General features: G+C 35.0%; 52 protein-coding genes, 1 pseudogene and 1 riboswitch (1 of these 54 running past the window's edge). Of the genes and pseudogenes, 19 read left to right on the top strand and 34 right to left on the bottom strand.

All coding sequences use genetic code 11. The features are described 5' to 3' along the window. From EC501_RS06770 to EC501_RS06695, 16 genes and pseudogenes are all read right to left on the bottom strand, one after another. Positions 1-1,544 carry the 5' portion of an Mbeg1-like protein gene (locus EC501_RS06770; protein ID WP_122971535.1) on the bottom strand. It extends 169 nt beyond the left edge of the window, so 1,544 of the gene's 1,713 nt are visible here — the first part of the coding sequence; the start codon lies at positions 1,542-1,544; the stop codon falls past the left edge of the window. Positions 1,545-1,549: 5 nt separating this feature from the next. Next, a complete protein-coding gene (locus tag EC501_RS06765) occupies positions 1,550-2,287 on the bottom strand; it encodes a hypothetical protein (protein WP_122971534.1) in 738 nt (245 codons plus the stop codon). Between the two features lie 153 nt (positions 2,288-2,440). After that, positions 2,441-2,746 carry a WXG100 family type VII secretion target gene (locus EC501_RS06760; protein WP_122971533.1) on the bottom strand — a complete coding sequence of 102 codons (306 nt, stop codon included), beginning with the start codon at positions 2,744-2,746 and terminating at the stop codon, positions 2,441-2,443. An 18-nt stretch (positions 2,747-2,764) separates the two neighbouring features. Next, positions 2,765-3,067 carry a WXG100 family type VII secretion target gene (locus EC501_RS06755; protein WP_122971532.1) on the bottom strand — a complete coding sequence of 101 codons (303 nt, stop codon included), beginning with the start codon at positions 3,065-3,067 and terminating at the stop codon, positions 2,765-2,767. 31 nt (positions 3,068-3,098) lie between these two features. Then, entirely contained in the window at positions 3,099-3,350 is a 252-nt protein-coding gene (locus tag EC501_RS06750) for a ubiquitin family protein (protein WP_122971531.1), read from the bottom strand. Continuing rightward, a complete protein-coding gene (gene essC, locus EC501_RS06745) occupies positions 3,331-7,938 on the bottom strand; it encodes a type VII secretion protein EssC (RefSeq protein ID WP_122971530.1) in 4,608 nt (1,535 codons plus the stop codon). Before essC ends, EC501_RS06750 begins: the two co-directional genes overlap by 20 nt. A 237-nt stretch (positions 7,939-8,175) precedes the next feature. Further along, complete coding sequence (gene cuyB / locus EC501_RS06740; protein ID WP_122971529.1) at positions 8,176-8,901, bottom strand: cysteate racemase; 726 nt, start codon at positions 8,899-8,901, stop codon at positions 8,176-8,178. Further along, positions 8,898-10,118: a carboxylate--amine ligase gene (locus EC501_RS06735; protein ID WP_122971528.1), complete on the bottom strand. Its 1,221-nt coding sequence runs from the start codon at positions 10,116-10,118 to the stop codon at positions 8,898-8,900. The genes cuyB and EC501_RS06735 overlap by 4 nt, the downstream gene beginning before the upstream one ends. Positions 10,119-10,350: 232 nt before the next feature. Further along, positions 10,351-11,532 (bottom strand): acetyl-CoA C-acetyltransferase, encoded by a 1,182-nt coding sequence (locus tag EC501_RS06730; protein WP_122971527.1) that lies wholly within the window; start codon positions 11,530-11,532, stop codon positions 10,351-10,353. 13 nt (positions 11,533-11,545) lie between these two features. Continuing rightward, positions 11,546-13,051 carry a class I adenylate-forming enzyme family protein gene (locus EC501_RS06725; RefSeq protein WP_122971526.1) on the bottom strand — a complete coding sequence of 502 codons (1,506 nt, stop codon included), beginning with the start codon at positions 13,049-13,051 and terminating at the stop codon, positions 11,546-11,548. Positions 13,052-13,103: 52 nt separating this feature from the next. Further along, positions 13,104-14,251: pseudogene (locus tag EC501_RS06720) on the bottom strand (acyl-CoA dehydrogenase family protein). A 177-nt stretch (positions 14,252-14,428) separates the two neighbouring features. After that, positions 14,429-14,668: a hypothetical protein gene (locus EC501_RS06715; RefSeq protein WP_122971525.1), complete on the bottom strand. Its 240-nt coding sequence runs from the start codon at positions 14,666-14,668 to the stop codon at positions 14,429-14,431. Positions 14,669-14,725: 57 nt separating this feature from the next. After that, a complete protein-coding gene (locus EC501_RS06710) occupies positions 14,726-15,520 on the bottom strand; it encodes an arginase (protein WP_241559288.1) in 795 nt (264 codons plus the stop codon). 18 nt (positions 15,521-15,538) lie between these two features. Continuing rightward, positions 15,539-16,876: a DUF2252 domain-containing protein gene (locus EC501_RS06705; protein WP_122971524.1), complete on the bottom strand. Its 1,338-nt coding sequence runs from the start codon at positions 16,874-16,876 to the stop codon at positions 15,539-15,541. Positions 16,877-16,960: 84 nt separating this feature from the next. Then, a complete protein-coding gene (locus EC501_RS06700; RefSeq protein ID WP_122971523.1) occupies positions 16,961-17,152 on the bottom strand; it encodes a gamma-type small acid-soluble spore protein in 192 nt (63 codons plus the stop codon). 66 nt (positions 17,153-17,218) lie between these two features. After that, positions 17,219-17,827, bottom strand: coding sequence for a hypothetical protein (locus EC501_RS06695; protein WP_122971522.1), 609 nt, complete (start codon positions 17,825-17,827; stop codon positions 17,219-17,221). Between the two features lie 274 nt (positions 17,828-18,101). Here EC501_RS06695 and EC501_RS06690 point away from each other — a divergent pair, with 274 nt between their 5' ends. After that, the gene (locus EC501_RS06690) at positions 18,102-18,683 is read left to right on the top strand and encodes a YitT family protein (RefSeq protein ID WP_122971521.1); all 582 of its coding nucleotides are present in this window, start codon (positions 18,102-18,104) and stop codon (positions 18,681-18,683) included. Positions 18,684-18,725: 42 nt separating this feature from the next. On the opposite strand, the gene EC501_RS06685 is transcribed toward EC501_RS06690, so the two are convergent. Then, positions 18,726-19,607 (bottom strand): DMT family transporter, encoded by an 882-nt coding sequence (locus tag EC501_RS06685; RefSeq protein ID WP_122971520.1) that lies wholly within the window; start codon positions 19,605-19,607, stop codon positions 18,726-18,728. Between the two features lie 204 nt (positions 19,608-19,811). On the opposite strand from EC501_RS06685, the gene EC501_RS06680 reads away from it, so the two are divergent. Continuing rightward, positions 19,812-20,306, top strand: coding sequence for a L,D-transpeptidase family protein (locus EC501_RS06680; protein ID WP_122971553.1), 495 nt, complete (start codon positions 19,812-19,814; stop codon positions 20,304-20,306). A gap of 47 nt (positions 20,307-20,353) precedes the next feature. On the opposite strand, the gene EC501_RS06675 is transcribed toward EC501_RS06680, so the two are convergent. Both EC501_RS06675 and EC501_RS06670 read right to left on the bottom strand, forming a co-directional pair. Beyond that, on the bottom strand, positions 20,354-21,043 hold the full coding sequence (locus tag EC501_RS06675; protein WP_122971519.1) for a hypothetical protein: 690 nt from the start codon (positions 21,041-21,043) through the stop codon (positions 20,354-20,356). Between the two features lie 149 nt (positions 21,044-21,192). Further along, positions 21,193-21,870, bottom strand: coding sequence for a DUF421 domain-containing protein (locus tag EC501_RS06670; protein WP_122971518.1), 678 nt, complete (start codon positions 21,868-21,870; stop codon positions 21,193-21,195). Between the two features lie 198 nt (positions 21,871-22,068). Between EC501_RS06670 and EC501_RS06665 the strand changes: the two genes are divergently transcribed. Next, positions 22,069-23,730 (top strand): ribonuclease J, encoded by a 1,662-nt coding sequence (locus EC501_RS06665; protein ID WP_122971517.1) that lies wholly within the window; start codon positions 22,069-22,071, stop codon positions 23,728-23,730. Positions 23,731-23,903: 173 nt separating this feature from the next. Next, entirely contained in the window at positions 23,904-25,535 is a 1,632-nt protein-coding gene (locus EC501_RS06660; RefSeq protein ID WP_122971516.1) for a catalase, read from the top strand. Between the two features lie 77 nt (positions 25,536-25,612). On the opposite strand, the gene EC501_RS06655 is transcribed toward EC501_RS06660, so the two are convergent. The 5 genes from EC501_RS06655 to EC501_RS06635 form a co-directional block, all read right to left on the bottom strand. After that, complete coding sequence (locus EC501_RS06655) at positions 25,613-26,542, bottom strand: SDR family oxidoreductase (protein ID WP_241559287.1); 930 nt, start codon at positions 26,540-26,542, stop codon at positions 25,613-25,615. Between the two features lie 351 nt (positions 26,543-26,893). After that, a complete protein-coding gene (locus EC501_RS06650; protein ID WP_122971515.1) occupies positions 26,894-28,294 on the bottom strand; it encodes a SpoVR family protein in 1,401 nt (466 codons plus the stop codon). Between the two features lie 39 nt (positions 28,295-28,333). Continuing rightward, positions 28,334-29,497 (bottom strand): sporulation protein YhbH, encoded by a 1,164-nt coding sequence (yhbH, locus tag EC501_RS06645; RefSeq protein WP_122971551.1) that lies wholly within the window; start codon positions 29,495-29,497, stop codon positions 28,334-28,336. A gap of 157 nt (positions 29,498-29,654) precedes the next feature. Further along, positions 29,655-31,565, bottom strand: coding sequence for a PrkA family serine protein kinase (locus EC501_RS06640; protein ID WP_421930387.1), 1,911 nt, complete (start codon positions 31,563-31,565; stop codon positions 29,655-29,657). A gap of 167 nt (positions 31,566-31,732) precedes the next feature. Beyond that, positions 31,733-32,575, bottom strand: coding sequence for a DegV family protein (locus EC501_RS06635; RefSeq protein ID WP_122971514.1), 843 nt, complete (start codon positions 32,573-32,575; stop codon positions 31,733-31,735). A gap of 171 nt (positions 32,576-32,746) precedes the next feature. Between EC501_RS06635 and EC501_RS06630 the strand changes: the two genes are divergently transcribed. From EC501_RS06630 to EC501_RS06615, 4 genes are all read left to right on the top strand, one after another. Continuing rightward, positions 32,747-32,974: a spore coat associated protein CotJA gene (locus EC501_RS06630; protein WP_122971513.1), complete on the top strand. Its 228-nt coding sequence runs from the start codon at positions 32,747-32,749 to the stop codon at positions 32,972-32,974. After that, on the top strand, positions 32,967-33,230 hold the full coding sequence (locus EC501_RS06625) for a spore coat protein CotJB (RefSeq protein ID WP_122971512.1): 264 nt from the start codon (positions 32,967-32,969) through the stop codon (positions 33,228-33,230). Before EC501_RS06630 ends, EC501_RS06625 begins: the two co-directional genes overlap by 8 nt. Before the next feature lie 98 nt (positions 33,231-33,328). Continuing rightward, positions 33,329-33,898, top strand: a complete 570-nt coding sequence (locus EC501_RS06620) for a manganese catalase family protein (RefSeq protein WP_122971511.1) — start codon at positions 33,329-33,331, stop codon at positions 33,896-33,898. Between the two features lie 183 nt (positions 33,899-34,081). After that, on the top strand, positions 34,082-34,996 hold the full coding sequence (locus tag EC501_RS06615; RefSeq protein ID WP_122971510.1) for a DMT family transporter: 915 nt from the start codon (positions 34,082-34,084) through the stop codon (positions 34,994-34,996). 60 nt (positions 34,997-35,056) lie between these two features. Here EC501_RS06615 and EC501_RS06610 read toward each other — a convergent pair whose 3' ends face one another. The 3 genes from EC501_RS06610 to EC501_RS06600 form a co-directional block, all read right to left on the bottom strand. Then, positions 35,057-37,417, bottom strand: a complete 2,361-nt coding sequence (locus tag EC501_RS06610; protein WP_122971509.1) for a polyprenyl synthetase family protein — start codon at positions 37,415-37,417, stop codon at positions 35,057-35,059. Between the two features lie 259 nt (positions 37,418-37,676). Continuing rightward, complete coding sequence (locus EC501_RS06605; protein ID WP_338322891.1) at positions 37,677-38,231, bottom strand: GNAT family N-acetyltransferase; 555 nt, start codon at positions 38,229-38,231, stop codon at positions 37,677-37,679. 17 nt (positions 38,232-38,248) lie between these two features. Further along, positions 38,249-39,076, bottom strand: coding sequence for a DUF4097 family beta strand repeat-containing protein (locus EC501_RS06600; protein WP_158599675.1), 828 nt, complete (start codon positions 39,074-39,076; stop codon positions 38,249-38,251). A 184-nt stretch (positions 39,077-39,260) separates the two neighbouring features. Here EC501_RS06600 and EC501_RS06595 point away from each other — a divergent pair, with 184 nt between their 5' ends. Next, the gene (locus tag EC501_RS06595; RefSeq protein WP_122971506.1) at positions 39,261-39,926 is read left to right on the top strand and encodes a hypothetical protein; all 666 of its coding nucleotides are present in this window, start codon (positions 39,261-39,263) and stop codon (positions 39,924-39,926) included. A gap of 55 nt (positions 39,927-39,981) precedes the next feature. Then, entirely contained in the window at positions 39,982-41,505 is a 1,524-nt protein-coding gene (locus EC501_RS06590) for a glycine betaine uptake BCCT transporter (RefSeq protein WP_122971505.1), read from the top strand. Positions 41,506-41,548: 43 nt separating this feature from the next. Here EC501_RS06590 and EC501_RS06585 read toward each other — a convergent pair whose 3' ends face one another. The 3 genes from EC501_RS06585 to EC501_RS06575 form a co-directional block, all read right to left on the bottom strand. After that, complete coding sequence (locus EC501_RS06585; protein ID WP_122971504.1) at positions 41,549-42,607, bottom strand: LLM class flavin-dependent oxidoreductase; 1,059 nt, start codon at positions 42,605-42,607, stop codon at positions 41,549-41,551. A gap of 150 nt (positions 42,608-42,757) precedes the next feature. Beyond that, complete coding sequence (locus EC501_RS06580; RefSeq protein WP_122971503.1) at positions 42,758-44,869, bottom strand: bifunctional diguanylate cyclase/phosphodiesterase; 2,112 nt, start codon at positions 44,867-44,869, stop codon at positions 42,758-42,760. A 163-nt stretch (positions 44,870-45,032) separates the two neighbouring features. Next, positions 45,033-46,217, bottom strand: coding sequence for a DHH family phosphoesterase (locus EC501_RS06575; protein WP_122971502.1), 1,185 nt, complete (start codon positions 46,215-46,217; stop codon positions 45,033-45,035). A gap of 171 nt (positions 46,218-46,388) precedes the next feature. On the opposite strand from EC501_RS06575, the gene EC501_RS06570 reads away from it, so the two are divergent. After that, the gene (locus EC501_RS06570; RefSeq protein WP_122971501.1) at positions 46,389-46,724 is read left to right on the top strand and encodes a hypothetical protein; all 336 of its coding nucleotides are present in this window, start codon (positions 46,389-46,391) and stop codon (positions 46,722-46,724) included. Positions 46,725-46,764: 40 nt separating this feature from the next. On the opposite strand, the gene EC501_RS06565 is transcribed toward EC501_RS06570, so the two are convergent. Then, the gene (locus tag EC501_RS06565; RefSeq protein ID WP_122971500.1) at positions 46,765-49,107 is read right to left on the bottom strand and encodes a bifunctional 2',3'-cyclic-nucleotide 2'-phosphodiesterase/3'-nucleotidase; all 2,343 of its coding nucleotides are present in this window, start codon (positions 49,105-49,107) and stop codon (positions 46,765-46,767) included. 222 nt (positions 49,108-49,329) lie between these two features. Continuing rightward, entirely contained in the window at positions 49,330-49,536 is a 207-nt protein-coding gene (locus tag EC501_RS06560; protein ID WP_122971499.1) for an alpha/beta-type small acid-soluble spore protein, read from the bottom strand. A 374-nt stretch (positions 49,537-49,910) separates the two neighbouring features. Further along, positions 49,911-50,090, top strand: a riboswitch (Lysine riboswitch). 118 nt (positions 50,091-50,208) lie between these two features. On the opposite strand from EC501_RS06560, the gene dapA reads away from it, so the two are divergent. Then, on the top strand, positions 50,209-51,093 hold the full coding sequence (gene dapA, locus EC501_RS06555) for a 4-hydroxy-tetrahydrodipicolinate synthase (RefSeq protein WP_174232664.1): 885 nt from the start codon (positions 50,209-50,211) through the stop codon (positions 51,091-51,093). A gap of 372 nt (positions 51,094-51,465) precedes the next feature. On the opposite strand, the gene EC501_RS06550 is transcribed toward dapA, so the two are convergent. Continuing rightward, positions 51,466-51,711, bottom strand: a complete 246-nt coding sequence (locus EC501_RS06550; RefSeq protein WP_122971497.1) for a hypothetical protein — start codon at positions 51,709-51,711, stop codon at positions 51,466-51,468. 149 nt (positions 51,712-51,860) lie between these two features. Between EC501_RS06550 and EC501_RS18350 the strand changes: the two genes are divergently transcribed. The 4 genes from EC501_RS18350 to EC501_RS06535 all read left to right on the top strand — a co-directional run bounded on the left by EC501_RS18350 (position 51,861) and on the right by EC501_RS06535 (position 54,812). After that, complete coding sequence (locus EC501_RS18350) at positions 51,861-52,016, top strand: hypothetical protein (protein ID WP_158599674.1); 156 nt, start codon at positions 51,861-51,863, stop codon at positions 52,014-52,016. Positions 52,017-52,311: 295 nt separating this feature from the next. Then, entirely contained in the window at positions 52,312-53,361 is a 1,050-nt protein-coding gene (locus EC501_RS06545) for a tartrate dehydrogenase (RefSeq protein WP_122971496.1), read from the top strand. A 169-nt stretch (positions 53,362-53,530) separates the two neighbouring features. Beyond that, positions 53,531-53,806, top strand: coding sequence for an MDR/zinc-dependent alcohol dehydrogenase-like family protein (locus EC501_RS06540; RefSeq protein WP_122971495.1), 276 nt, complete (start codon positions 53,531-53,533; stop codon positions 53,804-53,806). 133 nt (positions 53,807-53,939) lie between these two features. Continuing rightward, positions 53,940-54,812 (top strand): helix-turn-helix domain-containing protein, encoded by an 873-nt coding sequence (locus EC501_RS06535; RefSeq protein ID WP_122971494.1) that lies wholly within the window; start codon positions 53,940-53,942, stop codon positions 54,810-54,812. A 66-nt stretch (positions 54,813-54,878) separates the two neighbouring features. Here the strand turns inward: EC501_RS06535 and EC501_RS06530 are convergent, their stop codons facing one another. Next, positions 54,879-55,517, bottom strand: a complete 639-nt coding sequence (locus EC501_RS06530; protein ID WP_122971493.1) for a pyridoxamine 5'-phosphate oxidase family protein — start codon at positions 55,515-55,517, stop codon at positions 54,879-54,881. Between the two features lie 148 nt (positions 55,518-55,665). On the opposite strand from EC501_RS06530, the gene EC501_RS06525 reads away from it, so the two are divergent. The 3 genes from EC501_RS06525 to EC501_RS18550 form a co-directional block, all read left to right on the top strand. Continuing rightward, the gene (locus tag EC501_RS06525; RefSeq protein WP_174232662.1) at positions 55,666-56,202 is read left to right on the top strand and encodes a ribonuclease H-like YkuK family protein; all 537 of its coding nucleotides are present in this window, start codon (positions 55,666-55,668) and stop codon (positions 56,200-56,202) included. An 87-nt stretch (positions 56,203-56,289) separates the two neighbouring features. Continuing rightward, entirely contained in the window at positions 56,290-57,531 is a 1,242-nt protein-coding gene (locus tag EC501_RS06520) for an aminopeptidase (RefSeq protein WP_122971492.1), read from the top strand. Next, on the top strand, positions 57,485-57,671 hold a 187-nt coding region (locus EC501_RS18550; RefSeq protein WP_206613373.1), incomplete at its 3' end, for a hypothetical protein. The genes EC501_RS06520 and EC501_RS18550, both read left to right, overlap by 47 nt.

The following is a 57,671-nucleotide window of genomic DNA, read 5'->3' as shown; positions in this document are numbered from 1 at the left end:
TCTAACTCTGCCAAACGGGACTTCACTTTTTCTAAACGATCAGCGTAATTTCTTAATGAATTAGTATTTAAGTTGATATATGGGGTTGCTTTTGCCTCGTTATTTGTCCCTATGAATGAAGTAAATATTTTTTTAAGAGTATTACTTATTAATAAATTTACACTATTAATTACCTGCTTCAAGAAATTAACAGTTGCTTTTTTTAATGCTTTTCCAGTATTAATGAAATTTTGAATTGTTGAGGTTATTCTCTCTTTTAAGACTTCGGCACTTTTAGTTAATATATTTATGTAATTTTCTGTAATTTCTTTGGCAGTTTCATACGCTTTTATAATCCAAGTAACTGCATCTACTACACTCAATATACTTAAAACGACGCCTTTAAAATTTTCTTCTGCAAAATCAATACCTAAATTAACAGCTTTATTAATTGGATTTATCTCAATAATAAATTTAAAAATAGATGCTGTAAAAGAACCATATTTATCTTCAATTACATTATATATTTTTTCTTCTTTAAAATATTTATAACTAAATGTTAGTAAATCAGCATCTGCAATTAATTCAGATACACTATCCAGTAATTTACCAGTTAATAAATCCCTATTAAGTTCTATCTTCCCATCAAGTATGGGTTGAACAATATCTAATAACCCATATTCGATTATCCTTTGAAGATTATGAGAATCAATGGTATATAGTTGATTAGATATTGCATCAAAAAATTTCCCTAATTCCCCTTGTTCTACTTCTTTATTAAACTTTCCATCCTCATTTAAGATTAGTGATGGATTATGGTTTTGAGTAAAGTCTCTCCCTTCTTCAATTTCAATATAGATAGTTTTCCCTGCAATATTATTTAAAAGTGGATTTACATAATCTTCTTCAGCGCTAACTAAAGTCAAATATGGACGTATTTCATCTATTCTTTCTCGATTATTTTCTATTATCTCTTGTGAAACTCCAACTCCATCTAAAGAGAAAGCTGTAGAAACTCTATTGCTAAAAAGAGCAGTATAAAAAGCGTTATTACCACCTTTAGAATGACCAGAAGTATGAATACTGTTTCCATATCTTTCATCTAGTACATTATCAACATAATACAATGACATTTCCTGTACTAAAGTTTCTGGTAAATACAAAAGTTGTAAATTATCTTTCCATTCAAAACTTGATGAAGTACCTCTAAAAACAACATTTACATCTTCAGGATTTTCCACATTATCAACAAATGTTGCTACTCGCATCGGATAAAAATCTAATGAAGTATTAGCATTCTCAAGTTCAGGATATTTTTGACTAGGGTCTCGATACTCTACCATTGTATAATTCATTAATTGTTTATCATTTTTTATTATATTTTTTATTTTTATCCAATCATCCCTTGACATCATATTTGGACTTTCAAAATTTTTGAGATTAAGTTTTCTCTCCATATCCATCAAAATTCGTTCCATTGTCCAAGTGCCAGTTCCGGACTTAGGGAAATCCCAATAAATTAAATTATCTAATACTGCAATTTGTTCATAGGAAAGTTTTGTCATAACTATCAATCCTCAAAATTGGGAGTTTTTTCTACAGGTGTAGTTATAATTTTTTTTGACGAATCAATTGCAAATGTTTGTGATGCAACGACCGTTTCTAAATTCAATAATGTATTTAACGTTTTTGTTGGAACTATTTCACTTATATCGGTAGTAGTCGATAAAAATTGTACAGTTCCTATTATGTCGTGACTATCAAGTTCTAATGCTACTTCTTTAAATAAATCACTACTTTTTTCATAATCAATATTCTCTATAAAAATATAACTATCTATAGCAACCTCCCCTAAATTTATATAATCTTGAAAGTTCTTAATCTCCCCTTTGTAATCAATTGTTCGATCAAGAAATTCCACTTTTACACTTGCATTTGGTAATTTTGATTGAATTAAGGAGTAAATATATTCAGAAGCCTCATTTGACATATCTAACTGAAAGTAATCGTCTTTAAACGTTAAGCTATCTCCTTCTTCATAAATATAGACATGGAAATTCTCATCATATTTTGAAGAGTTTATTACAAAAGTGTGAAAGGGTTCTATTACCCCTCGTAAAGTTAAATTTTCCACTTTAAAAGTATCATCATATTTCTCCAAGTAATTTAATGTTTGTTCATTTAGATACTCTGCTTTTCCCTTTTGCCCACTGTTTGTAGTATTACTATCACCTGTATTTGAATTCATACACCCACTCACTCCCATTACAAAACAAATAGTTAATAAAACTTTTAATACATTTTTCATATTTAAGCTCCCGTTTTTGAAATTAAGTGCTTTTAATACTTCGCTTAATTCATATCGTTCAAAAATTTATATAAAGTATATCCAATTATTTTCAACTTCAACTAAAGACGATGGTTATCCCATCGTCTTTAGATTTGTCATGCATGCTAAGTATTATTTAAATGCGTCAGCTAAGTTTGTGTTTGCTGATTCTGTTTCAAAGTAACCTTGATCTACGTTCGTACGTAGGAATGTTACATATTGATTTAAGATGTCTTCGTATGTTTGGAAATATTGATTTGAAAAGCTGTTATAAGAATCGATTGTTGCTTGAGAAGCTTCCCCTTCCCAAGTATTCCCTAAGTTTAAAATCGTTTTTTTACTGTTTTCTAATTCTTCACGTAAACGTTTATTTAACGTTTCGATTGTTGATGCAATTTGATTTACCTGTCCAGTATCAACGCGAATATGTCCTGCCATAAAAAATCATCCTCTCTATTAATTCGTTAATTTTTGTACAGAAGAAATGTTTGCTTGTTGGCGTTGCTCATAGTTTTGTTGTTGCGTTTTTAATGCTTGGCTAGCTTGCTCTAGGTGAGTAGCCATTGCTTTTAAATCTTCTGAGAAGCCAGTAATTTGGTTAACGAAGGCCATGTTGTCCTCCCCTTCCCATGCTTGCCCCATTGTACTTGCTTGTTGTAAAAGCTGAGTATAAATATCAGTATAAGTACCTGCAAGTTCTGAGAATTTTGATGATGCTTGGCCTAGTTCCTCTGGTGTAACGCGAATACGTTTGCTCATTCTTTTCGTCTCCCTTCAATTCATAATAAATTTATATCAACATTAGCTTCGAGCCGTTTTGAATACCGAGCTCTGAAACTGTCATGTTAATATTGAAAATAATACTTGTTTCAAAATCACATAAAATGGTTTCATTGTTTGCTTTAAATGTTCCTCCAGATAAATCAGTGATTAAAGCACTCACAACAGGTAGCACTTCACTTAATCTACTTTCCAAAGGTAGATACACATCAAAGCTTCTATTCGATGCAGGTAGAAAGATTTCAACTAACACTTTGTTCATCAAATTCTTCCTCCTTTATCGGATTTAACAATTTCACTTTTGTCGCTTTCCCATTTCGTACAACATATCCAAACTCATCTGTCATATCAATATCAGCACGCATTTCGGCATTTACATTTTTAATTTCCAATTTAAATTGATCGGTAATGCCCGAACCAACCCAAATGGCATCCGTTAAGCTGACATTTTGTTTAAACCATTGTTCAAACGTTATGCTTGATAAGTTTTTCGATTGTTCTACTAGAATAATCGTAATATTATATTTAACATTACCTTTTTCAAGGATAAGCTCTAGTTTTTTAGCATCTTCACCCGTTAACTGGGATTTTAATGCTGTGACAGATTGAATCATATAAACCCTTTGTTCAAATGGTTCAATCTCTGTTCCAGATTCTAAGGCGTCTTTATACGTATTATTGCGGTATAAGACTAAACTAAATAATTCATTAATCGCTTGTTTACAAGCTTCTAATGATTCGTGGCGTATAATATGAGGCGAATCCATCACCTCTAATTCACGCTTGAAATCTATTACTTCAATTGGAAGAGTTGTTTTTTGGCCGATAAATTGGGCCAGCTCTTTCCCAAATATATTTGAACCTTCTCCATTTGAAAGAACAAGGTTAATATAAAATTTATTAAATGGATAGTGGGCTACATTTAATGATGATTTTTCAACACCCACTGGCAGATTTAATGCATTTTCAGCTGAAAGATAATTAGATAAAAATTCGATATCTACATTCTTCGGTAAGATCGGGATTCGTTTTGCCCCCGGTTTACCCCATGCCTTCTGAGCTTCATTACACATATTGACGATAAATGGATAAGGAATATCCTCTTCCGTTATATGCGCTACTTGGAACTCATACACTTTATCTAATTTAATTAACCCGCGCCCTTTATGTTTCGATGGAACTAATCCACCCGTTTTTCCTACAATCATTGTGTAGTCGTTTTCGTCATTCAACTGTAAAGCAATTTGTTGCTTAAAGTTTTGTAACAATCTAAACCTTACAGAGTTTGCACTTAAAGCCGTAAGAACAAAGTAAATACCATATTTCGTTCCTTCACGAGATAAATAGGCAACCGCCTCTTCCTTCTCTTCAAATAATTCCGTGAAGGCGGAGAAGTTATTAATTGCTACAACGATGGAAGGAACCATATTGCCTGTTAGACGAATATAGGAAGCTTGATCTCCACCATAGTCAGCAAACATTTTTTTACGATTCGATACTTCTAATTTCAACATGCGGAATAAATTACTTACCTTCTCGCCTTCATGGGCGTATATAACATCTCCAACATGTGGTGCCGATTCAAAGGCACGTAAAGTTTCAGAAGCAAAGTCTAATAAATAAATATTCACTTCATCCGGTGTATGTTCCTTCATTAACGATGTAACCATCGTATTTAAAAATGTTGTTTTCCCACTTCCTGCAGCACCATAAACGACTACATTTCCTTCTTGAGTTAAAGGAAGACGCAATACATCTTGCTTTTGATTTTCAGGATCATCGTATTCCCCAATAAGCGGATTTAATGCAATTGATGATTTTGGAAGTGGATACTTTTCCATTAAAGCATCTAATAAAATCATGCTTGGAATTGGCTCTAACCAAAGTTGACGAATTTTAATCTTTTCTTCATCTGCAATTTTATTTAAATATTGGGTAATGACGTCTAATTGTTTTTTCGGATTGCTATTTAATGCTTTCTTCTTATCGTATTTTCCTTCACGTAACGGTCTTCCGTTACGATCAATTACGACGATACTATTATCTTTTTCAACTACAATTTTGTCAGATGGATAGTAGGGAGCTCCTGCCCAAGCAGATTGGCCCAATTCAAACAGCTCATTATAACCTACTTGTAAGTAGAATCGACCAGTATCTTTTAATTCAGCAGCTTCCGGACGTTTCAACATATCCATACTATCTGCTTTATCTTGAACCTTCAGGCTGACACGGAATCTACTGTTACTCCAAATTTGATCATCTACGACACCGCTTGGCTTTTGGGTTGCTAATATTAAATGCACCCCTAAACTACGACCGATACGTGCCGCACTGACAAGTTGTGCCATAAACTCAGGCTGTTGGGTTTTTAACTCAGCAAATTCATCTGAAATGATGAATAAATGTTGTAACGGTTCATTTACAACACCTTCACGATAAAGACGTTGATATTTATAAATATCGATATTACTCTCGCCTACTTGTTTACTTGCTTGTGCAAATATCGCTTGGCGTCTTTTTAATTCACTTTCAATCGATACGAGGGAGCGTTTAATAGCCGCCCCATCTAAGTTCGTTATAATACCTGCTGTATGAGGTAAGTTTTCGAAGGATTTTGCCATACCGCCTCCTTTATAATCGATTAAAATAAAGGCCACTTCATTTGGATGGTAATTCACAGCAAGAGATAATATATACGAAATTATAAATTCACTCTTACCTGACCCGGTCATTCCGGCAACTAAACCATGAGGGCCATGGAATTTCTCATGTAAATCCAACATAAATGTTTCGCCTAAAGTGTCTACCCCGATTTCAGCTTGTAAAGATTTTGTCGGGTCATTTTCTTTCCAGCGAGTTAATGAATTCAAATGTTCTACTTTCCCAACACCGAATAGTTCGAGGAATGTAATGACTTTCGGTAAATTAAATCGTCCATCGGAAATATCTAAAGGAATATTCGCTAATTGGATACTTAATTTTTCAACATCTGCCTTTACATCAATATCCGGTTCGAATTCTACAACTTTTCCTGAAATATCATTTTTATCGAATAAATAACCTTTATTATTTTTCAGTTCGACTACTTTTGTACATTCCTTTGGTAAATGTTTCAACTCATCATAGAATGTAACAACGCTCATCATTATTTGCCTTTTCTCTTCAAATAACTGCTTGAACATTTCACCGCGTTTGGCAAGTTCTTTACTCATAGAGAAAATGACGTAATAAGGTTTAACTTCTTCGATTTCTGAATCGTTTGCTTGTTTACGATATTCGATTTCCTTCTCTAAATAAGCAGATAGTTCTTTCATTTCATTTTTATCACAAGCGATAAAACGGAAAGAACGCTCGTTATTCCAAACGTGGGGAAGCCATTTTGTAAATTTAAATATTTCTTCCTCATCTTTCTCGTAAACAAATACCATTTTCAGCTCATCGTAACTATATAAGGATGCTAATTGGAAAATAAGTCCTTTTGCAAACTCAATACTTCTTTCACGTTCTCCAATGACACCAGCAAAGCGATCTTCATATAATGAAATGGTTTTAGGGACATTCTCTAAAATTTTTGGTTCTTCACATAACGTATAAAGTTCTTCTTGTAAATTATCATCTTCGATTGAGAACTTTTTCTCTGCAAATTTAATTTCCGCATTTAACTCTTCTTGTCCTAAACCAACTCTTAATTTTAAGAAGTCATCTTGTCCAAAATCTCGTTCCCATAAATTACGGCCTCTATTTTCAATACGGCCAATACAATCGTCTACTGTCACGATATTCTCATGTAAAATCGCCGACTGCCGATCACATTCATCTTTAAAAATCGTAGCGAAATGATCCAAATATTTTTTATATTTTTCTTGACGTTTCTTTTCTTTTTTCCGTCTACGTTTTGCATCATATTTTTTTGAAAGAATTGGCCATAAAATCGTACCGATTAACATACTACAGGACATAATGATTGCTGGAGTGGCAGCTGCAATATTACCATTTGCCATCGCATTGTTAATGGCAAAAAGGGCCGTTGCCATTGAAGCCATACCCATCGTTACGGATGGTCCGATGACGAGCATAATCGGCATTTCTTCACCAATCGCATTTGGAGGAGGAGAATCTACTTTAAATACTGGTTTTTCAATGTCCCGTTTGAATCGTGGAGAACGATAAAAATAATCGGGTTCAATGTTTTCTACTTCCTCATCTTCTTCATTGATTTCCTCTATCTCTTGCGGCTCAAAGCGCTGTAATAAAGGAGATTTAATATGTAAGCTTCCATCTGGATTATTACAAGCAATAAAACAACTTCCTACAATAATTTTAAAACCCATTACGTATATTAAGTCGCCAAAGTTTAAATCTTTTTCTGAAACCCGTTCCCCGTTTACATACGTACCATTCGTACTATTTAAATCCTTAATACGCCACTGATCCTTATGCAAGCTGAGTTTGAAATGTGACCCGGATACAAAACGATTATCTAACACAAAGTCATTTTGTTCAGAACGACCAAATGTAATTTCCATGTCACGATCCACTAATAATTTCGTGAACTCTTGACGGTCTAATGTATTTGGTTCAGTAAAAATAAAAGTTTTATCTGTATCTTCTTTGACACTTAGATTGTAAATACTTAATGGACTTAAAATCGTATTTTTAATTCGGCTGCCTTTTGAATCTAAAATAGAATAGTTTTTATTTGATTTTAATATCCATTCTTGTTTAGAAGATGCTTCTATACTGATTAGTTCTTTCGTATTTGCATTATCATATATCCAATATTGACCTGTAACTTTTTCAGGCAAAATAGTAGAAGAAATACTCTTTTTACTTAGCAATGTGACGATCACTTTTATTTAACCTCCTGAAAAAGTTTTATATTACTGAAAAATAAGTTTTTTTACCAATTATTACTCATTTTTTTGGTATTTATTTCAAAACCCATTATCTACTATTTCCTATTAAAGGTAAATGACCCTTACCTACCAATTATTAATTCAAAGAAGGACCATTTAACTATAAAAAAAATGAGCATTTACCTTTTATATACAGGTAAATACTCATTATTACATCCAAATATTTCTAGTTTATACGTTCAATTTTAACGGAACATTAGGGTGTGCTAATTCATACCCACATGCAACGATGGCACTTTCCGCAAGGACAATAAGAGAATCAATGTAACGATTACTTAGCTTTAGTTCTTTATTTACTATTGATAGCTCTGTACAACCTAATATGATTTTATCGCAGTTCATTTGAAGCATTGCTTGCTCGATTACTTGCCATTGGGAAATCGAAACTTCTTTGCCTGCCTTCACATAGTCATATATAACTGACATGACTTGCTGCTGAATCATGCCATTTGGAATAACAGGTTCAATATGCTGTTCCATTAAAGCCCTTTGATAAACACCTGATGTTAATGTGCCATCTGTGGCTAAAATCCCAACTCGTTTTGCTCCTAACGTTGCAGCTCTTTTCGCCGTCTCGCGTATCATATGTAATACCGGGACGGGGGAAGCCATCTGCAATTCATCATAAAAACTATGGGCTGTATTACAAGGAATACAAATTAAATCTGCTCCAGCATTAGCAAGCTTTTTAGCATCGTTTATTAAATAAGGAACTGGATTATCCTTTGTTTGATCTAAAATATATGCTGTACGATCTGGAATCGAAGTATCATTATCGATAATAGTATGGACATGTTCTTGATCTTTTGATGCCTTCGTACGGCGAACAATCATTTCGCCTATAAACATAGTTGCTAACGGTCCGACACCACCAATAATACCTAATGTTTTTCTCATTCTTCCAAACCTTTTTTGTTAAAGTATTTTTTATATTTACGGAAATAATTTAAATTATTTAACGTTAGTTTAACCCAACGTTTCGGATTCATGTCTTCTTTATAAAACAATGAGTTTGTCCATTTTCCTTGGCGAATTAAACTTTTTGCTTCAATTTTCATCTTTTCATTGGAAGCGTATTTAAATAATACGCCTTTTGGAATAATCATCCATAAATGTTTGTTGTCCGCATATGTTAACTCTTGCTTAATGTTTAACATATAATCATCTGCAACATATTTCATTAAGTTATAGCCAGCTGCTGTAACAAAATAACTTGAGCGTCCGTTACGCAAATTAATTTCAAATAGCTTGTACTCACCGTCACGCACGTCATATTTCATATCGAAGTTAGCAAAACCTGTGTACCCGATATCTTCTAAAAAGAAACGAACTTTGTCCATTAATTTTTCATCGAATGTAGTAATGATTGCCGCATAACTACCGATTCCTTCAGGTGAGTGCTCTTCCAAAATTGGATTTCCAAGGCACATTAATTTAACTTTGCCGTCTTTTCCAACATACGCATTTAATACACGCATATAAGAATCATCACCAGGAATGAATTCTTGTACAATCATTGTATCTTGATAAGAAGAACTGTAAATTGCTTTTAAAATAGCCGTTTTTTCTTCTTCATTATTTGCCACAAACACTTTCTTTTTCCCTGGGAATTTACATGCCCAATAAGCTACTGAGTTGGATGCCTTTAAAATAATTGGATATTCAAAAGGTGGCGTGAAGTTTTCATAGTTATCAGCAGTAACCGTTGTTGTACCAGGATATTTAAAATCATATTTTTCACACATTTTATAAAAGTTTTCTTTTAATAAAATTTGATCCATTAACGATTCATCTATATATGGCACCGTGAAATATTTTTCAAGTTCTGGCTTATTTTTAATAATTAACTTCGCATAATCATCGCCACAAGCGAGTAATAACAATTTCTTATCAGGAAATTGCTTTGCTACTTTTTCAAGGGCAGGAACAAATACATCCTGTTCATTTAATTTATCAATTTGTTGAAAGTTTAAAATGCGACTATCTTGGGTCGCTGTTAAATGGGAGCGCCCTAATACGAGCGGCTTTAATCCATAAGCCTCGTAAAATGCTCGCGCCATGCCATAAGCGTTCATGTCAGAACCTAATAATATTGGTAAAAATGGTTGTTCCATTATGTTTCAGCTCACTTTAGTTGTTTTAGTAGTTAAAAATAAAATTGATCGATGTAATTGAATGAAATTTGACTTACTGAGAAACGGTAAATTTTACAGTCATGTCAGTATAAAAAATAGTTTATCACATTTTAGAAATATGTTAATAAGGATACGTAACTAAAATTGCCTTTCCCGTAAATTTTCCCATTAATAAAAGTGCTAGTCGTTTTTTCACTAGCACTTCAAACGATTATACCGCTTCAATCACTAACGCAATTCCTTGTCCGCCGCCAATACAAAGACTAGCAACAGCATACTTCCCACCACGTCGTTTGAGTTCATAAGCTGCGGCTAAAATGATTCGTGTACCACTCGCTCCAACTGGATGTCCTAATGCTAAAGCGCCACCGTTTACGTTTGTTATGTCGCGATTTAATCCGAGTTCTTTTTCTACAGCTAAGTACTGGGCTGCAAAGGCTTCGTTTACTTCGACTAAATGTATATCATGTAGCGCTAAGTTAGCCCGTTGTAGAGCCAGTTTTATTGCAGGGACTGGACCAATCCCCATAATGGAAGGATCAACTCCCGCAACTCCCCAAGAAACAATACGTGCTATAGGTTGTAGGTCATTTTCTTTTATAGCTTTTCCACTTGCAACTACAATAGATGCCGCACCATCATTTATACCTGACGAATTACCAGCAGTAACTGTTCCATCCTTTTTAAATGCAGGGCGAAGGGTCGATAAGCTTTCTATATTTGTGTTGTCTTTTATATGTTGATCGATTTCAATGGAAATTTCACTTTTCTTTAACTGGACAGTGAAAGGTACGATTTCTTCTTTAAAATAGCCCGATTCCCGCGCACGGGATGCTCTTTTATGCGATAGAAGGGCAAATTCATCTTGTTCTTCACGAGATATGTTATACATTTCAGCTAGTTTTTCTGCAGTCATCCCCATACCCGATCCAGTATATTGATCCGTTAATGTAGCTTGTAGCATATCAACAAATTGTAAGTTCCCCATTTTTGATCCATTGAATCGTTGCTCAAAATTCGCATAAGGAGATTGGGACATGTTTTCAGTTCCACCAGCAAGGATAATATTCCCTTCCTCTAATAAAATATGTTGAGCTGCTGTCACAATCGATTGCATCCCTGAACCACATAAACGGTTTAACGTTAATGCAGGAACTTCCTTTGGAACACCTGCTTTTAACCCTATATGCCGTGCTAAGTAGGAGGCATTTACATTGGATGCAATGACACTCCCATAGATGACATGGTCGATTTGTTCCGGTCGAACATTGGATCTTTTCAATGCTTCTACTGCAGTGGATGTGCCAAGTTCCACTGCATCTACTTTAGAAAAGGAACCGCCAAAGGATGTAAAAGCAGTACGTGCACCATCTACTATATAAACATTTTCCATCTATTTCCCTCCCTTATAAATGAGTTACTTTACTTTGTTGCGGTCTTAACGTATGTTTCAATACTTTCCCCGATGCATTACGAGGTAATTGATCTAAAAATTCAACTTCAATCGGCACTTTATATTTTGCCAGCTGTGTACTACAGTATGTTACGATTTCTTCTTCAGAAACGGTGTGACCCTCTTTCAATACAACAAACGCTTTCGGTACTTCCCCATATACTTCGTGGGGTACACCAACAATGGCCGCCTCTAACACTTGTGGAATTTGATATAATACTTCCTCCACTTCGATTGGGTAAATATTTTCACCACCGCGAATGATCATATCTTTCTTTCGGTCGACAATATATAAAAAACCTTCCTCATCGAAACGACCTAAATCACCCGAATAAAGCCAATCATTTTTAATCGTATTCGATGTCTCTTCCGGATTATGAAGGTAACCTTTCATCACTTGGGGACCTTTTACACAAATTTCTCCTACCTCACCTACTGCCACTTCTTCTCCAAAAGAATCCACAATTTTAATTTGTGTACGGGTTAACGGTTTGCCAACAGAACCAATTTTCTCTAATGCATATTCATCTGTTAATGATGAAGCGGCTGGCGAATTTTCCGTTTGTCCATATAAATTTTGAACTTTCACTAGAGGGAAAGTGTCTTTTAACCGTTTTACTAGCTCATAGGGCATCGGCGCTGCTCCATAGCAAAACAATCGTAAATGTTCAAAATGATAATTTGTTAACTCTGGCATATTTAATAAAATCGTGTACATCGCTGGAACACCAAAGAAAATAGTAGCCTCTGTTTCAACTAACTTTTTCAATGTACGACTTGGTGAAAAGGCTTCTTCAATTACCACTGCACCACCTTTAAACATTGTTGGTACAGCAAATACATGACTTCCTGCACAATGGAAAAGAGGGGTACAAATATACATCCGATCATCTTTTGTCATGTTCATCGATTCAGACCAAATAGCTGCTGTTTCATACACATTCTGATGGGAAAGCATGACTCCTTTTGGCTTCCCAGTCGTACCCGACGTATACATAACGACTGAAGTATCATTTCCTTGTAATGAAACAGGCTCATATTGAACAGAGTCAGCTTGAATTATTTCACGTATTTTGGATAAATTGATTTTTTCTTTAAAGTTATAAGTAGAATCTTTAATTGTCTCTTCCATTTTTTCATCAAAAATAAGTACCTTTGCTTCTGAATGCATAAAAATATATTCTACTTCAGGAGGTGCAAGCTTTGTATTAATTGGCATAATTGTCAATCCTGCAAGCTGTACCCCATAATAAACAGCCATAAACAAGTCCGAATTAAGCATAAATTGCGCAACGATGTCTCCTTTTTTATATCCTTGCTGTTGCATGTAACCCGCTATTTTCTGCGAATTATTTAATAGCTCCCGATATGTCCATCGATTCCCTTCAAATTCAATTGCCCATGCATCTGGCCTATCCATCGCATGTTGTGCTAATACCTCCGTAATAAACATTCCCATTCCCCCTGTTATCATTTGTGAACAACCGAATATCCCCTAATCCATACTTTTGTTACTTCAATATTTCCTTTGCAATAATCCCCTTCATAATTTCTGTCGTCCCAGCATAAATCGCTGCTACTGGAATATCTCTAAATCGTCTAGCAATCTCATATTCTTCCATATAACCATAACCCCCATGAAGTTGAAGACATTCGGCAGCAACTTTTTTTGCCATTTCACTGATCCACCATTTCGCCATTGAAACTTCCTTTACTAATTTTTCTCCTGCGATATGTTTTGCTACTAATGTATGATGTAGTTCCGTCCAATATCAATTTCCGTAGCCATTTCCGCTAATTTAAATTGTGTATTTTGAAAATCGGCAATTGAACGGTTAAAGGCCTTTCGAGATTTGACATATTCCTTCGTAATGCGGAACATTTCCTCTGCTTCCACTTGCACTTCGATGGCTACTAGCAGACGTTCCTGTTGTAATTTGTCCATTAAATAGTAAAACCCTTTTCCTTCTTCCCCGAGCAAGTTTTCAGCAGGGACTTTTGCATCTTCGAAAATAAGTTCACCTGTATCTGATGAATGCATTCCGATCTTGTTTAACTTTTTTCCCCGTTTAAATCCAGGCGTGTCTTTTTCTACAACGATTAAACTAATCCCTCTGTGAGATGGATTAACGTTTGGATTCGTTTTGCAAACAACGACGACGAAATCAGCATTAATTCCATTTGTAATAAATGTTTTTTCGCCATTTAATATATAAAAATCTCCTTCCAGATAAGCCGTCGTTTGAATACCTGCTAAATCAGAGCCTGCTCCTGGCTCAGTCATCGCAATAGCAGAAATGAACTCTCCTGTTATACTTTTTGGTAGCCACCTTTTCTTTTGTTCCTCCGTTCCGTATTGTTCAATATACGGAATGACGATATCTGAATGGAGGACAATGCCACTAGCAAGCCCTGCTCCTACCCGTTCTAACTCTTCTGCTAAAATCATAGAATAACCAAAATCAAGGCCTAATCCACTATACGTTTCACTTACCATCGGACATAAATATCCCTGTTCCCCTAACTTTGACCAAAAGGCTCTCGGTACTTCCCTCTTACGTTCCCATTCCTCGAAATATGGATAAGCTTCTTTTTCTAACATTTTTCTCAAGGTTCGCCGGAACATATTATGTTCTTCTGAAAAGAAATCCCCTGACATCTCTATCTCCCCTATCAGTTGTTGGATTTTTCTGAAAATATAATTAAATTTTAACAATGCCCTATGAACTATTCAATATAAGGACATAGAATTTATTTATATTTTTTCAAGAATATCGAGGCATAAAGTAGAATATAAAAGAAAAAGTGCCACCTTTAACTTAGGCAGCACCTTCTATTAACTATGTTTTTTCTCATCGGGAGATTCTTTTCTAAAAACTTCAGTAATTAATTCATCATCTTCTGTTTTTACACGTTTATTTAATTCTTGTACTGGAATTGCGTCTACCGTTTGCATATCTTCATGTAAATCAAAAAGGCTAATATTCTCTGAATCGACCATATCCGGTTTATCTGTTATAGGTAAATCTTCAAACACCTTTTTCGATTCGGGAAAGGAATCTCTTTCTTTATTCATGAATACCCACTCCTTTTTACTTAGTGTGTGTGAGTATCGATAAATTATTCCAAAGGATTAAGCCATTAAATAGGTTAACTGCTCGGAAAAGCTAATATTATTCGGGTTCCAATTTCGAGCAGGGCAATCCTTTATTTCGTATCGTAAACCTAAACTATTTATGAATTCAATGAATGTTGAATCGAACCAAGGTGGACTCCATGCTCCCGATCGACAAATATGGATAGCACGTATTTTTATTTTTCCTTGAATATCATTAAATTTTAAATAGTTTACATTATATAAACGGTTGATTTCTTTAAAAAATGATGGTTTTTCTAAAGTGTAAGGGCTATAAACGATGTTCGCCTGTTCAATTACATCCTCATGTAATAGTTTCCCTAACCAATTAGCACAATTGACATCAAATTTTAAAGAGGATAATCCGCCATACCCTAAATCAGAGTGGGCATCGAAAAGAAATACTTCGTCACATTGATACATTTTAACAAGATCGTAGGATAAGGCATGGGAATCCGATACAAAAACAGGAGTGTCACCATCATAATGAAATACTTTTTTAATTTTGCTCCAAAAAGTCTTCGTCTCTTCAGAAAGTTGGTATAATTTTTGTAAATTGATACCCTTACTTTTCGCCTGTAAATATCGTTTATACCAATCATCTAATATGGTTCGTTTATTTTCAACGAATGATACAATGTTTTGATTTTTTGTGGAAATAAAATAGTCCCAATCAATGGATAATAAGCTATTTGTCAATTCTATCACCTCAAAATCAATATCGAATAGTAAGCTCATATAATCATATGGGCTTACTATATCAATCTTAATTTTTAAAAATTTTAATTTCAAATGATAGAACAACCTTATTTAATCGTTCCATTTCTCAGAAACCCACGTGCAAAAAAGATCATAATCTTGATTGACTTGTTCTTTATAGGCCATTGAGACAAAAATAATTTGATTGCAAAACGTTTCAAAGTCTTGACCAATTGCATTTAAAATTTCTTCTTCACTTTCATGGTTGAACAGTTCGTTTTCCGTATTAACATCTGCCCGAGCATGAATTTTAGCGGTCACTTTCCCCATAATTTGGACAGTTGCTTCAAAATCCTCTGACGTTAAAAGGGAAGTTATTTTCACTTTCTTTTTATAAGGTGAACGTTCCCGCACGTAAAACTCCCGTCCGTCAATTGTTAAATAACCAAGATAAGGATCTTCTAAATGGTGCATTGCCTTTTGAGTTGCCACAACCCGTTTCCCTTGATGGTCGTATTTTTTCCAAAATTTTTCGCGATAAGGTAGAAAGTAAGCTGGTATTGGGGTGCGTACTTCTTTTACTTCAAGTACTAAATCATCCACTCCGTTTGCATCCTTTTCCCCTTCAATTAAAATGTAATATCGATCTAACCCAATAGAAGCTGTACCTGTGCCATGTTTTCTCGCAATATCTTTTATTGTATAAAAGGAAAAATCTTTTTTATCTTCTATATCTAACGAATGGAAGTAGTTCTCCGTTAACGTTTTAAGCATCGTACTTTCTTCAAAGGAAACCGGCTCAATTTCTTCTGACCAAGAAAATACTCGTTTCCCCTCATTGTTAATGTAGGTAATATCTTTTAACAAATGGTCTCGTTGTCTTTTCCCCAGCTTTTTTAAAACCTTTTTTACAGGACCCTTTGTATTTTGTTCAGTAAAGGTTAAACTAAACGGATCATCCTTTCCTTTTTTAAACCGTTTCAATTGATGGTAATAGGCATCAATATATGCTTTTATTTGTCTTTGTTGCTCATGATTAGAGAGTCCTTGAGCTTCACAAGATAATGCAATGCTTACAGACATACGTATAAGATCATATAAATAGGAACCTATGTATCCTTCATCAAAGTCATTCACATCGTAAACAATCTCGCCTTTTTCGTTTTGAAAAGCCCCAAAGTTTTCCATATGTAAGTCACCTTGAATCCAAGTCGGTTTATCAATACTTGTATGAAAGGAAAACGGAATTTTTGACATATCATAGTAAAATAAATAAGCACTGCCTCTAAAAAAACGAAAAGGACTTTCCATCATTTTTGTATACTTCATTTTTCTTTTCTCATCACTCAATGCCATACAGTGTCCATCAAATTCATTCAATACTGTATCAATAACTAATTTTCGTAAAACTTCCCTTGTGTCTTTCACACGGTTTAATAACGCTTCCATAACAACCCCTCCTTTTCTCATATTACAATTATACCCATTATTTCAAACCAATTGAATGAAAATAAAAAAGAACCCAGATGGGCTCTAATTATATGGATAAATTTTCTTTTTAACTTCCTCAACCTTTGTATTGCTGTATTGTTTCGTGTTATGTCCACCTGTTTTAGCTAACAATTGCAGCACTTCTTTATAGGACATACCCGCTTCTGCATTTTTTCGTTTTACTTCTTCTATATCAGTTCCAGCAACAGTAAAACGATGTCCATTGTTATCCATCTTTCCATCACCCCGCTAAAGGATATAAAAAACGCCCCATAAAGAGGCGTTTTGCGTTTTTCCAAACTAGAACTTATTCTTACCTTGTTCTGCTTGTTTGTTTTGGCGTTTTACTTCATTGATATCAGTACCTGTCACTGTTTGATTTGCAGAAGGTCCTGATTGAGCAAACGGTCCTGCTTCTTGAGCGATTTCTTCTCTTACTTTTTGTGGGTTTGTCCCGATAGATGGGTTACCGAAAGATTGTTTCCCTGCTTGTCCAGCTTGTCTTGTTTTACCGAAAGCAAATGGACCCGCTTCTTGAGCGATTTCTTCTCTTACTTTTTGTGGGTTTGTCCCGATAGATGGGTTACCGAAAGATTGTTTCCCTGCTTGTCCAGCTTGTCCTGTTTTACCGAAAGCAAATGGACCCGCTTCTTGAGCGATTTCTTCTCTTACTTTTTGTGGGTTTGTCCCAATGGATGGGTTACCGAAAGATTGTTTCCCTGCTTGTCCAGCTTGTGCTGATTTACCAAAAGCAAATGGACCTGCTTCTTGAGCAATTTCTTCTTTTACTTTTTGTGGATCAGTACCAAAGGAAGATCCTGAAGAACCTTGTGCATTTTGGCGCTTTACTTCATTAATATCAGTACCAGCTGATGTGAATCGCTTACCATTACCATTATTGTTTTGCATGTCAAAAACACCTCCAAAAATGTTATGTGCTTATCATGGCAATTATCTGTTTTATTATGAGTGCAATTAATTTTTTTCTTTTGTATAATTTCCTCGCTTCTAGACAACGCCATAATCAAGAGGGTTCATAGTTTAAAACCATTTATTAGAAAAATAATGGATAATGTTTTTTTCAATGCTGATACTACAAATTATTTAAGTAACAAATTAGTCATACATTTTCTGCTCTACTTCCTCATAAAATGATGCATGTCCATTTTACGAGGAGAATTGCATGATACGGAAAGGAATAGCAATTGTTGTAGGAAGTATTTTTCTATCTTTAGGTATTAATGTTTTTTTAACCCCCTATGAAATTTTAGATGGAGGAATTATTGGACTTTCATTAATAACCCATTACTTGTTTCATTTAAAAATTGGTTTAATGATTATTGTTTTAAGTATTCCCATTTTTATTTTAGCCTGGTTTAAATATAAAAATTATTTTTACAATAGCCTCCACGGCTTACTTATATCTTCCCTTATTATTGATATGTTCAAACCACTTCGTTCCATTGTTCAATTCGATCCACTCATCAGTTCGATATTAGGTGGAATCCTTGTAGGTTTAGGTATTGGTCTCATGCTTCGTTATAAGACGAGTACAGGTGGGACAGACTTACTAGCCCAATTTATCGCTGATAAAACGGCAATGAATGTGGGGATTGTTATCTTTTTTATTGATGCTGCTGTAGTTGGCTTAGGTGGGATTTTTATTTCCACAAGGACGTTATTTTTATCTATCGTCACGATATTTATCGTTGGAATTACAACGAGCATAATGACAAGTCGTCGTCATCTTGAAAAGCATTCTTAAAGATTTTGGCAAATAAAAAATGCCTCTAGATTAAAGAGACATTTAAGTTAATTTTCCGAGTTGCTTCCTTTTAAGGAAGGATAACTTTGTTTCAGAAATAATTATGGCACAAAGAATTAAAATCGCACCTATCACCATTCTTATCGTTAACACTTCATTTAAAAGGAGTACCGAAAAAACCATTCCCCAAAAGGATTCCGTTGATAAAATAATAGCTGTTTTCGTTTCGTTCGTAAATTTTTGCGCAATTGTTTGGAATAAATAAGCAATAGTTGTTGAAAATACTGCTAAATAAATAATAGAAGATACTGCTTCTATTTCCATTGAAAAATGAACTTCTCCTTTGAATAAAACAACAATCCCCGCTAACAGACTTGCAACAGCCATTTGTATAATCGTTAACGTAATTGGATCTTCTTCCTTTACATATTTGGACGTATAAAAAATTTGATAAGCAAATGCTACAGCACAACCTAATGTTAAAAGATCTCCAATATTAAGATCCATTGATAATTGTAAAGATAGGAATCCAATACCGATAATCGCTAAAATGGCACCGGCCAATTCGAACTTATCAATTTTTCTTTTATAAGAGAGATAGGCTATAAACGGAACAAGTACAACGTTTACAGCAGTTAAAAAGGCATTTTTGGAAGGTGTCGTAAACTGTAGACCTACCGTTTGCAAAGCGAAAGCTACGTATAAAAAGAATCCTAATACAAATCCTTTTTTAATCACTCCGATATGTATCCCTTTTAATTTCTTATAAAAAATCATACTTAATATAATAAAACCAACTAAAAAACGACCAGCTAATACTTGATAAGGTGAGTAATGATCAAGGGAAATTGCACTAACAACAAAGCCACTCCCCCATATAATCGCTGTAATACATAGCATCAATTCTCCAACGTATTTCCGCATAATGGCCTCCATTTACCGTTCTTTATAAATAAATATCATTATAAACAAACGAAAAATAAATTTGAATATTTATTTATATTAAACAATTCCCTTTCTGTAAATAAATCGGCTTTCGTTGCTTGTTAAATATTTGCGATACATATTTTTTTGCGAGGAACCTATGCATAGAATAGAAAGATATTATGTTGAACGGAGATGATGACACTGCTTCATACGGTTAAAAGCGGGGAAACGTTAAACCAAATTTCTTTAGATTATCGAACACCTTTGTCAGCCATTATCCAAGCCAACCCGAATATTAATCCAAATGTGATTAACGTAGGGCAATTAATTGAAATTCCCGGTTTTCCGGATCCTAATACACTCCCTTATCGAATCGAAGTGTCAATAAACGGTCGTTGGCTAAGACTTTTTCGGGACGGTGTCCTTCAAAAACAATATCCAATAGCCGTTGGAAGAATGTTGTACGAGACGCCAGTTGGAGATTTTATTATTATTAATAGAGCACCAAATCCAGGTGGTCCATATGGAACGATGTGGATGAGTTTATCAAAACAAAGTTATGGTATCCACGGTACAAACGATCCGAGTTCGATTGGTCAGGCTGTTTCTCGGGGATGTATTCGGATGTACAACGAAGACGTCGAAGAATTAGCTAGAACAATCCCAATCGGGACTCGCGTTACAATACATCCATAGTAAATGTAGACATAAAAAAACTTGCATTACTGCAAGCAGTTAAAAGATTAAGTCCATCCCTTTATAACCATTTCATTTCTATCCTTTTCTACCTCGTTTCGTTTAATAATCAAACTAATTTTTTGGTACCATTTTTGACATTCTTTAAACAGATCTTTATATTCGTCTAAATCCTTTGGAATCGCTTGTTTATTGTCTAGAAAAACGTATTCCACTATTGGACTGGATAAATCATCTACTACCATTTTAAGCATTAATTTTTTTACTTCTTTATCCTTTTTCTCTTCTGAATCTTCTACATCATTTACATGGACATCGATTTTTGCACCGCCATCAATTAACGACCAACCATGGACACCACCCTTGGATGTTAGTGCAACATTTTTATTATCTTCTACTATCGCTATTTCATAAATTTCTTGAAAATGATATTCCTTTTTTTCAAATTCATCATCGATGTCTTCCCTTTCCAATATTCGTAATGTATTCGTATATTCATCAATCATTAACGCATTTAAATAATCGGCAGAAACGATATAACGGGTATGGGGATACTGTTCTACTTGTTCAATCGTATCATTTAATAATGCCTCGTTGCGTTTTCGAACATCTTTATTTAATTCATATAGCCACCAAAAACCTAACCCAACGGCAATGATAAAAAAGAGTGCTTTACCAGTTTTAAATGCTAAAAAAAGATAGATAACTTCTAATAATAATAAAAATAACTGGAACAACCTTCTCACCCCATTCTTCTAGTTTTTAAGTTTTCTAGTAGTTATAAAAATAGTATTCCCCAACCTTCCATTTCATTCTCTTTTTAATTAAAAAACAGAAAAAAAAATAGAATCCTTAAAACGGATTCTATTTCTATTTAAAATGAATGTTAATATAAAAACACTTTTAAGTTATTTTGTTGATCAATTGTAGCTAATAAAACATCTTGAATATCTACTTTATATGTGGAAAGGATTGCATTTTTTATCCACTCTTCATTTTGTGCTATATTGCTTAGTTGATTAAAATCAATTTTCCCTTCTTTAATAATGACAATTGGTAAAGTGTATTGCTGCTGTGGTATATTGATATCCTTTTGAGTGAGTGGTTGATTTTCAGGATAAAGGAAACTTGAAATGGTCCCATCTGCTTCCCAAAAGGCAAAGGCAACTTTTTGAATATCTTCTATTTTGTCTTTCCGTAACTCTGCTAGTAAATAATCTATGGATATTCTAGCTTTTGTTAAGTTTTTTGAAAGAATTTGCCCATTTTTAATAAGAGGTAACGGAGTTGGTTCGATAAAATGTCTAAAAGACATCCATTTAAGACTTAAATAGACACACCCAATATACAAAATAATTAATACGGACATTGTAATCATGGATCCACCCATTCCCAACCCTTCATCAGATAATGGATGGGCAATAATATTTCCGACTGTAATTGCCATCGCGAAATCAAGTATGCCTAGTTGTGAAATAGAACGATGTCCCATTATTTTCGCTGCAATAAACAAAAAGATAAATGCAATGATTGCTCTTAAAACCCATTGAATTGCTTTGTCCATATAAAAATTCCAATATGACACTTCCTTCAAATCAATCTATCTGTTTTATTCTCGCCCTTTTTTCCATTAATATACAAGCGATTATTATCAGATAAACTAATCAAAATCGTCTCCTACTAAGAATTTGTTCTCCGTATAGGACAACAATGTTATAGCTATACTTAACTGTAGTAAAAGTCGTTGAAAAGAGGGGTCAGTTTGTCTGATAAAAATACATTATCCATTTTTGCCTTAGGCGGTATTAATGAAATCGGCAAAAACATGTATGTCATCGAATATGGAGACGATCTTGTCATTGTAGATTGCGGAGCAAAGTTTGCCGATGAGTCTTTATTAGGTATTAATTTAATCATTCCTGATGTGAGTTATTTACAGGAAAATCAACATAAAATTCGAGGGTTAGTTGTAACCCATGGCCATGAAGACCATATTGGTGGGATACCATATTTTTTAAAAAAGTTAAATGTACCTATATACGCTACCCGTTTCACCCTTGGGTTAATCGAATTAAAATTAAAAGAACATAAGCTTTTAAGGGAATCTACTTTAATCGAGATTCATTCAGAATCCCATTTAGATTTTGGAAAAATACAGGTTAGTTTTTTTAGGGTAAGTCATAGTATTCCTGATTGTTTAGGGATTGTATTCCATACTCCTGAAGGAAATGTCGTTCATACTGGTGATTTTAAATTTGATTTAACACCGGTTAATGACCAGTACTCAGATATTCATAAAATGGCGAAAATCGGTGAAGAAGGGGTGTTAATGCTTATTTCGGAAAGTACAAATGCTGAACGTCCGGGCTCGACCCCATCAGAACATGAAGTCGGTTCTCACATTGAAGAAGCTTTTTCGGGTGCAACAGGGAAAATTATTATTTCCACTTTTGCTTCCAACGTCAATCGGGTTCAACAAATTGTACATGCTGCCATTAAAACAAATCGAAAACTTGCATTACTCGGCCGCAGCATGGTAAATGTCGTAAAAGTAGCGAAAGAACGGGGATATGTAGAAATTCCAGACTGGATGTTAATCGAAGCCCGGGATGTAAAACAATATCCACCAGATAGGGTTGTTGTTTTATGTACTGGGAGCCAAGGTGAGCCATTAGCTGCCCTTTCCCGCCTATCAACAAACAACAATCGAGACGTAAAAGTTTTACCAGATGATACGGTCATCTTTGCTGCGTCACCCATTCCCGGAAACGAAAAGGATGTTTCGAAAATTGTGGACAACCTTTTCCAATTAGGAGCTAGAGTCATTTACGGTTCATCAAGTATTACAGGAATGCATGTTTCAGGCCACGGCTATCAAGAAGATTTAAAACTAATGTTAACTCTCATGAAACCAAAATATTTCATTCCTATTCACGGAGAATATCGCATGCTCCATTTACATCGTATTTTAGCAGAGACAGTTGGCGTAGAAAGGAACAATACGTTCATTATTCGAAATGGTGATGTTGTCGATATCGAATATGGTGAAGCTCGCCAAACTCGTAAAATTACAGCTGGGGATACGTATGTGGATAATGTAGGCGATGACGAAATCGTGGATATCGTATTGCGAGACCGCAAACAGCTATCTGAAGAAGGAATGCTTGTAATTGTATTAACAATAAGTAAAGAAGATGGCAGTCGCATTTCCGAACCGGATTGTATTTCACGAGGTTTTGTTTACGCAAAAGATTCTGAAAAACTTATACAAGATATTAACGAAATTGTAAAACGAACGATTGATCCATTTAAAGATCCGAACATTCTCGGAATGAAAAGAGCTATTAAAAAAGAAGTTGGTATATTCTTGTCAGAAAAAACAAAGAAAAAGCCAATGATTTTACCTATCATAATTGCTATATAAATCGGAAAGTGTTGAATCAGTATATATCGGTTCAACACTTTTTTCTTCTTTCTCTACCCATTTCGAATACTTTTTTACGGTATAGGCAAATATAGTAATGTTCAATTTTTATTTTACACTAGCACCAAATAGTACCGATAAACAGGGTGCACAAAAAGAAAGGATGATATTTCATGGAAAAAGACCCTTCTAACCAAGAAAAACATCAAACGAATATTGAGGACGATGGTACATTAACGAACAGGCAAGGTCACCCGATTACGAATAACCAAAACATTCGTACAGTTGGCAACCGTGGCCCAGCTACTTTAGAGAATTATGATTTCATTGAGAAAATAAGTCATTTTGACCGTGAAAAAGTGCCAGAGCGAATTGTACACGCCCGTGGAGCAGGTGCCCATGGTTATTTTGAAGCTTACGGTACAGTAGGAAATGAACCTGTTTCAAAATATACCCGCGCAAAATTGTTCCAAGAAAAAGGAAAACGTACACCTGTATTTGTACGATTCTCGACAGTAGTTCATGGATTACATTCTCCTGAAACCGTTCGTGACCCACGTGGGTTTGCAGTTAAATTTTATACAGAGGATGGCAACTGGGATTTAGTAGGGAATAACTTAAAAATTTTCTTCATTCGTGATGCGATGAAATTCCCAGATATGATCCATGCTTTCCGTCCAGATCCTGTTACGAATATTCAAGATTCTCGTCGTTTCTTTGATTTTTGTGCGAATTCTCCTGAAACATTCCATATGGTAACCCTCGTTTACTCACCATGGGGGATCCCTGCAAACTATCGAATGATGCAAGGTTCCGGAGTTAACACGTATAAATGGGTAAACAATGAAGGGAAAGCTGTATTAGTAAAATATCATTGGGAACCGAAGCAAGGTATTAAAAACTTAACGGTGAAAGAAGCAGAAGAGATTCAAGCGAAAAACTTCAATCATGCGACCCAAGATTTATACGAAGCAATTGAACGTGGGGATTACCCTGAATGGGAACTATTTGTTCAAATTATGGAAGATGGTCCACATCCAGAACTTGATTTTGACCCATTAGATGATACAAAACTATGGCCAAATGATAAATTCCCTTGGTTACCAGTAGGACGAATGGTTTTAAATAAAAATCCTGAAAACTACTTCAATGAAGTTGAACAAGCGGCATTTGGTACAGGTGTTCTTGTGGATGGTTTAGATTTCTCTGACGATAAAATGTTGCAAGGAAGAACATTCTCTTATTCGGATACGCAACGTTATCGTGTAGGTGCCAACTATTTACAACTACCTATTAACGCTGCGAAGAAACGAGTAGCTACAAACCAAGAAGGTGGGCAATTACGTTACTACAACGATAAAGCTCCTGGCCAAAATTTACATGTTAACTATGAACCTTCCAGTATGGGTGGCTTAAAAGAAGCGGAACAAGTTGGCAAGGAATATACACCTAAGGTTGAGGGGAATTTAGTCCGCGAATCCATTGAACGTAACGATAATACAAAACAAGCTGGCGAAACATATCGTAGCTTCGAACAATGGGAAAAGGATGAACTTATTAACAATTTAGTTAACGATCTTGCTATTTGTCCAAAGGATATACAAGATAAAATGATGGCCCTTGCCGATGAAGCGGACGAGGAATACGGCCGTCGTTTAAGGGAAGGATTAGCTGAAAAAGCAAAATCCATGAACAATAAAGAAGAATTCGGTAAAGAATTTAATCCCCATCCTCTTGGCGCAAAAGAAGCAGATCAAGCGGTTAAAGATGCTGTTGATAAAGGGCACGACGCTGATCCATATTAATGTTTAGAAACTAATTGAAATGCACAAATGCTGATAATCATCACATTTGTGCATTTTTTCATTCAAATCAGTTCCTGTTAAGAGGTCATAAACTGCCCACCATTAACATGAAGCGTTTGTCCTGTTACAAATCGAGAATCATCCGATGCTAAATATACATAAGTTGGAGCTAATTCAAAAGGCTGTCCTTGCCGTTGCATTGGATTACCTGCGATTGTTACAGCATCAGCTGAAAAACTAGAAGGTATTAACGGCGTCCATATTCGACCAGGAGCAACGGCATTAACTCTAATCCCCTTTTTTACTAAGTTATTCGCTAGTGCTCTAGTAAATCCAACATTCGCAGCTTTCGTCGCACTGTAATCAATTAGTTCTTCATTGCCATCATAAGCAACAACAGAAGCTGTATTGATAATCGAACTACCCGCTTTTAAATGGGGCAATGCTGCTCGCGTTGTGTAAAAATGGGAATAAATATTCACTTTAAACGTATCATCAAACTGTTCATCGGTAATATCGAGTAAGCTTAATTGCTGAAATTGAATCCCAACATGGTTACATAAAATATTCAGTTTCCCAAAGGTTTCGATTGTCTTTTGAACAATATATTCACATTGCTTTTTATTTCTTAAATCACCGGGTAATAGTAAACAACGCCTACCAAGTTCTTCAATTCTATTTTTCGTACGATTGGCATCTTCATGTTCATCTAAGTAAGCAATGGCTACGTCCGCACCTTCTTTCGCAAATGCTATCGCCACTGCTGCCCCGATACCACTATCTCCACCAGTAATTAGTGCCACTTTCCCTTTTAATTTCATCGATCCTTTATATTGGGGATTTTCAATAATCGGTCTCGGCACCATTAAACGTTCTAATCCTGGTTGTCGATATTGCCTTTGCTCAGGTACTGTTATTGGAATATCTTCCACTCGGGTAATTGTTCCATAGTTTGGATATAGGGGATATGCACCGTCCATACACGCATTTTTCTTTTTGTTTTCCATAGTACCCTCCTAGTAAAGTAAAACTATGGTCATTTTATGTAAACAACATGAATTGGGTGCCTATCTCTATAAAAATTAAGTTCACTAAATAACCTTTATGAGAATAATATGTGGATAAATAGTTATAGGAGGAGTTATATGTTTTATTCCCATCATTGCCCTGGAGTAAATAAGTTATTAATCAATTATTCTAACGAAAAAGTAAAGGTCCAGTATGCAAACAATAAAGTTCCCTTTCTCTTACCTGCCATAAGCTTTAGACCACCCTATTATATGAACCCAAGATGCGAATGGAATTATCCTATTATTTAAACAAAAAAGCCCGTAAACTTAGCTTACGGGCTCTTTTATCTATAATGCCTTTCGGTAGTTTCTTTTCCCATCATACGTATATAACACTGGCTTTTGTTCAACAAAGGTTTCTAGATGTACAGGGCGGCCCCAAAGTTGATAAATGTACGGAAGCACATTTTCTAAATAATGGGGGTCAAGCTCCATCCCTTCATAACCATGTTTTAAGTATAACTCGCCATTTCTTAAATAGTCCCCATTTTCTACTACAATATAAGGAAATCCTCCATTTACTCTCATCGAAACAAGTTGATCTCTTACATTTCGATAATCCTTATCTGTAATTTTATAATCAGAACCTTTTTTCTCAAACAAATACATATCTTCTTGTTCTACTAATTCCTTCGTTAAATAGTTTCGAATAAAGGAAATATCCGATTCAATTTCTCGCACTTCAAAAATTTTCTCTCGTCCAGAGCCGGGTTTTATACCCATTCGTCTCATCTCTTCGGTAGGATGATCATAACGTTTTTCAATATCTTCAAAGATCTTCAATCCCAAATAGTAAGGGTTAATAGAAGTTTTGGACGGTTGCACAACACCGGCATTTAATTTTGCATATTCTATCGTTTCATCTGTTGTTAAATTTAACTCCCTCATAATCCGTTGATGCCAGTAGGAAGCCCAGCCTTCGTTCATAATTTTCGTTTCCAATTGTGGCCAGAAGTATAACATTTCCTCTCGCATCATCGTTAAAATATCCCTTTGCCATTCTTCCAATTCACGACTGTATAATTCAATAAAAAGGAGCAAATCCTTTTCAGGTTTTGGAGGAAATTTTTTTCTCTTATAACGAACAGTTGGCTTCGGTTCTTCTTTTTTATCTAAATCCCATAAATCATCATAAGGTGATTTAGAAACAACGCTATCCTCTTCTTCTATATCATCTTCATACTCTAGTAAGTTAGGTCTTACTATAGAAGGATCAATGTGCTCTTGAATGGCTAACACAGCATCTAAAAACTGCTCCACTTCATCTTTTCCATAAAGCATCTCATAGTTTGCAATTCGTTCAGCTGTTGCGGTCATACTTTCGACCATATCTCTCCTCGTATTTGAAAAGCGCACATTATTTTTAAAGAAGTCACAATGGGCTAATACGTGGGCTATAATTAATTTATTTTGAGTTAACGAATTCGTATCGAGTAAAAAAGCATAACAAGGATTAGAATTGATAACTAACTCATAAATTTGGCTTAAACCTAAATCATATTGTAGCTTCATTTTATGAAATTGTTTTCCGAAGCTCCAATGGGAGAAACGAGTCGGCATTCCGTATGCACCAATCGTATAAATAATATCAGCAGGGCAAATTTCATAATGCATAGGGAAAAAATCTAATCCAAAATCAATTGCAATTTCTGTAATTTCTTCAATAGCTTTATGAAGCTCTTTTTCCACACCTTTTCCCCCCGTTAAAAAATTCTCGGGCCCTTTTCCCTAAACAGTCGTCTCCTGTTTTTGGAAAAAGTTTTTTAATGCTTCATATACATCTTTCTTTTGTCTTAAAATGTAATGTCGGAACTTTGGATTTTCAATTTTCTTAAATGTTGACATTAACGAAGAATAACGATTATTCGGATTTACTTCCCCGTAGCCAAACATACTTGAAAGTTCCATTAACTCCGATACTAGTCTTAGGCATTTCTCATTATCTGTTGAGAAATTTTCACCGTCCGAGAAATGAACTGGATAAATATTGTAGCGAACAGGACTATATTTCTCATCGATTAATTCTAACGCTTTGGAATAGGCGGAGGAGCAAATTGTCCCACCGCTTTCCCCTTTAGTAAAGAATTCTTCTTCCGTTACAACTTTTGCCTCTGTATGGTGGGCAATAAATTCAATTTCAACGGTTTGATATTTCGTTCTTAAAAATCGAGTCATCCAAAAGAAAAAGCTACGAGCACAAAATTTTTCAAAACTTCCCATTGAACCGCTCGTATCCATCATGGCAAGAACGACTGCCCTCGTTTCCGGTTTTGTTACTTCATCCCAAGTTTTAAAACGTAAATCATCGTTATGAATAGGCGCAATTTCCGCTTTTCCTTTCATAGCGTTCCGTTTAATCGCTGTTAAAATCGTTCTTTTCTTATCAATGTTACCCATAAGACCTTTTTTTCGAATATCATTAAATTCGATTTTTTCTGTCGTAATATCTGCCATTTCTTTCTTTTCTAAATTTGGAAGCTCTAACTCTTTGAACAACATATTTTGAACATCTTCTAAACTAACTTCAGCTTCATAGTAATCGTTACCTGGTTGATCACCAGCTTTTTTCCCTTGACCTTGTGCTTCATTTCCAGGTTTACCGTCGCGGGCTACCACATCACCAATTTGACTATCTCCTTGACCTTGACCAACATGTTTCGATTTCCCATAGTTATAACGAATTTTATACTCATCTAATGAACGAATAGGTATTTTTATCACTTCACGACCATTGGACATGATAATACTTTCTTCACTAATTAAATCTGGCAAATTATTTTTTATTGCATCTTTTACTTTTTCCATATGTCGTTGTTGATCTTGGTACCCTTTACGATGGAGTGACCAGTTTTCCTGAGAGACGACAAAGTTTCGATTCTGATTTTCACTCATTTTATCCTCACCCATCTTTGAAATTTCCCATTTTTAAAAGAAGGGAAAATCACTTTTTTTATAATATGCGAATTTTCTGATATATTTCACAACATTTTAATAAAAAAAAGTGAGTGTCCTAAATTTTATGGACACTCCTTCGAATATATACCTTATATTATCTATTTAATAAACTTCCAACATATCTTAATAATTCGTTTGCAGAGTTAGAATCATAACCATGTTCATCTATGAGTCTTGCAACGACTTCATTTATTTTTTTCAATTGGGACTCATCCGGTGTTTTAGATGAAGTCGTAATTTTCACAACGTCTTTTAAATCAGCAAATAGTTTTTTCTGGATCGCTTCTCGCAATCTTTCGTGGGAATTGTAATCAAATCGTTTCCCTTTACGAGCAAAAGCAGAGAGTCGAATTAAAATCTCTTCTCGGAAGGCACGTTTTGCATTTTCAGAAACACCAATTTGTTCTTCGATGGAACGCATAAGTTTTTCATCTGGATTCATCTCTTCACCGGTAATTGGATCGCGAAGTTTATTTTTATTACAAAATGCCTCTACATTATCCAAATAATTATTCATTAATGTTTTCGCAGATTCTTCATAGGAATAGACAAATGCCTTTTGCACTTCATTCTTCGCAATTTCATCGTACTCTCTTCGGGCAATGGCAATGTAATTCATATATTTTTCCCGATCTTCTTCGGAAATCGACGCATGTTGATCTAAACCGTCTTTCAAGGAACGTAAAACGTCTAACGCATTAATTGAAGGTACTTCTTTTCGGATAATAGCGGAAGAAATTCGATTAATAATATAACGAGGGTCTATTCCGTTCATACCTTCATTTGGGTATTCCTTTTTCAGTTCCTCTACATCAACGGAGTTAAATCCTTCTACACTTTCTCCATCATACAATCGCATTTTTTTCACAAGGTCGATACCTTGTTTTTTTGGAATCTCTAATCTTGTTAAAACAGAGAAAATCGCTGCTGCTCGTAATGCATGGGGCGCGATATGAACATGGGCCATATCACTCTCCCGAATCATTTTTTCGTATATGCGCTCTTCCTCTGACACTTTTAAATTATACGGAATCGGCATGACAATTATTCTTGAATGTAATGCCTCGTTCTTTTTATTGGAAATGAAAGTACGGTATTCTGTTTCATTTGTATGGGCTACAATGAGCTCGTCTGCACTAATGAGCGCAAAACGACCTGCCTTGAAATTTCCTTCCTGAGTTAAAGATAACAAGTGCCATAAAAACTTTTCGTCTAATTTGAGCATTTCTTGGAACTCCATCATCCCACGGTTTGCCTTATTAAGCTCCCCATCAAAACGATACGCCCGTGGATCTGATTCAGAACCATACTCTGCAATTGTTGAGAAGTCAATACTTCCAGTTAAATCAGCAATATCCTGTGATTTCGGATCCGATGGTGTAAATGTCCCAATTCCAACCCGTTTATCTTCAGAGAAAAAGATCCGCTCAACCATAACATCCTCAATACGACCACCGTATTCTTGTTGTAGACGCATTGTATTTAATGGAGATAAACTCCCTTCAATGCGAATTCCATATTCTTCAAAAAACTCGTCTCTTAAATTATGTGGAATGAGATGGAGCGGATCTTCATGCATCGGACATCCTTTGATGGCATAAACTGCCCCTTCTTCTGTCCTAGAGTATTGCTCCAATCCTCTTTTTAATAATGTGACAATCGTGGACTTCCCTCCACTAACAGGCCCCATTAATAATAGAATTCTTTTTCGAACGTCTAATCTTCTTGCTGCTGGGTGGAAATATTCCTCCACTAATCTTTCTAATGCTGTTTCAAGTCCAAAAATTTCTTTTCCAAAGAAATAGTACATTTTTTTACCATCTCTTTCAGCTACACCAGCACTTTTAATCATATTGTAGACACGGGAATGGGCTGTTTGAGCAACTTCGGGTCTTTCCTTAACAATCTCTAAGTATTCTGCAAATGTACCTTCCCATTTCAGGCTATCCTCTTCTTCTCTATATTGTCGAACCCTGTTTAAAATATCGATAGTTTTTACCTCCATTCAGGGCGTGTTTTTAACAATGTATGAAGTTAATCCGATAATGATACCGGATACTCGATAATATAATTTTCATTTCCCAACGATTTTTGTCATGTGAAATCCACTATTATCTTAGAAAATAAAAGAGCTTTACTAAATAAATAAAAATTTAGTAAGCTCCAAAAAAATTATTTTATTCTTTTATAAAGGATCCCTAAAGTATTCGGACCACAATGGGTTGAAACGGTACATCCTGCAGTTGTTTCAATCATTTCCTCAAAATCGGCAAATTGACGAATCAATTCTTTTACATTTTCGACAGTGTCAGGTGAACAATGGGAATGGGTGATGAAAATTCGACTCTTATCAATGTTTTCATTGTTTTCCAATCGATCCTTCACATAATTTTCAAGACATCGGTGGAAATTTCCACGGTATTTTTTACCGACCTTCATTTTGCCATCGACTACTTCGATAGAAGGCTTAATTTTTAGTAAAGTGGCTCCAAAGGCTTCAATTCCCGAGCAGCGACCACCTTTTCTTAAATAATCCATTTTATCAATGACAAAACTTGCATCTACCTTTGGTATGATCGCTTCTAAACGTTGACAAATTTCTTCAGGTTTAACGTTATCTTTTGCCATTAAAGCAGCCTCATACACGACATGTCCACTACCAGTTGATAAATTGCTGGAATCAATTACGAAGACATTATCAAAATTAAGGGCAGCCGTTTTAGCATTTTGATAACAGGATGAAAAATCAGACCCTAAACAAATATGTATCACTGCTTCATGAGATGGCGCATGTTGAGCAAAAAAAGTTTCGTACTCAAACGTGTTCACTGCAGCAGTTGTACAAGTTTTCCCTTGTTCCCCTACAAATTCAAAAATTTCTTTAGGAGAAATGTTCACACCATCACGATAATCATCTTCATCAATCAAAACATGGAGAGGCATTAATGTAATATCCAATTCTTCTAAAAGATTCGGAGAAAGATCACATGTACTGTCGGCAGTAATTTTAATCATTTTTGCACCCCTTTTATTTTTTTCTATATTATAACATAATGCCATTTTATTCTATTTAATACGAATTCCTTGTTTTAAATTGAGAGGATATAAAAATGATATTTTTTTGTGAATAATTGTATTTTTCCATTCATATAAATTAGGTGTTACAAAAATCGAAAGGAGGATCATATGTCATCACAGTATAAGTATTGGAAACCTTTTGTTGGACCCTTTGACCCATGTAAACCAATACGAGTCAAAAGTTATTCAACCCCTCCACAACTCTATATAACTTTTCAACCTGTTGGACTTCAACAATTTGAAACACCGCATCAGGCACTAATGCATGGTACACTTTGGCCACAATTATATAGCCCTTACCCGGATCCTATAAAAGGAGGGACATCAAGTGCCTAAGCAAATACCACCAGAATATTATCAATGTCTAGAAGAACTTCAAGCCATTGACTTTGTGTTAGTTGAACTAAACCTCTATTTAAATACTCACCCCCATGACTTTGAAGCAATTAAACAGTTTAATGAAACGGCTCAACGGAGTATGCAATTAAAAGTCGAATTTGAAAAGAGATTTGGCCCACTTATGCATTTTGGAAGAAGTTATTCGAGTTACCCGTGGAGTATTGATGATTCACCTTGGCCATGGCAAGTTTAATGAAAACCTTTCAAAACTCATATAGGAGGAAAAGGATTTCAACATTTCGTCTATAAAAGTTACAAATAGGAATAAGTTGTGAGGGGAGGAGAACGGCCATGTATTATTACGAAAAGAAATTGCAATATCCTGTAAGAGTAAGTACATGTAACCCTATGCTTGCGAAGTTTTTAATTGAACAATATGGTGGTGCAGACGGTGAACTTGCTGCTGCCCTCCGTTACATGAACCAACGTTATACAATCCCTGATAAAGTAATTGGTGTACTTAATGATATTGCGACAGAAGAACTTTCCCACCTCGAGATGATTGCAACGATGGTTTATAAATTAACAAAAGATGCGACACCTGAACAAATGAAAGCGGCTGGATTAGGGGATCACTATGTAAATCATGACCGCGCATTGTTCTATCATGATGCGTCTGGCAATCCATGGACCGCTACTTATATCCAAGCAAAAGGTGACCCGATTGCCGATTTATACGAAGATATCGCCGCTGAAGAAAAGGCAAGGGCAACATACCAATGGATTATTGATGTTTCTGATGATCCGGATTTAAATGATGGATTAAAGTTTTTACGTGAAAGAGAAATTGTCCACTCCCTTCGTTTCAGAGAGGCAGTAGAAATATTAAAAGAAGAACAAGGGAAAAAGAGAATTTTTTAAAATGGCAACCTTGGCTGACCCAAAAAAGCCGAATTGGGTCAGTTTTTTTGTCTTCTAAAAAGACAAGCCATCTAATTGAAAGTCTATTAGGTGTCATAAAGGGAGAAAATAGTCTTGCTAATCTTACTATAGACATGAGAAGATAGTTTCTATGATTTATAGTAGAAAGATTGGTGAACATTAGTGAATTCAAAAGCTTTAATGCTAGGGCTTTTAACTGTATTAATATGGGGTTCTACCTTCGCTGCGAATAGTTTCAGCCTTCGTGGTGGCTATTCTGCAGGACATTTAATTTTATTTCGTTTCATCATAGCTTCCATTATTTTTGCCCTCATCGCCTTCATACCAAAGATGAAATTTCGTTTACCGGAAAAAAGGGACATATGGAAAATTGCCCTCCTCGGATGGGTTGGAATTAGCGGCTATCATATTTGTGCTACCTTTGGACAACTTACAATTAGTGCGGGAACCGCGGGTATGCTTATTGGATCCGGTCCTATTTTCACAACGATTTTTGCGATTTTAATATTGAAGGAACGTTTAAGTAAAGTAGGATGGGTTGGTTTAGCTTTTGGATTTATTGGCATCTCCCTCATTGCATTAGGTTCTGGTGATACAACATTCGGCATTGCACCAGGCGTATTTTTAACAATTCTTGCTGCTATTGCAACATCGATCTTTTTCGTTTATCAAAAACCTTTATTTAAAAAATATTCAGCTATTGAATTAACAGCCTATTTTACTTGGGCTGGTACAATACCCTTTCTTATTTTTGCCCCTGGTCTTTTCGAAACGATACAATCGGCTTCTATCGAAGTGAATATGACCGCTTTATATATCGGCATATTCCCAACGGCTGTTGCCTATTTAACATGGGCCATTGCATTATCTCAAGCAAATGCCAGCTCGATTTCAAGTGTTCTTTATTTGGAACCGGTAATTGCGATTATCGTCGCTTGGATTTGGTTAAACGAACTACCAGCTTCCCTCTCTATTATTGGTGGTCTTATCGCCATTTCAAGTGTATTGATTGTGAATTTCTACGGAAAACGAAACGAAATGACACAGGACCATAATAAAATAAAAACAATTCAATAAATGAGAAAACCCGTGATGACAAATAAATCATCACGGGTTTTTACTCAATACAATCTTGTGTTAACTGTTTCGAAATACAAGATAATTTAATAATTGTTTTAAAAAATTCGTTTCATGAGGAATTTCTTTTAAAGCTTCCAAAGCGAAACAATATTGTTCCCACATCGCCTTTTTAGCACCTTCTATTCCTAAAATCGTAACAAAGGTAGATGTTTCATTATCTACATCTTTCCCTACCGGCTTTCCTAATATCGTCGCATCACCTATCCGATCTAGTAAATCATCTTTAATTTGAAAGGCAATTCCCGCATGACGTGCAAATTTTTTCAAACTATTTCTTTCCATTTCAGATGCATTCGCTAAAATGGCGGGCATCAATAGAGAGGCTTCAAATCCTAAACTTGTTTTATAGAAACCCATCGTATGAAGTTCCTCTAAAGTAAACTTTCTTTCTTTAGATAGTAAATCTAACCCTTGACCTTTACACATGTTTGCTGTCACTTGGGCAGAATAGCGAACCAATTCCAGTACATTACGTGCATCAAAATCCTGTAGTAATGTTTGTTGCTCCATCGCCTTTTGGGTTAAAAATAAACCTGTCAATTCTGCTAACGCAACATTATATATTTCATGTACCGTCGGGCGTCCTCTACGAATCGATGCATCATCTTGGGAAGGTAAATCATCAAAAATGAGAGAAGCCGTATGCATATATTCCAATGAGTTAAAGAGAGGAACGAGGGCGGATTCTTTTAATCCATACATTTCTACCCCGACAAACCAACTAATGATCGGTCTTAATCTTTTGCCATCTCCTACTAAACTATAATTAGCTGCTTCAATAAGATCATCCTTAAGCAAAAAAGGTTCATCGGCAATTGGTAAATGTTGATTGATTTGCTCTTTTACATCTTTTATCTTTGCTTTAAAATAGTCCCTCTCCTTCCGTTCCCTTTTTAAACTATCAATCATCTGATCACGTAATAGTTTGTCGAAGAAGGCTACATCATCAGCTTTCCCTACTACTCTCTGCAACAAATCCTTTAACTGAGGAATATCTTTAGTAAACATTTCCATCACTTGGCGATATTTCGTATGACCATGTTTTTCTTTAAATCTTTTTAATCCATTAATAGCACGTTTTAATATAACGTCCTTCGTTTTAACGTCAGCGTGATAAACACGATGAATTAAATTCATTATAACAGCCCAATACATTTCGAAAGGGTTAATCAAATCCCTTCTCTTGTCATAGTGCGTCATGTAATAAGTGTAAGGGGTAACTGCACCCATTTCTAAATCCTCAAACATATCAGCAAAGTCATCTGCCAATTGATTATATATACCATATAAAAAGGTTCGTTGTTCAAAGTCTTCATCCGTTTCTTGAATAACAGCCCTAGCAATTAATCGAGAGGAAGAGGATTTTAAAATAATCGGTATATAAAGTTCCTCGTTAGAGTAATTAGTAAAATCTAAGTCCTTCCTTCGATCTACTTCTTGGGATTGAAAAAATATATAGGCTTGTTGAAAAAATTTATCAGATTTTTGATGGGACTGAATGAATTCGAAGGCTTCCTTTAGTTCTTGATGGATAAATCCTATAAACTCAAGGGTTTCTTTTGACCAACTTCTTTCATTTAAAGGAGGGACCGTTCCAGTAAGGAGTGAGGTTCGGATTAATTGTGAGTATTGGGCTTTTTCTTTTACAGACAATAAATTCGAATCCAGGAGGTCATCTATGAAAGGATAAGTTAAACCATAGGAATAACCTAATCGTATTGCATCTTCTAATTTATTTATACGTTCCGCTGAGGATACTTGGTCATCCAGTTCATCCATTGTATGCATTAGTACGCCAGCAATAATTTTAACAAGCTTTCGTTCGGCATTAACCGCATCTAGTTTTTCTGGAATTTTTGTGGCAACTTTATTTAACTTGTTAATAAGCCAATCTACCACTACTTCTATTTGTTCTTCTTTAGCTTTTTTAATGATCCAATCAAAGGTAAATAATTCATTTTCATTATTTTTTGACGATAAAAGTAACTGTTCCTTTACTTGCTCTACTACTCGATTGATTTTTAAATTTGTCGTTGGATCATCCAAGGTTTTACCTAAATCACGTAAATATATATACGAAATGCTTCGGTTTAAATAATCGTCTAATTGATTCGTATAATCTAACCATTTTATATAACGTACGCTATCCTTTGAATTTGGTTTTCTTTTTTTCAGAGAGAATAAAGTAAAGAGTTTAGAAGAATGAATATGATTTTTTCCCCACCAATGAAAGTCATCAACTAAAGTGTCTAAATAGGACTTGTCGATAACTTCTTTATAAAGCACATTAAAATATTGCCTTGCTTCCTCTTCTGCCTGCTGATAATATTGATCAGCACTCATTACATCATTTTTCATTTCTAATCACCTTTACTCTTTAATCTCTTTAGTGTTTGAAGGAAACATCCAAATCCTATATTTTGCAAACCATCTTTCCTAAAAAGGAATAGTTACATCATAAAAGTTTACACACTTTGTAGCAAATATATGGGCTTTCAGGAAATTCGGTAGTACAACGAAATTTACGTTGTCAGGAGGCATTTAACAATGAAGAAACGGATTACAAAACATTTACGTTCTTCATAATTAGAGGCTCACATAGATGAGCCTCTAATTATTATTTTAATACATTATCAACCTGTCTTCTCCATATCATATGATGTTCTCCTTCACCCCAATAATCTTTTAAAAGAATATTCGGATTTCCAAACTTATTCGTCCACATTTGTTGCGCTTCTTTATACCCACTATCAAAGCAAAACTCTTTAATTCCTTTACTTTTCAATACTTGAAAAATACCTTGTAAAAGTTTACTGCCAATCCCTTGTTTTTGATAATTAGGATGCACATACAAAGATCCAACTTCCGGTAAATGTTGATACTCTTCATTTGTTTCCTTTACTATTAAAGGACTAACAGGTCCATATTCGATAGAACCGATGATTTGATTTTCCCCAAAGGCCAATAAAAAATAACGTTCCTTACCATTAGATAAAATTGCATCTTCTAAATACTTTTTCTTCGTCTCAATTTCCCTTTCAATATCATCTTTTAAATGAGCGATTCCTTCTCTTTCAAAAGTATGGGTAATTACAAATCGATAGAATTCATGCAGATATTCCAGATCTTCTGAGTGGATTTCTCGAATGACAAGATTATTCAACTTGAACACCTCAAAGTTCCATTATTTTACTTTACTGTAATATCCCCATTATCAGATGTCAATTCTACCACTGTGTTCCCATTACCGAAGGTCGTTTCTTTATTGTCTTTACCGAAAACACTCACTTTACCATGATCCGTCTTTACATCAATGAAAAGATTGGACGGTTCTTTCTTTGTTTCAATATTAATTGAACCGTTATCCGTTTTTAACTCCATTGCTTCCTCTAACACGTTAGTGTAAATCGAAATATCACCATTATCTGACTCGCCTTCAATTGTGCCGATACTATTTTTAATGATGATATCTCCATTATTCAATTCAGTAGTAATGACTTTACTCGTTATTTCCTCAAGAACCATATCTCCATTGTCTGCTTCGCCAATAAAATCTTCTACTTCCATCTTCTTTGCCTCGATATTTCCATTATCTGTTTCTCCGATAAAGTTCTCTACTTTCACATTTTCTACTAAAATATCCCCGTTATCAGTCGTTGCATTAATTTCTTTTAACTCTTTTTCCGGTAACAATACATTAACCGTTGGTGTATCCGCAAAAAAATTAAAGAAGAATTTTTTATACCATTTTCGATCCACATCGATTTTTAATGTATTTCCCCTTACGTCTACATCAAGTTTATAACGATTTTTTTCATTATTCATTAGTTGAACTGTCGTTGTATCACTATTTGTAGGTTGGATATTTATGTGCACATTATCAGAGTCAACTTCGACATGAGTATAATCTTTACTCATTTTTACTTCATCTTCCGAATTTCGATTTGAAAAAACATTAAACAAAACGACCGCCACAATGGCAATTAATAAAATACCAATCGCAAATTTTTTATTCAAAATATTCTTCTTCCCTTCCTCTTTCATCACTTTAACTTTATGATACCGGATTAATCGAAAGAAAATAGTGACCCTAAACTGTAATTTTTTCTAAGTCTTAAGACGTAGCATCGTGTAATGACATCAACATATTTTCTATTCAATTGAACATCCTAAAGAAAATGGGTTTTAAGGAGTGTCTTCCATGAAATTATTTCAAGTTCGAAAGGGACAATTTGTTTATTATGAAAATGAATTGCATAGAGTTTATGCTGTAAAACCAATGTATAAAAAATCCGTTCATTTAATTCGACTTCGCGATTTAACACAACATTTATCTAGTGCAGCTGAAGTTGAACGATACCAACCGAAAGAATTAGATAGTTTTATTTTCAATAAAAAAGTTTATACCCTTTCAAAGGATAGGAGAGCCGAAGTCGGGGATTATATATTAATTACAAACCCTACCCCAGATTATTTAGATCACTATTCTTTAAATGAAATTGAAGTTGTTGCAACCGTTGAAAATAAAGGCGTTATTACAAATAATTCGAACGGAATTCGTCACCATGAATATTTATTAATGGTGCCAGGACGACATGAAAAAAGTAATCCGATTGAATATCGCGATAAAGGAAGTAATGAAGATATTCCCCTTAATGGTAATGAATCAGAGAATATCGGAGTTGATGACCTCCTTCCGATAGTAGGGGATGTGTATAAAAAAAATGATAAAGAAACTACCTTAGAAGCAATGGTCATCGGTATTGAAGGTAGTACGGTTTTTCTCGGCAATGGACAAAGCCTACATCAAGATGAATTAATGGATACAGAAAAGTGGCTTTTTCTTTATCATTTAGGTGACAAATAATTTTGTTCCTTACTCACTATATGAACATACATCAAGAAGTAAACGGAGGATTTTCATGATTGGAAAGCTAAAAGAAAATAGCGTCTTTATTATTTCCTTAATACTCACATTACTCTTTATCATTTGGGGAGTGTTTTTCACCGAAAACTTAACGAAGGTTACGAATATTATTTATAACGGAACAATTAATAATTTGGGATGGATCTATATTGGAGCTACCTTCTTCTTCGTTGTTTTTTCCATCTATTTACTTTTTTCAAAATTTGGTCATATTAGGCTCGGAAAAGCAACAGATCGTCCCGATTTTAAAACACCTTCCTGGCTTGCAATGTTATTTGGAGCTGGTATGGGGATTGGGATTGTCTATTGGAGTGTGGCTGAGCCAGTAACCCACTTTACAACCCCTCCCTTCGGTGAAGGATATACGATTGATTCCGCAAATACGGCCATGTCTTATACGTTTTTTCACTGGGGACTTCATCCATGGGCCATTTACACAGTTATCGGTTTAGCCCTTGCCTTCTTTCAATATAATAAAAGACTACCGGCAGCAATTAGTTCTGTTTTTTATCCATTACTCGGTGACCGCATACATGGTCCTTTAGGGAAAACGATTGATATTCTTTCCGTCTTTGCGACAGTTTTTGGTATTGCAACCTCCCTTGGACTAGGCGCCTTACAAGTAACGGCCGGTATGCATTCTATTTTTAATGTCCCAAATACATTACTTGTTCAAATCATCGTTATTGTCGTTGCTACAATTATTTTCCTTATTTCCATTAATACAGGTTTAGAAAAAGGGATTCAATATTTATCAAACGGTGCGATGATAATATCTTTTGCCATTTTATTATTGTTATTAATTGTTGGTCCTACATTAACCATTATTAAAGTATTTTTTAATACAACAGGGATGTACCTTAACGACTTTATACAAATGAGTTTACGATTAAAACCGTTTGGCGAGGGAGAATGGATTGCGAGTTGGACGTTATTCTATTGGGCATGGTGGATTGCCTGGGCTCCGTTTGTCGGCATGTTTATTGCCCGTATTTCAAGAGGAAGAACAATTAAAGAGTTTGTGATTGGAGTACTAATTGTTCCGACTCTTGGAACATGTATTTGGATGTCTATTTTTGGTGGCTCTGCACTAGATATGGTTGTCCATTCTGACAATCATGCATTAGCAGAATATATTGCAGATAATGTGTCTTTAGCGATTTTCACTTTCTTTGAACACTTACCTTTAAGTTCATTTTTAAGCATATTAGGCTTTGCCCTTGTTGCGATTTATTACGTCACAGTTGCTGATACAGCAACCTTCGTCTTAGGGATGTTAAGTGAGGGCGGTACTTTAAACCCTTCCAATAAAATTAAAATGACTTGGGGGATTATCCAATCAGCGGTTGCTTCCGTACTACTCATCTCTGGTGGATTAGAAGTATTACAAACCGCATCCATTGTAGCCGCTTTACCGTTTGCTATTATTATGTTGTTTATGTCCTATTCATTACTGAAGGGGTTAAAAGGCGAATTAGATGTTCAACGAAGGAAATCAAGGGGAAAGAATAATGCATAAAAAAAGCTGTCCAAAAATATATGTATTTGGACAGCTCTTTCTATTATTCAGGTTTTCCAGCTGCTTCCCAACGACTAATTTCTTCTCTAACCATCGGAGCAACTTCTTTACCTAAAAGTTCAATTGCTTTCATAACATCTTCATGGGGCATTGAACCAACTGGGCAATGTAACATGAAACGTGTTATCCCCACTTTTTTACGAAGGAAAATGATTTTCTCAGCTACTGTTTTTGCATCTCCTACATATAATGCCCCTTCTAAACTACGGGCGTAGTCAAAGGTTTCCCGGGTATATGGACCCCATCCACGCTCTCTACCTAACACATTCATTGCTCTTTGTGTTGGTGGGAAGAATTTTTCCACCGCTACATCTGTACTTTCAGCAACAAAGCCATGGGAATGGGAAGCAACTGTTAACTTTGAAATATCATGTCCTGCTTCTTCTGCAGCTCGATAATACAATTTCACAAGGTTCGCAAACTGTAATGGACTTCCACCAATGATAGCTAAAACTAATGGTAAGCCAAGTACTCCTGCACGAACAACCGACTGAGGTGTCCCACCACTTGCAATCCAAACCGGTAATGGATCTTGAACAGGACGAGGATAAACTCCTCGATTAACGATATCAGGGCGATGTTTACCACTCCAGTTAATAACTTCTTTTTCTCTTAGCTGTAATAATAAATCTAATTTTTCCTCATATAATTCATCATAATCTTTCAAATCGTAGCCAAATAAAGGGAAGGATTCAATGAACGAACCACGACCTGCCATAATTTCCGCTCGTCCACTGGAAATGGCATCAACCGTTGAAAATTCTTGGAACACCCGTACAGGATCATCCGAAGATAAAACTGTAACAGCACTCGTTAATCGAATATGCTTTGTTTGAGAGGCTGCAGCTGCAAGTAAAACCGCTGGAGCTGAACAAGCATAATCTTTTCGGTGATGTTCGCCAACCCCAAATACATCTAGTCCTACTTGATCTGCTAACACAATTTCTTCGACAACTTCTCTTATACGTTCTGCATGACTAATTACTTTCCCTGTATTCACATCAGGTGTTGTTTCTACAAAGGTTGTTAAACCAATTTCCATTTATTCCACTCCTCTATGTACTTATACCGTCCATTTTAAAAAGTAAAGTAGGTTTTTTAAACTATTCCGACTTCATCATACATGAGAATTGGATTATGTTTCAATTTTTCCGATTTTGTTATGAAACTTTTAGAAAAATGAATGGACTATTCATAGTAAATATTTCGTTTTAAACTCTTCAATTGGACAAGGTTTCCCGAAATAAAACCCTTGTATATAATGACAATTCAGTTCAAGCAAATAGTTCAATTCCTCTTTTGTTTCGACTCCTTCCGCTATCACTTCTAATTTAAGTTGTTGAGCCATCTTAATCATCGCTGCAGTTATACTGGCGTTTTCCGATTCAGAAGAAATGTTTTGAATAAATGAACGGTCGATTTTAATCCCATCCAAATGGAAGGTTTTTAAATAATGAAAAGATGAATAACCCGTTCCAAAATCATCAATATAAATTTTAACGCCTAACTCCTTTAACTCTCTTAATGTTTGAAGCATGTTTTCTTCATTCCTCATGATTGAGTTTTCCGTAATCTCTATTTCTAACCATTTTCCTTCTAAATGGAACTCGTCAAGCAATTGTCGTATTTCTTTTGAAAACTCTTTTTGTAAAAAACGCTTAGAAGTTATATTAACGCTAATCGGAATAATGGAAAGACCTTTTTCCCGCCACTTTACCAACTGTTCACAAACTTTTCTTTTTATCCATTTGCCTAATGGAATAATTAACCCTGTTTCTTCTGCCATTGGAATAAAATCACTCGGTGAAATGAGTCCTAGTTGAGGATGTTTCCAACGTATTAATGCTCCAGCACTAATTATCTTTCCTGTTAAGGCATCCACTTTCGGTTGTAAGTAGACTGTAAATTCATTATTTAAAATTGCTTTTCTTAAGTCTCTTTCTAACAAAAATGATTGATAATTTTGTTTAATCATCGAATGGTCATAGACTTGGTACATATTACGACCAAGTTCTTTTGCACGGTATAAAGCGATATCTGCCTTTTTCATCAAATCTACAACGTCAATTCCTGCCGATGGATAAAAACTAATTCCCATACTCGCTGTTATTAAAAGTTCTAACCCTTCTATATAGATAGGTTTTGTTAAATTTTGCAAAAATGTCTCAGCTAATTGAAATACGGACGTTTCCGATTCCACATCTGTACATAAAATAGTAAACTCATCCCCACCCATACGAGCGGCAAAATGGTTTTCTTGGTTAATATTATTTAATATTCTCTTCCCAATTTCTTTTAACAATTCATCCCCAATAAAATGACCTAACGTATCATTAATCAATTTAAAACGATCTAAATCAATAAACATAACCGCAAGTTTTTTATTAATTCGACTCGCTTCTTGGATGGAATCCTTCATTTTTTGCTCAATCCATCTTCGATTAAAAAGGGTAGTCAGTTCATCGTGATGGGCTAAATAAGCATTTAAATCTTGTATTCTTTTTTGTTCCGTTATATCTTTTCCTATTAGATAAGCACCTACAATAATATTATCTACAATAATTGGAAAAAAAGTTGCGCTAAAAAACATTTTCTCATTCTGTTTCGATAAAACATCAAGCTCAAAATGTTTAAAATTCCCCTTGAGGGCTTGATCTAAAAACTCATTTAAATTAGGAACATATTGTTCTATAACGTTTTTTTCTAACTTCAAAAAATCAACCTTTTTATTCGTTAACTCAAAAAGCTCCTTCGCTTTGAAATTCATATTAATGATTTGACCAAATTGATTAAAAATAATGAGATAATCTTGACTAAAATTTAATAATGAATTCATTTGCTCTTGATTCACTTGAAGTTCTTTTTGGATAGACCTTAATTCTGAGATATCGAGCACTGTACCTAAAATTTCGGTAACAACATGAGCCGTTTTAATTGGAGTAATATCGATAAATAATCGCTTACCTTTCAACTCGATTTCATAATTTACCCGTTCACCTTGAAATGCTTTTTCATAATGTAATTGCTTTATATTCGCGATTTCTTCAGTAAAAACTTCGTGGGGAGAATGGTTTAGAATAATATCTTCACCTGCTCCAATTTCCTCCATTAACTTACCAATAGCAACTGTATAAAAGAGTTTTCCATCATCATTCTTTTTCATTGTAAAAATACCGTTTTGTATATTTTTCAATGTTTTAATAAAATTAATTTTTGAATCGACCATTTCTTTATGCTTTTGTTCTTTATTGTTTTTAAAAGATTGTTCCTCCGTTGTTACTAAATCACGATATTGTTTGTCCATCGTTGCCCCACCAAATTTTCAAGTTATAATTATTTTAATGATACTTATTTTTATTATTAAAGTCACACTGAACTTCGTTGAAATTCCCTCTTTTTAAGTAAAAAAGTGACCAATACCATTGGCCACTTTAAAAGTACTATGAATGGGGATAAACGGAACATATTTAACTTCCTTTTGCCGCCTTTACCTTGCTCATTAAATACTCTACAAACACATCATCCCTCGCTAACCAAGCTTCGTAGTTCCTTTTTAAAAAGCTCTCACATTCACTATAAGTAGAAAAAGTTAGATCTAATACTTCTCCATTTCTTTCAACCAACCATTGTTCGTCTTTCAAAGTTAGCAAGAAAATATCTTCCCGTCGATTTATATAGAGGGAACCAAATTCAGATTCCTTCAAATTGTAACGATTTCTTTTGGCATCTTCATGGAGCGGATCTAAATGGAACGTATTTAAGACAAAATGTTTATATGCTTCCTCGGTCATCGAACTGCCTGAAGCTTTTTGGTGACCTCCCCCCCCATAACGTCCTGCAATTTCTGAAACATCCACATCATCACGATTTGTACGGAATGATATTCTTTTCCCGCCCATATTTAATATGGCAATGTAATCAAGATGGGGATGTTCCTTTGCTAGTTCGTTCCCTACTTCGGAATGATAAGATTCAGCATAAACAACGCCAGCGTAAAACTTTCCAACTAATGCTTGTACAATCTCCCTTTTTTTCCTTCTTATATAGCGTTCAATTTTATCTTCTTCCATATTCAGCAACTTCTTTTCGAAGTCATCGAAGTCAAAATGGTCACTTGTACGAAGACGTTCAATCATTTTCAGTTCAAATTCGTCGATAGATACGAGAAAAAAAAGGGAATTTAATGAATGGGCTTTATGATTTTCATTTTTTTCCCATTCCCATGTATCATATTGTCTTACAAGTTCAACAAATTCAGAAATAGCAGCACTTTCTTCTAAATGTTGATGGTAAACAAGATATTGATAAAATAAAGAAGTAGCAGAAGTTAACTTTCCACTTTCCTCCTCTACAACAACGTATCCCCATTCATAATCATTTAAATGTAAAGCGGTTTTGTGATGATCAATTAATTGGACATTCCCATGTTCTTTGTAATAACTTGTTAAACGTTTTTCATTCTCTTCATTAGGAGATAAATCCGTAATGAGTAAAAATGTATCTGGTGAATCATTTTCTAGAAAGTATTCAATTTCTCTATTAAGAGAAGATACTGAATTGTATCTCACTTTCACATCTTGACCAAAAGCAAGCTTCGCTAAAATACCACAGCCTACCCCATCCAAATCGTTATGGGACAATAATTTATACATACCACTTCACCTCAAATTGTAGTATGGATATTTAAATGCTATTTCATAATTTTCCTTCAGCAATTTTTTCAAGAAATTACTATGTAATCAACATTAATAGTTCTGTTGTCATTGACCTCTTTTCAACTTTTTCATAAACTACTATGAAATAATTTTGAAGGAGGTCTAGGAATGACTAAAAGTAGAAATCGTAATCCATCTCGTTATCCTGACCAAATTCAACAAAAAAAGATAGATGCACTGAAAACCGATATTTTCATTGCAAAACTTGGTGCTATTGGCGGACTCATTTCAACTGTGGGCGGCATTATTTCTACTACAGCATCTTTCCTAGCCGTTCGAGATTTATTAGAAGACCTCGAAGAATATAAAAGTGAAGTAATTGCCAATAATTCGAATAGAAATATAGGTAGTAGTTATTATAACGATGCCAATGAAAGAATTGAAAACTTAGAAAAGCAAATGGAATATTTACTAAAAGAACTTGAAAAATTGAAAAGAACATAAAAACTCCACACAAGCATTTACTTATGTGGAGTATTGAACATTAGTTTAAAGAATATTTACCGAATCCATCGGAGCCCTCTCCAATATATTGAATCGTGCTACCTTCTGGGATAAAATCAACTGCCTTTTTTGATGTTTCAAAAATAACATTTGAATTTAAAGGAAGTTCAGCAAATCTCCAGTTACCATCAGCAGTTGGATCAATGGTTTTATTTTGAATGATATAGTCAATAATCGCTTGACGATTTTCATCCGGATAAACTTCTACATATGATGCGTTTCGCACCCCTGGGAATGTTCCATTTGCACGATAATTATTTGTTGCTACGATAAATTCCTGTTCTAAATCAATTGGTTCGCCATTATATTGTAAATTTACAATACGACTTGCTTCTGGATGAATTAAATTTCCATCCGGATCATATTTTGCAGGTTGAGTTACATCAATTTCGTAAGTTACTCCATCAATAACATCATAATTGTAAGAACGGAAATTCGTATTAATTAGTTGTTGCTCATCTGTACTATTTGAGTCGATTTGATTGAATTGACCTGCAGACATTTCAAGCCATTCTTTTACATCAGCACCCGTAACTTTAAGGATTGCCAATGTATTATCATATAAATATAAATCGGCTACGTTTTTAATCGCAAGTTCACCGCTCGGAACAAATGTATAATATTCTGGATCACTGCGAGTTCCCGCTTTAAATGGTGCACCTGCTGATAATACTGGAAGATTTTCAAATTCCGTTCCTTTGATTTTCTCCTTCACATAAAGACTTTGAGCATCTGTTACAATTTGAATCGATGGGTCATCTAACACTTGTGAGAAATAACTATGGATATCAGCTGTTGTTTGCCCTACTGGTTGTCGAACATAATTTATCGTCCCATCATGGGCTTCTTTCACCGCTTCCTCCACATCTTGATCTACGTCAGATGAATCAGCAGCAATTTTGCGAACTTCCCCTGTTCCATTAACAACTTTCCAATCCTTACCTTTTTTCTCCAACGTTAAATCAATCACACCTAAATGACTTCCGTATTTACCTGGCATAACAACAGGAACACCATTCATCGTTCCTTCTTCCACATTGACACCAGTTAATGATGCATCCACATCTCCAGGAAATACTTGGTGGGCATGACCTGAAATGATTGCATCTACACCTTTTACTTTAGATAACAAATAAGTGACATCTTCTTCCCCTTCAGTATGTGTCATATCACCCATACCAGAGTGGGAAAGAACGACAATTACATCTGCCCCTTCTTTTTCCATGTCAGAAACAACATTTTCAACTGCATGTACTGAGTCATCTACCGTCACTTGTCCAAGTAAGTGAGACTTGTCCCAATTTAAAATTTGAGGTGGAACAATACCTGTTACACCAACTTTGACTGTAGACTCTTTGCCTTTTTCATCTACAACTTCTTTTTCAATAATGACATATGGCGTATACATATAATCACCTGTACTTGCATCACGTACATTCGCATTAACAAATGGGAAATCAGCATCATCATAAACTTCATCTAAATAATCTAATCCATAATTAAATTCATGGTTCCCAAGAGTCGATGCATCATAATCTAACAGTTCCATTGCCGTTATCGATGGATGTTCTTCCCCTTCTTCTAAAACATCAACCGATTGTTTATAAGAACCTAATGGAGTTCCTTGAATCGTATCACCATTATCAAATAATAATGTGTTGCTATTTTCTTTACGCGCTTCTTTAATTAATGTTGCTGTTTTAACAAGACCTAAACTGTTCGATTCAGTATCTTTGTAGTAGTCATAATTCATTAAATTTGTATGAATGTCTGATGTACCTAAAATACGTAAATCAACGGTTGTTTTATATTCTTCAAGAAAAGCGTTTAATAGTTGATATAATTGATATTCAGAAATGACATTTTTCGGTTTTAACGTTTTTCCTTCAAAACTATTTAAAAACCCATATTCAACCGCTTTTGCAAATTCATCACGATTTTCTTTTTTAATTGCATGATAATCTTTATATTTCTTTAAAGTATCTTCTGAGTACGTTTTGTCATCATCTAGCATATGAACAAGGCTGACAACGGCTTCCTCTAAGGTCATTTTTCCCTCTGGTGCAAAACGTTTATCCGTCTTTCCTTCGATGAGTTGTAATTCAATTGCTTTTTCAATATACGGTTTTAAAGAATCAGGAACATCTTTAAAGTTAACCGTTTTGCCTGAACCTAATTCTACATCCATAGCTTCAATAACTGTTTTTACATATTCGCCACGTGTTACCTCATCTACTTTTTTAGCACTTGCTTGTTCAATATTTGTCATACCGACAACAGCTATCGATAAAGCTAAGGCAGAGGCGGAAACTTTCTTCCACATTAAAACTCATCTCCCATTTATAAGACTTTTCAAACAATTAAATAATATCAAAAAGTAAGATATAAATATACTTATTTATTAATATTTAACAGTTTTATAATATTGTTTGCTATCTAGCAATAATCGTCTCAAAAATGGGGCAATATTATATGTATCATTTTTAAAGGCTGACACAAAAAATGAAGTTTTTTGTATCAGCCCCCAGTCACTCTAAATTTTCAATTATTGTCCAGAACGTCCTTTTAATTGTGACTCTGCCATTTGAACAAGACGTTTTGTAATTTCACCACCAACTGAACCATTCGCGCGTGAAGCATCTTCAGGTCCAAGGTTCACACCAAATTCTTGTGCGATTTCATATTTCATTTGATCCATTGCAGCTTGTGCACCAGGAAACAGTAGTTTATTTGAACTTCTATTAGAAGCCATTTTCTTCACCTCCTTGTGATATTAGAATGTTCCAGGTGCGCTAATTAATACTGTGATAAATCATTCCACCAAAGTATCAATTTCCCTCGTATACTTTCATACTAATTTTGTCAAAAAAATCTACATGTAAATAAAATCAAAAGGTCATAATAAAATTCAAATAACAATTACATGTCTTTTTTATTCGTTTTATGACGGAAATTTCACTAAATAAATGTTTAATTTCAAGGCTTATTAATAAAACCACGTTGAAATAGCTTTTCAAAATCTTTATATGGTAGATGAAAAAAATGACAGTTAAAGTATTGCAATCTTACGTTTAAACATGTATGATTTTAATAATTAAATATTCACTTATTTCAATTACCTTTTGAAGTAAGGATAGAGGAGCAAAGACCATCAGTACGCAATTTGAGGATAATGAGATCCTATGACAATTGTGGAAAGGGGAATTTGCCGAAGCTTTTGAGAGCCTCATTATCTCGAAGCTGGTTCTGTTATTGAACAAATGCAGGACTGTCATATAGGTTTCTATATGGAGGGCTATCTTACGCAAAGAAATGAAGTTTATTTCTACGCAACAACGATCCCTCGTTGTTGCTTTTTTGCGTTTACTTAACTTAACGCCCTTCTCCCTCTATTTTCTAATAAAATATAAGGATGTGGAGAAGTATGAATTTCGGAAAAATTTTAACTGCTATGGTGACTCCCTTTAATGAACGGGAAGAAATTGATTGGGTGGCTACCGAAAACTTAATTAATTATTTGCTTGCCAACGGTACAGATGCTTTAGTCATTTCAGGTACGACTGGAGAATCCCCAACTTTATCAGAAGATGAAAAGGTAGAATTATTTAAATTTACTGTGAAGGTTGTAGATGGGAGAGTTCCGATTATTGCCGGTACAGGTTCTTACAACACAAAAGCCTCGATTGAATTAACAAAACAGGCTGAAAACGTTGGTGTGGATGGCATCATGTTAGTAGCTCCATACTATAACAAACCTTCTCAAGAAGGATTGTATCGACACTTCAAAGCAATTGCAGATGAAACATCCTTACCAATCATTCTATACAATGTACCTGGTCGCAGCATTGTAAGTCTTTCAGTTGAAACGATTGTTCGTCTTTCAGCAATACCAAATATCGTTGCGATTAAAGAAGCTAGTGGTAATTTAGATGCAATGGCTGAAATTATCGAAAAAACACCTAGTAATTTTTCATTATATAGCGGGGATGATGGCTTAACATTACCTGTCTTATCCATTGGAGGAGCTGGTGTCATTTCAGTGGCGTCTCATATTATTGGTCAAGAGATGCAAGCGATGATTAAAAAATTCCTAATCGGGAACTTAAGTGAAGCAGCAAAGGACCATCGTAAATTGTTACCTATCATGAAAGTACTTTTTGCTACTCCTAATCCGACTTCAGTAAAAGCAGCTTTAAATTTAAACGGAATTCCGGTTGGTGGTGTACGTTTACCAATGGTGCCACTAAACAAATTAGAACTCGATTCATTGAAAGAGGTTTTAAATACTCAACATAAAGTCATTTCTTAAATAATCGATTATTCCAAAGTTTCCAAAGAGATCGTCTTCCAATTGACGATCTCTTTTCTATTACATATGTTTTAACTTCCCCTCCATCTATTTACTTTTTGACAGAAGTTTGAGTAATATGTCTGTTATTAGAATTATGTACCAAATATAACACTTTCCTCCATTTCTTCCTATATTTTATATCAAAATATTTCACAGTGTATTCCCATGCAAAGCAATCTGAAGAAAATATACTTTTAACAACAGAAAAACAAATAGTACATTCCCTATTATTAATGGAAGTAATCCCTTCATTCTAATGGGAGTAAAATACGGCGAACTTATTAAAAAATAAAAAAAGGCACTGTAAATAAACAGTGCGATGACCATTCATTATTCCTCTTTAATAAACCGTACTTCATCATATCCACAAGACTTACAAACCATTAAATGGGGACAAATTTGATCTTTTGCCGTATTAGGATAACCATCTCCCATTTTGACCGTTTCTTCATCATTATAGTGTCCATAAGGATCCAAATAATCAGACACTTTCCCTGAATCCTCTAATGTCGTATGACATTTTGGGCAATTTACTTCTAACGTTTTTAATGAATTACATAAAGGACATATAGCCATTCGTATCACTCCTTTGCATTATAGTATCCATATTTTTGCTAATACTATGTAAACGCACCTTAAATAGAAACCCATTTTGAATAACATGACATTTTCTACATGAAATTGGGCAATCTAAAGGACAGCTAAAAGTAATGGAGGAAATCAGGATGAAAAAGGAAGAGAAACTAAATGAAGAAGCTGCATTAAATAACAACTTAGACTCAGCTACTTTAAGAGCGAACATGGAAATTGCTAAAGAACACGTACAAGCAAAAGCAACAAAAACTGCAACTCAAAAAAAGAATAATACAAATCGGTTCTAACTTCATTTCGAAGAAGGTAACAATAAACTTTGTTTATGTTGCCTTTTTATTTTATGCGAAAACGATATAGTGAGTTAAAATCGGTATTACACTTTATAAACCCATAGCATTTAAATTATGTAATTTATTTAGTTCGATCCATAGTATTGTTTTAAAATAACCGCTTCCCTTATATGAATCCCCTTAAGATATTAACTATCATTGATAAAAGAGGGTTTAACCCGCTCCGAAATAGCATTGGAAAATGTGTTAATATTTTAAGAGATTGAAAATTCAATAAAAGGGGTGTTCGTTGATGAATACATACAAAATCGCTGTTATTCCTGGGGATGGTATTGGAAAAGAAGTCGTTCCAGCAGCTATCGAAGTATTGGATAGTATTGCAAAGTTGGACGGCAGCTTCAAGTTCGAATGGACTTATTTTCCTTGGGGTTGTGATTACTATTTAGAACATGGTGAAATGATGCCTGAGGATGGATTAGAAACATTAAAACAATATGATCAAATTTTTTTAGGGGCGGTCGGCATGCCCGAACTTGTACCTGATCATATTTCACTTTGGGGTCTTCTTATTAAAATACGCCGTGGAATGAAACAGTCCATTAATGTGCGACCCGCAAAACTGTTAGCTGGATTACAATCCCCATTAAAGAATCCACAAAACTTTGATATTACTGTTGTTAGGGAAAACTCAGAAGGTGAATATTCGGACAGCGGAGGTCGTATTCATACTGGCGAAGATGGAATCGCTATTCAAAATGCAATCTTCACTAGAAAAAGTACGGAACGCGCTATGCGTTACGCCTTTGAATTAGCAAAAAGTTCCCGCAAACACGTAACAAGTGCGACGAAGTCCAACGGTCTAACTTATTCTATGCCGTTCTGGGATGAAGTTTTTAACGTAGTCAAAAAGGATTACCCTGAAATTGATACGTCTGTTCAGCATATTGATGCTTTAGCTGCTTTCTTTGTCATGAAGCCACAAGCATTTGATATAATTGTAGCTTCTAATTTATTCGGAGATATTCTAACTGACCTTGGTGGAGCGATTATGGGTAGTATTGGTATTGCTCCAGCTGCGAATTTAAATATCGAACGGGAATATCCATCTATGTTCGAACCTGTACATGGTTCTGCCCCTGATATTGCAGGTCTTGGTATCGCAAATCCTATTGGGCAGATTTGGACAGGTAAAATGATGCTAGATTTCTTAGGACATTATCATGCTGGTACGCGAATTTTAACCGCTATTGAAAAAACCCTATCTTCTGGTGTGAAAACGGGGGATTTAGATGGAACAGCCACACTTGAAGAAGTGAAAAATACTGTCATCAACTATTTATAATGAAAATCATCCTAATTCATTTATGGATTGGGATGTTTTATTTTCCGAAATACTTTTATAGTCTAAAAGGTAGATAATGGATTCAAAAAACATCCCCTTTTAGGTAGTGTATTCATCCGAAATTAGTAATAGGTTTATCTCCCTCGCTATTATACGATTTACCTAAGACATGAAAGCGCTATCTTTCTGCGTAACGACGAAAAAAGAAGGTGGCTTCATTTCCATTCCGATTGATGAAATGGTCATTGCTGAAAAATCCTTTATTACTACCCTTGGTATGCCAGCTTCCCGTTTCGATTCCCTTTTATCGCAAGTTGCCCTCGGTAAATTACAACCAGGGAAAATGGTAAATCGGGAAATTAAACTTTCAGAAGTAGAAGGAATTTTCCAAGACATGACGAATTTTGCTACGACAGGAACATTCATCGTAACGGATTATTCATAAATACGGTTAGACTATCTGTCATTTACAGATGGTCTTTTATATTTTGTTTCCTCATACTGTTCGTACATTTTAGCAATTGATATCAAAAATTTTCCGTTCATTTTATGTAAGATGAAATAGAGGTGATTCACAAATGGTATATAGTGAAGCTACGCAACAACTGATACTCTATATCGAAAATCATATAACCGATGATTTGCAACTAAAACAATTCCCTTCTGTTGTAGGATATTCAAAATATCATTTACTAAGGGTATTTAAACAAGAAACTGGATTAACGATTGGAGAGTATATACGTTTAAGATGTCTTGCGACAGCTGCAATGTTTCTTCTACACTCCGATGAAACAATTATTACAATTGCATTTATGTTACAATTTCAATCGCAAGAAGCTTTCACCCGCGCGTTTAAAGAAGTATATACCATGCCTCCTGGAAAATATCGAAAAATGATGCGATCAATAGGCGGAATGGAGGAAAGCAATATGAGTAACAAAGTAAAGGGATGGTTTTTAAGTGGTTCCCACCCAGCTAACTATGCATTTGGGGTTGATGATCAAGTATTCCATTTAGGAACGAAATCAGGTGTATTATTTTCCACCGGAGATGTTGGTGAAGGGCAATTTGGAACAATTATGCAAAGTTTTCAAGCAGATATCTATAAAGGGAAACGGATTAAATTGTCGTGTTATTTAAAAACAGAACAAGTAGATAAATGCGGTGCATGGTGTCGAATCGATAATGCATCAGGGGATACAATTCAATTTGACAATATGGATAACCGTTCTATTACAGGGACGACTGAGTGGAACTATTATTCAATCGTACTAGACGTACCTGTACAAAGTACATCCATTCATTTCGGCGTCTTATTGGTAGGAAATGGAAAAGTTTGGGCGGATGGATTCCGATTTGAGGAAGTAGACGATTCAGTCCCTTCAACAAATATGATGGCAACTGAATTCCTTCCTACTCAACCTGTTAATTTAGATTTTAATGAGGAATAATCCAATCAGTAAATAAATCGTGATATTCAAAGGTAAGGGAAATGCCCTTACCTTTTATACATACAATTAATAAAGTCTCTTACTATAGCTTTCTTCCAACCTCTCTTGGATATCCTCGACACTACTATTCGGAAGTTTTGCGTGTTCAAATAATATTTTGGAAGCCGAGGGTAACAATTCTTTCTCTGTCCAAGTATCCGGCTCCCATAGACCGGATCGTTTAAATGCTTTCGCACAATGTATAAAACATTCTTCCACGTCAACAGCGATTCCTAAAAGGGGCATTTTCCCCCTTATAGCCATTTGTTCAAGTAAAGCTTCATCATTTACAATTGTGGCACGACCATTCACCCTTAATGTTTCACCAAGTCCCGGAATGAAAAAGAGAAGGCCTATTTTAGGGTTGGACAAAAGATTGCGCAACGAATCCATTCTTTTATTCCCGGGCCTTTCCGGTATAATGAGCTGCTTTTCATTTAACACGTGAACAAAATCAGGTTGATCTCCTCTTGGTGAAACATCACAATTGCCAAATTGATCCGAAGTAGATATTACTAAAAACGGCGATTTCGAAATAAAATCGACACAATGATGATCTAAATAAGTTATTACTTTATTTTTAACTAATTCACTAGGAAATCCTACAATCTCTCGAAGTTCCTCTTCCGTCTTAATACAATGTTTAAAGTCTACTTTTTCGATCAACTATCCCACTCCAATTTACATATTTTCAAAAAATTCCACACAATCTATCTACAATGTTATCAATTGTTCCATTTTAGTTCTAGTTATCAATCTGCCTATGTATCGAATAAGATGTATTAATCACTGGACTTACAAGAAAGGTGGAAAAATGAATAAGGATACTGAAATGGCAAATACCTTTCAAAATTTAAGTCAAAAAAATATGCCCTTTGATCAAGTATTTCAAAATATATTGCATTTCATGAAGAAAGATCCGATTGGTAATTTTCGTTTAATGTTCGGAACCGATTCTCAAGTTTTCACCCATTACACAAAGTTCATCACCGGTATTGTCATTCAACAAGAAAGAAAAGGTGTTTGGGCATGTATTCGAAAAGTAATTATTCCTAGGAAAATGACAAATTTACATGAACGGATTTCCTTTGAAACAACCCTTACAGAAGAAGTTGTTTCCTTATTTACAAATGAACATAAAGAACAATTAATTAATGTCGTTCTACCAAACATTTATAAAGGAGCTTCTTTTTCCATCGAAGGGCATATTGATATTGGTTCTGGGAAAAGAAATAAAACAAGAGTTTTTGTTGAAGAGATGGTCTCCCGATTAGAATCAATCGGGTTAGAACCAAAAATAAAACCCGATTCCTTTGTTGCTAGTAGCTATGCAAACCGCTTCACAAAATAAAATGAATCCATCTGAATTCGTTAAATAATTTTTTATAAAATTATGATAATATTGGATACAGTTACACAAAATTGGAGGAATACATTCATGTTAAATAACTTTATGGAAAATTTACAAAAATACGCAAAGCTGTTAGTTGCCAAAGGCATTAATGTTCAACCGGGAGATTGGGTGAAAATGACAATTACTGTTGATCAAGCTCCTTTAGCTCGATTCATTACACAGGAAGCTTATGCGTTAGGTGCAGAAAAGGTTATTGTCAAATGGTCTGATGATGAAATTACAAAATTACACTATTTACACCAACCAACAGAAGTATTAACGGACATTCCACAATACGAAATTGATGAATCAGAAGATCATGTTTTAAACCACCGAGTGAGCCGTCTTTCGATTTTATCTAGCGACCCTGGTCTGTTAAATGGGGTAGACCCTACGAAAGTGGCAGCTTTCCAAAATGTGGCGGGCAAAGCGTTCCATGCCCAACGTAAAGCTACACAAAACGATGATTTAAAATGGACGGTTGCTGCAGCAGCAGGAGCTAGTTGGGCGGCAACAGTATTCCCCCATTTAGCAACTTCTGAAGAACAAGTTGATGCCCTTTGGGATCAAATTTTTAAAACATGTCGCGTTTATGAAGAAGACCCAATTGCTGCATGGGATGAACATAAGAAAACATTAAATGAAAAAGCGGCAAAATTAAATGAAATTCAGTTTGATGCCCTTCACTACACTGCTCCTGGGACAGATTTAACGTTAGGTTTACCAAAAAACCATATTTGGGCATGTGCAGAAAGTTATAACCCTAAAGGTGAAGAGTTTATCGCGAATATGCCGACAGAAGAAATATTCACGGCTCCTGATACGCGCCGCATGGATGGGGTTGTTCGCAGTACAAAACCGCTTAGTTATGCGGGTACATTAATAGAAGGTATTGAAGTTCATTTTAAAGATGGAAAAATTGTTAATATCTCCGCTGAAAAGGGCGATGAAGCGATTAAAAAATTAGTATTTGAAAACGAAGGAGCTACTGGATTAGGAGAAGTTGCCCTTGTTCCAGATCCTTCGCCGATTTCCCAATCCGGCATCATTTTCTTCAATACGTTATATGATGAAAATGCATCGAATCATTTAGCTATCGGTTCGGCTTACCCTACAACAATTGAAGGTGGGACAACAATGAGTCAAGAGGAACTGCAAGCAAATGGGATGAATACATCTACAGTTCACGTTGATTTCATGATTGGTTCTGACAAAATGAATATCGATGGGATTAAACAAGATGGTACTGTCGTTCCTATTTTCCGTAACGGCGACTGGGCTTTCTAAAAATCGAAATACTTGCAAAAATAAATATCCGCCTGTAAAACAGGCGGTTTTAGTAACGCCCTATAAGGGCTCCTTACTAACTGCCCCTAAAGGGGCTTTTTTAATTGACCGTCAACCGTATTTGTTCTTTAATCTCGTTT

Origin of the sequence: Lysinibacillus halotolerans (assembly GCF_003711845.1) — a bacterium.
In the GTDB taxonomy this organism is placed as follows: Bacteria; Bacillota; Bacilli; order Bacillales_A; family Planococcaceae; genus Ureibacillus; species Ureibacillus halotolerans.
This window is presented reverse-complemented; position numbering and strand designations above follow the sequence as displayed.

What these genes read in the sequence shown, in the direction of transcription:
- EC501_RS06670 (WP_122971518.1), bottom strand. Translation starts at nt 21,870, where the DNA reads ATGGACAAAGCAATTCAATGGGTTTTAAGAGCAATCATTGCATTTATC.
- EC501_RS18350 (WP_158599674.1), top strand. Translation starts at nt 51,861, where the DNA reads ATGAAAAAGGAAGAGAAACTAAATGAAGAAGCTGCATTAAATAACAAC.
- EC501_RS06520 (WP_122971492.1), top strand. Translation starts at nt 56,290, where the DNA reads ATGTTAAATAACTTTATGGAAAATTTACAAAAATACGCAAAGCTGTTA.
- EC501_RS06765 (WP_122971534.1), bottom strand. Translation starts at nt 2,287, where the DNA reads ATGAAAAATGTATTAAAAGTTTTATTAACTATTTGTTTTGTAATGGGA.
- EC501_RS06635 (WP_122971514.1), bottom strand. Translation starts at nt 32,575, where the DNA reads ATGATTAAAATTACTGCCGACAGTACATGTGATCTTTCTCCGAATCTT.
- EC501_RS06730 (WP_122971527.1), bottom strand. Translation starts at nt 11,532, where the DNA reads ATGGAAAATGTTTATATAGTAGATGGTGCACGTACTGCTTTTACATCC.
- EC501_RS06540 (WP_122971495.1), top strand. Translation starts at nt 53,531, where the DNA reads ATGAAAGCGCTATCTTTCTGCGTAACGACGAAAAAAGAAGGTGGCTTC.
- EC501_RS06565 (WP_122971500.1), bottom strand. Translation starts at nt 49,107, where the DNA reads ATGTGGAAGAAAGTTTCCGCCTCTGCCTTAGCTTTATCGATAGCTGTT.
- EC501_RS06755 (WP_122971532.1), bottom strand. Translation starts at nt 3,067, where the DNA reads ATGAGCAAACGTATTCGCGTTACACCAGAGGAACTAGGCCAAGCATCA.
- EC501_RS06735 (WP_122971528.1), bottom strand. Translation starts at nt 10,118, where the DNA reads ATGGAACAACCATTTTTACCAATATTATTAGGTTCTGACATGAACGCT.
- EC501_RS06575 (WP_122971502.1), bottom strand. Translation starts at nt 46,217, where the DNA reads ATGTATAAATTATTGTCCCATAACGATTTGGATGGGGTAGGCTGTGGT.
- EC501_RS06660 (WP_122971516.1), top strand. Translation starts at nt 23,904, where the DNA reads ATGGAAAAAGACCCTTCTAACCAAGAAAAACATCAAACGAATATTGAG.
- EC501_RS06610 (WP_122971509.1), bottom strand. Translation starts at nt 37,417, where the DNA reads ATGAAAAATGATGTAATGAGTGCTGATCAATATTATCAGCAGGCAGAA.
- EC501_RS06760 (WP_122971533.1), bottom strand. Translation starts at nt 2,746, where the DNA reads ATGGCAGGACATATTCGCGTTGATACTGGACAGGTAAATCAAATTGCA.
- EC501_RS06690 (WP_122971521.1), top strand. Translation starts at nt 18,102, where the DNA reads ATGATACGGAAAGGAATAGCAATTGTTGTAGGAAGTATTTTTCTATCT.
- yhbH (WP_122971551.1), bottom strand. Translation starts at nt 29,497, where the DNA reads ATGAGTGAAAATCAGAATCGAAACTTTGTCGTCTCTCAGGAAAACTGG.
- EC501_RS06630 (WP_122971513.1), top strand. Translation starts at nt 32,747, where the DNA reads ATGTCATCACAGTATAAGTATTGGAAACCTTTTGTTGGACCCTTTGAC.
- EC501_RS06585 (WP_122971504.1), bottom strand. Translation starts at nt 42,607, where the DNA reads ATGGAAATTGGTTTAACAACCTTTGTAGAAACAACACCTGATGTGAAT.
- EC501_RS06705 (WP_122971524.1), bottom strand. Translation starts at nt 16,876, where the DNA reads ATGGAAGCGTTATTAAACCGTGTGAAAGACACAAGGGAAGTTTTACGA.
- EC501_RS06640 (WP_421930387.1), bottom strand. Translation starts at nt 31,565, where the DNA reads ATGGAGGTAAAAACTATCGATATTTTAAACAGGGTTCGACAATATAGA.
- EC501_RS06595 (WP_122971506.1), top strand. Translation starts at nt 39,261, where the DNA reads ATGAAATTATTTCAAGTTCGAAAGGGACAATTTGTTTATTATGAAAAT.
- cuyB (WP_122971529.1), bottom strand. Translation starts at nt 8,901, where the DNA reads ATGAGAAAAACATTAGGTATTATTGGTGGTGTCGGACCGTTAGCAACT.
- EC501_RS06550 (WP_122971497.1), bottom strand. Translation starts at nt 51,711, where the DNA reads ATGGCTATATGTCCTTTATGTAATTCATTAAAAACGTTAGAAGTAAAT.
- EC501_RS06580 (WP_122971503.1), bottom strand. Translation starts at nt 44,869, where the DNA reads ATGGACAAACAATATCGTGATTTAGTAACAACGGAGGAACAATCTTTT.
- EC501_RS06655 (WP_241559287.1), bottom strand. Translation starts at nt 26,542, where the DNA reads ATGGAAAACAAAAAGAAAAATGCGTGTATGGACGGTGCATATCCCCTA.
- EC501_RS06685 (WP_122971520.1), bottom strand. Translation starts at nt 19,607, where the DNA reads ATGCGGAAATACGTTGGAGAATTGATGCTATGTATTACAGCGATTATA.
- EC501_RS06725 (WP_122971526.1), bottom strand. Translation starts at nt 13,051, where the DNA reads ATGGGAATGTTTATTACGGAGGTATTAGCACAACATGCGATGGATAGG.
- EC501_RS06750 (WP_122971531.1), bottom strand. Translation starts at nt 3,350, where the DNA reads ATGAACAAAGTGTTAGTTGAAATCTTTCTACCTGCATCGAATAGAAGC.
- EC501_RS06545 (WP_122971496.1), top strand. Translation starts at nt 52,312, where the DNA reads ATGAATACATACAAAATCGCTGTTATTCCTGGGGATGGTATTGGAAAA.
- EC501_RS06535 (WP_122971494.1), top strand. Translation starts at nt 53,940, where the DNA reads ATGGTATATAGTGAAGCTACGCAACAACTGATACTCTATATCGAAAAT.
- EC501_RS06570 (WP_122971501.1), top strand. Translation starts at nt 46,389, where the DNA reads ATGACTAAAAGTAGAAATCGTAATCCATCTCGTTATCCTGACCAAATT.
- EC501_RS06620 (WP_122971511.1), top strand. Translation starts at nt 33,329, where the DNA reads ATGTATTATTACGAAAAGAAATTGCAATATCCTGTAAGAGTAAGTACA.
- EC501_RS06715 (WP_122971525.1), bottom strand. Translation starts at nt 14,668, where the DNA reads ATGAATAAAGAAAGAGATTCCTTTCCCGAATCGAAAAAGGTGTTTGAA.
- EC501_RS06560 (WP_122971499.1), bottom strand. Translation starts at nt 49,536, where the DNA reads ATGGCTTCTAATAGAAGTTCAAATAAACTACTGTTTCCTGGTGCACAA.
- EC501_RS06695 (WP_122971522.1), bottom strand. Translation starts at nt 17,827, where the DNA reads ATGCAAAACAATAATGGTAATGGTAAGCGATTCACATCAGCTGGTACT.
- dapA (WP_174232664.1), top strand. Translation starts at nt 50,209, where the DNA reads ATGAATTTCGGAAAAATTTTAACTGCTATGGTGACTCCCTTTAATGAA.
- EC501_RS06700 (WP_122971523.1), bottom strand. Translation starts at nt 17,152, where the DNA reads ATGGATAACAATGGACATCGTTTTACTGTTGCTGGAACTGATATAGAA.
- EC501_RS06590 (WP_122971505.1), top strand. Translation starts at nt 39,982, where the DNA reads ATGATTGGAAAGCTAAAAGAAAATAGCGTCTTTATTATTTCCTTAATA.
- EC501_RS06525 (WP_174232662.1), top strand. Translation starts at nt 55,666, where the DNA reads ATGAATAAGGATACTGAAATGGCAAATACCTTTCAAAATTTAAGTCAA.